The 56,289-nt window shown below is 70.6% G+C and carries 54 protein-coding genes, 1 tRNA gene and 3 pseudogenes (1 of these 58 only partly in view); 22 read left to right on the top strand and 36 right to left on the bottom strand.

Translation table 11 applies throughout. The features are described 5' to 3' along the window. A protein-coding gene (locus K933_RS08320; RefSeq protein ID WP_023394267.1) for a hypothetical protein crosses the window boundary here: on the top strand, positions 1–7 show its final stretch. The gene continues 236 nt to the left of window position 1, outside the view; the window shows 7 of its 243 coding nt (coding positions 237–243); the start codon falls outside the window, past its left edge; its stop codon occupies positions 5–7. 97 nt (positions 8–104) lie between these two features. Here K933_RS08320 and K933_RS08315 read toward each other — a convergent pair whose 3' ends face one another. The 6 genes from K933_RS08315 to K933_RS08290 form a co-directional block, all read right to left on the bottom strand. Then, positions 105–1,289: an ABC transporter ATP-binding protein gene (locus K933_RS08315; RefSeq protein WP_023394266.1), complete on the bottom strand. Its 1,185-nt coding sequence runs from the start codon at positions 1,287–1,289 to the stop codon at positions 105–107. Continuing rightward, positions 1,282–2,322: an ABC transporter ATP-binding protein gene (locus tag K933_RS08310; protein WP_023394265.1), complete on the bottom strand. Its 1,041-nt coding sequence runs from the start codon at positions 2,320–2,322 to the stop codon at positions 1,282–1,284. The genes K933_RS08315 and K933_RS08310 overlap by 8 nt, the downstream gene beginning before the upstream one ends. An 82-nt stretch (positions 2,323–2,404) precedes the next feature. Further along, the gene (locus K933_RS08305; RefSeq protein WP_023394264.1) at positions 2,405–3,382 is read right to left on the bottom strand and encodes an ABC transporter permease; all 978 of its coding nucleotides are present in this window, start codon (positions 3,380–3,382) and stop codon (positions 2,405–2,407) included. A 28-nt stretch (positions 3,383–3,410) separates the two neighbouring features. Beyond that, on the bottom strand, positions 3,411–4,388 hold the full coding sequence (locus tag K933_RS08300; protein WP_023394263.1) for an ABC transporter permease: 978 nt from the start codon (positions 4,386–4,388) through the stop codon (positions 3,411–3,413). 21 nt (positions 4,389–4,409) lie between these two features. Continuing rightward, the gene (locus tag K933_RS08295) at positions 4,410–6,128 is read right to left on the bottom strand and encodes an ABC transporter substrate-binding protein (protein WP_023394262.1); all 1,719 of its coding nucleotides are present in this window, start codon (positions 6,126–6,128) and stop codon (positions 4,410–4,412) included. A 179-nt stretch (positions 6,129–6,307) separates the two neighbouring features. After that, a complete protein-coding gene (locus K933_RS08290) occupies positions 6,308–7,885 on the bottom strand; it encodes a metallopeptidase TldD-related protein (protein ID WP_023394261.1) in 1,578 nt (525 codons plus the stop codon). A gap of 132 nt (positions 7,886–8,017) precedes the next feature. Between K933_RS08290 and K933_RS08285 the strand changes: the two genes are divergently transcribed. The 3 genes from K933_RS08285 (at position 8,018) to sucD (ending at position 11,583) form a co-directional block, all read left to right on the top strand. Then, positions 8,018–9,394, top strand: a complete 1,377-nt coding sequence (locus K933_RS08285) for a M28 family peptidase (RefSeq protein WP_023394260.1) — start codon at positions 8,018–8,020, stop codon at positions 9,392–9,394. A gap of 180 nt (positions 9,395–9,574) precedes the next feature. Next, entirely contained in the window at positions 9,575–10,717 is a 1,143-nt protein-coding gene (gene sucC, locus K933_RS08280) for an ADP-forming succinate--CoA ligase subunit beta (RefSeq protein ID WP_023394259.1), read from the top strand. Beyond that, entirely contained in the window at positions 10,714–11,583 is an 870-nt protein-coding gene (gene sucD, locus K933_RS08275) for a succinate--CoA ligase subunit alpha (RefSeq protein ID WP_023394258.1), read from the top strand. The genes sucC and sucD overlap by 4 nt, the downstream gene beginning before the upstream one ends. A gap of 391 nt (positions 11,584–11,974) precedes the next feature. Here sucD and K933_RS08270 read toward each other — a convergent pair whose 3' ends face one another. Both K933_RS08270 and K933_RS08265 read right to left on the bottom strand, forming a co-directional pair. After that, on the bottom strand, positions 11,975–12,181 hold the full coding sequence (locus tag K933_RS08270) for a hypothetical protein (protein ID WP_023394257.1): 207 nt from the start codon (positions 12,179–12,181) through the stop codon (positions 11,975–11,977). A 61-nt stretch (positions 12,182–12,242) separates the two neighbouring features. Then, positions 12,243–13,400, bottom strand: a complete 1,158-nt coding sequence (locus K933_RS08265) for a pyridoxal-phosphate dependent enzyme (protein WP_023394256.1) — start codon at positions 13,398–13,400, stop codon at positions 12,243–12,245. Positions 13,401–13,658: 258 nt separating this feature from the next. Here K933_RS08265 and K933_RS08260 point away from each other — a divergent pair, with 258 nt between their 5' ends. The 4 genes from K933_RS08260 to K933_RS18670 all read left to right on the top strand — a co-directional run bounded on the left by K933_RS08260 (position 13,659) and on the right by K933_RS18670 (position 16,067). Beyond that, positions 13,659–14,309 (top strand): DUF7282 domain-containing protein, encoded by a 651-nt coding sequence (locus K933_RS08260; protein ID WP_023394255.1) that lies wholly within the window; start codon positions 13,659–13,661, stop codon positions 14,307–14,309. Positions 14,310–14,446: 137 nt separating this feature from the next. Continuing rightward, on the top strand, positions 14,447–15,073 hold the full coding sequence (locus K933_RS19230; RefSeq protein ID WP_080509235.1) for a DUF7282 domain-containing protein: 627 nt from the start codon (positions 14,447–14,449) through the stop codon (positions 15,071–15,073). A gap of 196 nt (positions 15,074–15,269) precedes the next feature. After that, a complete protein-coding gene (locus K933_RS08250) occupies positions 15,270–15,839 on the top strand; it encodes a DUF1684 domain-containing protein (RefSeq protein ID WP_023394253.1) in 570 nt (189 codons plus the stop codon). 51 nt (positions 15,840–15,890) lie between these two features. After that, positions 15,891–16,067 carry a hypothetical protein gene (locus K933_RS18670; RefSeq protein ID WP_023394252.1) on the top strand — a complete coding sequence of 59 codons (177 nt, stop codon included), beginning with the start codon at positions 15,891–15,893 and terminating at the stop codon, positions 16,065–16,067. A 317-nt stretch (positions 16,068–16,384) separates the two neighbouring features. Here K933_RS18670 and K933_RS08245 read toward each other — a convergent pair whose 3' ends face one another. The 3 genes from K933_RS08245 to K933_RS08235 are packed head-to-tail and all read right to left on the bottom strand — an operon-like array spanning position 16,385 to position 18,870. Further along, positions 16,385–16,681 carry a DUF6360 family protein gene (locus K933_RS08245; RefSeq protein WP_023394251.1) on the bottom strand — a complete coding sequence of 99 codons (297 nt, stop codon included), beginning with the start codon at positions 16,679–16,681 and terminating at the stop codon, positions 16,385–16,387. A gap of 16 nt (positions 16,682–16,697) precedes the next feature. Continuing rightward, a complete protein-coding gene (locus tag K933_RS08240; protein WP_023394250.1) occupies positions 16,698–18,476 on the bottom strand; it encodes a nitrite/sulfite reductase in 1,779 nt (592 codons plus the stop codon). Positions 18,477–18,519: 43 nt separating this feature from the next. Further along, positions 18,520–18,870, bottom strand: coding sequence for a hypothetical protein (locus tag K933_RS08235; RefSeq protein WP_023394249.1), 351 nt, complete (start codon positions 18,868–18,870; stop codon positions 18,520–18,522). Positions 18,871–19,181: 311 nt separating this feature from the next. On the opposite strand from K933_RS08235, the gene K933_RS18665 reads away from it, so the two are divergent. Further along, entirely contained in the window at positions 19,182–19,328 is a 147-nt protein-coding gene (locus tag K933_RS18665) for a hypothetical protein (protein ID WP_023394248.1), read from the top strand. Between the two features lie 156 nt (positions 19,329–19,484). Here K933_RS18665 and K933_RS08230 read toward each other — a convergent pair whose 3' ends face one another. Further along, positions 19,485–19,793, bottom strand: a complete 309-nt coding sequence (locus K933_RS08230; RefSeq protein ID WP_023394247.1) for a HalOD1 output domain-containing protein — start codon at positions 19,791–19,793, stop codon at positions 19,485–19,487. Positions 19,794–20,362: 569 nt separating this feature from the next. Next, positions 20,363–20,511: transfer RNA gene (locus K933_RS17950), tRNA-Met, on the bottom strand. Positions 20,512–20,655: 144 nt separating this feature from the next. On the opposite strand from K933_RS17950, the gene K933_RS08225 reads away from it, so the two are divergent. Further along, positions 20,656–21,810 carry a DUF7115 domain-containing protein gene (locus tag K933_RS08225; RefSeq protein ID WP_023394246.1) on the top strand — a complete coding sequence of 385 codons (1,155 nt, stop codon included), beginning with the start codon at positions 20,656–20,658 and terminating at the stop codon, positions 21,808–21,810. 54 nt (positions 21,811–21,864) lie between these two features. Here the strand turns inward: K933_RS08225 and K933_RS08220 are convergent, their stop codons facing one another. Beyond that, complete coding sequence (locus K933_RS08220; protein WP_023394245.1) at positions 21,865–22,236, bottom strand: DUF5830 family protein; 372 nt, start codon at positions 22,234–22,236, stop codon at positions 21,865–21,867. 113 nt (positions 22,237–22,349) lie between these two features. On the opposite strand from K933_RS08220, the pseudogene K933_RS08215 reads away from it, so the two are divergent. Further along, a pseudogene (locus K933_RS08215) lies at positions 22,350–23,032 on the top strand (VTT domain-containing protein). A 28-nt stretch (positions 23,033–23,060) separates the two neighbouring features. Here K933_RS08215 and K933_RS08210 read toward each other — a convergent pair. Further along, entirely contained in the window at positions 23,061–23,498 is a 438-nt protein-coding gene (locus K933_RS08210) for a GNAT family N-acetyltransferase (protein ID WP_023394243.1), read from the bottom strand. Between the two features lies 1 nt (position 23,499). Continuing rightward, the gene (locus K933_RS08205) at positions 23,500–24,867 is read right to left on the bottom strand and encodes a DUF92 domain-containing protein (protein WP_023394242.1); all 1,368 of its coding nucleotides are present in this window, start codon (positions 24,865–24,867) and stop codon (positions 23,500–23,502) included. Positions 24,868–25,032: 165 nt separating this feature from the next. Between K933_RS08205 and K933_RS08200 the strand changes: the two genes are divergently transcribed. Beyond that, on the top strand, positions 25,033–25,641 hold the full coding sequence (locus K933_RS08200) for an undecaprenyl diphosphate synthase family protein (protein WP_023394241.1): 609 nt from the start codon (positions 25,033–25,035) through the stop codon (positions 25,639–25,641). A gap of 91 nt (positions 25,642–25,732) precedes the next feature. On the opposite strand, the gene K933_RS08195 is transcribed toward K933_RS08200, so the two are convergent. The 7 genes from K933_RS08195 to cofG all read right to left on the bottom strand — a co-directional run bounded on the left by K933_RS08195 (position 25,733) and on the right by cofG (position 33,698). Continuing rightward, positions 25,733–26,140, bottom strand: coding sequence for a hypothetical protein (locus K933_RS08195; protein ID WP_023394240.1), 408 nt, complete (start codon positions 26,138–26,140; stop codon positions 25,733–25,735). Between the two features lie 142 nt (positions 26,141–26,282). Further along, positions 26,283–27,284, bottom strand: coding sequence for a polyprenyl diphosphate synthase (gene uppS / locus K933_RS08190; protein WP_023394239.1), 1,002 nt, complete (start codon positions 27,282–27,284; stop codon positions 26,283–26,285). 118 nt (positions 27,285–27,402) lie between these two features. Beyond that, a complete protein-coding gene (locus tag K933_RS08185; protein ID WP_023394238.1) occupies positions 27,403–28,332 on the bottom strand; it encodes a mechanosensitive ion channel family protein in 930 nt (309 codons plus the stop codon). Positions 28,333–28,486: 154 nt separating this feature from the next. Beyond that, positions 28,487–30,190, bottom strand: coding sequence for a Coenzyme F420 hydrogenase/dehydrogenase, beta subunit C-terminal domain (locus tag K933_RS08180; RefSeq protein WP_023394237.1), 1,704 nt, complete (start codon positions 30,188–30,190; stop codon positions 28,487–28,489). After that, positions 30,183–31,901, bottom strand: coding sequence for a nitrite/sulfite reductase (locus tag K933_RS08175; protein ID WP_023394236.1), 1,719 nt, complete (start codon positions 31,899–31,901; stop codon positions 30,183–30,185). The genes K933_RS08180 and K933_RS08175 overlap by 8 nt, the downstream gene beginning before the upstream one ends. A 217-nt stretch (positions 31,902–32,118) precedes the next feature. Next, positions 32,119–32,556: a hypothetical protein gene (locus K933_RS08170; RefSeq protein WP_023394235.1), complete on the bottom strand. Its 438-nt coding sequence runs from the start codon at positions 32,554–32,556 to the stop codon at positions 32,119–32,121. After that, on the bottom strand, positions 32,553–33,698 hold the full coding sequence (cofG, locus tag K933_RS08165; RefSeq protein WP_023394234.1) for a 7,8-didemethyl-8-hydroxy-5-deazariboflavin synthase subunit CofG: 1,146 nt from the start codon (positions 33,696–33,698) through the stop codon (positions 32,553–32,555). Before cofG ends, K933_RS08170 begins: the two co-directional genes overlap by 4 nt. A gap of 281 nt (positions 33,699–33,979) precedes the next feature. Between cofG and K933_RS08160 the strand changes: the two genes are divergently transcribed. Next, positions 33,980–34,648 (top strand): alpha/beta hydrolase, encoded by a 669-nt coding sequence (locus K933_RS08160; RefSeq protein ID WP_023394233.1) that lies wholly within the window; start codon positions 33,980–33,982, stop codon positions 34,646–34,648. Between the two features lie 19 nt (positions 34,649–34,667). On the opposite strand, the gene cofC is transcribed toward K933_RS08160, so the two are convergent. The 4 genes from cofC to K933_RS08140 form a co-directional block, all read right to left on the bottom strand. Further along, positions 34,668–35,297, bottom strand: a complete 630-nt coding sequence (cofC, locus tag K933_RS08155) for a 2-phospho-L-lactate guanylyltransferase (RefSeq protein WP_023394232.1) — start codon at positions 35,295–35,297, stop codon at positions 34,668–34,670. Positions 35,298–35,366: 69 nt separating this feature from the next. Continuing rightward, positions 35,367–36,161 carry a hypothetical protein gene (locus tag K933_RS08150; RefSeq protein WP_049947708.1) on the bottom strand — a complete coding sequence of 265 codons (795 nt, stop codon included), beginning with the start codon at positions 36,159–36,161 and terminating at the stop codon, positions 35,367–35,369. After that, the gene (locus K933_RS08145) at positions 36,130–37,311 is read right to left on the bottom strand and encodes a tubulin/FtsZ family protein (protein WP_023394230.1); all 1,182 of its coding nucleotides are present in this window, start codon (positions 37,309–37,311) and stop codon (positions 36,130–36,132) included. The genes K933_RS08150 and K933_RS08145 overlap by 32 nt, the downstream gene beginning before the upstream one ends. A gap of 216 nt (positions 37,312–37,527) precedes the next feature. Then, positions 37,528–38,457 carry a complex I NDUFA9 subunit family protein gene (locus tag K933_RS08140; RefSeq protein WP_023394229.1) on the bottom strand — a complete coding sequence of 310 codons (930 nt, stop codon included), beginning with the start codon at positions 38,455–38,457 and terminating at the stop codon, positions 37,528–37,530. Between the two features lie 318 nt (positions 38,458–38,775). Here K933_RS08140 and K933_RS08135 point away from each other — a divergent pair, with 318 nt between their 5' ends. From K933_RS08135 to K933_RS08115, 5 genes are all read left to right on the top strand, one after another. Then, entirely contained in the window at positions 38,776–40,455 is a 1,680-nt protein-coding gene (locus K933_RS08135; protein ID WP_023394228.1) for a CTP synthase, read from the top strand. Then, positions 40,455–41,372 (top strand): glutamine-hydrolyzing GMP synthase, encoded by a 918-nt coding sequence (guaA, locus tag K933_RS08130; protein WP_023394227.1) that lies wholly within the window; start codon positions 40,455–40,457, stop codon positions 41,370–41,372. The genes K933_RS08135 and guaA overlap by 1 nt, the downstream gene beginning before the upstream one ends. Before the next feature lie 47 nt (positions 41,373–41,419). Next, complete coding sequence (locus tag K933_RS08125) at positions 41,420–41,758, top strand: DUF7126 family protein (protein ID WP_049947707.1); 339 nt, start codon at positions 41,420–41,422, stop codon at positions 41,756–41,758. A 78-nt stretch (positions 41,759–41,836) separates the two neighbouring features. Next, entirely contained in the window at positions 41,837–42,634 is a 798-nt protein-coding gene (locus K933_RS18335; protein WP_023394225.1) for a hypothetical protein, read from the top strand. Positions 42,635–42,705: 71 nt separating this feature from the next. Next, the gene (locus K933_RS08115) at positions 42,706–43,035 is read left to right on the top strand and encodes a cupin domain-containing protein (RefSeq protein WP_023394224.1); all 330 of its coding nucleotides are present in this window, start codon (positions 42,706–42,708) and stop codon (positions 43,033–43,035) included. A gap of 52 nt (positions 43,036–43,087) precedes the next feature. On the opposite strand, the gene K933_RS08110 is transcribed toward K933_RS08115, so the two are convergent. Together K933_RS08110 and radB are read right to left on the bottom strand one after the other, a co-directional pair. Next, positions 43,088–43,465: a 30S ribosomal protein S8e gene (locus K933_RS08110; RefSeq protein WP_023394223.1), complete on the bottom strand. Its 378-nt coding sequence runs from the start codon at positions 43,463–43,465 to the stop codon at positions 43,088–43,090. A 144-nt stretch (positions 43,466–43,609) separates the two neighbouring features. Beyond that, on the bottom strand, positions 43,610–44,302 hold the full coding sequence (gene radB, locus K933_RS08105) for a DNA repair and recombination protein RadB (RefSeq protein WP_023394222.1): 693 nt from the start codon (positions 44,300–44,302) through the stop codon (positions 43,610–43,612). Positions 44,303–44,416: 114 nt separating this feature from the next. On the opposite strand from radB, the gene K933_RS08100 reads away from it, so the two are divergent. Then, positions 44,417–45,193, top strand: coding sequence for a hypothetical protein (locus tag K933_RS08100; RefSeq protein ID WP_023394221.1), 777 nt, complete (start codon positions 44,417–44,419; stop codon positions 45,191–45,193). A gap of 25 nt (positions 45,194–45,218) precedes the next feature. Here K933_RS08100 and K933_RS08095 read toward each other — a convergent pair whose 3' ends face one another. Together K933_RS08095 and larC are read right to left on the bottom strand one after the other, a co-directional pair. Next, positions 45,219–45,416: a hypothetical protein gene (locus K933_RS08095; protein WP_023394220.1), complete on the bottom strand. Its 198-nt coding sequence runs from the start codon at positions 45,414–45,416 to the stop codon at positions 45,219–45,221. Positions 45,417–45,513: 97 nt separating this feature from the next. Continuing rightward, complete coding sequence (gene larC, locus K933_RS08090) at positions 45,514–46,980, bottom strand: nickel pincer cofactor biosynthesis protein LarC (RefSeq protein WP_023394219.1); 1,467 nt, start codon at positions 46,978–46,980, stop codon at positions 45,514–45,516. A gap of 295 nt (positions 46,981–47,275) precedes the next feature. Here larC and K933_RS08085 point away from each other — a divergent pair, with 295 nt between their 5' ends. Further along, complete coding sequence (locus K933_RS08085; protein WP_023394218.1) at positions 47,276–49,501, top strand: CDC48 family AAA ATPase; 2,226 nt, start codon at positions 47,276–47,278, stop codon at positions 49,499–49,501. 81 nt (positions 49,502–49,582) lie between these two features. On the opposite strand, the gene K933_RS08080 is transcribed toward K933_RS08085, so the two are convergent. Beyond that, a complete protein-coding gene (locus tag K933_RS08080) occupies positions 49,583–50,452 on the bottom strand; it encodes a DUF502 domain-containing protein (RefSeq protein WP_023394217.1) in 870 nt (289 codons plus the stop codon). A gap of 123 nt (positions 50,453–50,575) precedes the next feature. Further along, positions 50,576–51,250 (bottom strand): phosphate signaling complex protein PhoU, encoded by a 675-nt coding sequence (gene phoU / locus K933_RS08075; protein WP_023394216.1) that lies wholly within the window; start codon positions 51,248–51,250, stop codon positions 50,576–50,578. A 200-nt stretch (positions 51,251–51,450) separates the two neighbouring features. On the opposite strand from phoU, the gene K933_RS08070 reads away from it, so the two are divergent. Both K933_RS08070 and K933_RS08065 read left to right on the top strand, forming a co-directional pair. Then, positions 51,451–52,596 carry a hypothetical protein gene (locus K933_RS08070; RefSeq protein WP_023394215.1) on the top strand — a complete coding sequence of 382 codons (1,146 nt, stop codon included), beginning with the start codon at positions 51,451–51,453 and terminating at the stop codon, positions 52,594–52,596. Between the two features lie 94 nt (positions 52,597–52,690). Next, a pseudogene (locus tag K933_RS08065) lies at positions 52,691–53,479 on the top strand (RNA-guided endonuclease InsQ/TnpB family protein); the annotation flags it as partial. Positions 53,480–53,525: 46 nt separating this feature from the next. On the opposite strand, the gene pstB reads toward K933_RS08065, so the two are convergent. From pstB to K933_RS17940, 3 genes and pseudogenes are all read right to left on the bottom strand, one after another. After that, a complete protein-coding gene (pstB, locus tag K933_RS08060; protein WP_200862307.1) occupies positions 53,526–54,455 on the bottom strand; it encodes a phosphate ABC transporter ATP-binding protein PstB in 930 nt (309 codons plus the stop codon). A 32-nt stretch (positions 54,456–54,487) separates the two neighbouring features. Beyond that, positions 54,488–56,113, bottom strand: coding sequence for a phosphate ABC transporter permease PstA (gene pstA, locus K933_RS08055; RefSeq protein ID WP_023394212.1), 1,626 nt, complete (start codon positions 56,111–56,113; stop codon positions 54,488–54,490). Beyond that, a pseudogene (locus K933_RS17940) lies at positions 56,113–56,289 on the bottom strand (phosphate ABC transporter permease subunit PstC); the annotation flags it as partial. The pseudogene K933_RS17940 and the gene pstA, both read right to left, overlap by 1 nt.

Here is a 56,289-nt window from a genome sequence, read left to right as displayed (position 1 = left end):
GCAGTGACCTGAGAACTGACGCCGGGCGCGGAGTCAGACGACTCGGGACCCGCGGGCCACGCGGGCCGACTGGCCCGCGCGCGAGAACGGCCGGAGCGGCGGCGTCAGTCGTCGCCCGGCGCCCGCGCCGACCCATCGGAATCGGCGTCCGCGTCCGCGGTGCCGACCTCCGCGTACGGGTCGAACCCCTCGGCGCTCTCGTAGAGGTGACACGCCACCTCGCGGCCGCCCTCGACGTCGGCCTTCCGCTCTAATCGCGGAGTCACTTGGTCGCAGACCGGACCGATGTGCTCCTCACACCGGCCCTTGAACCGACAGCCCGAGGGGACGTTGATCGCGTCGCCCACTTCACCCTCCAGTTCGACCCGTTCGCGCTGCGAGTGGGGGTCGGGCACCGGCACCGCGTCGATCAGCGAGCGGGTGTAGGGGTGTTTGGGGTTCGTGATGATCTCCTCGGTCGGTCCCTGCTCGACGATCTTCCCCATGTACATGATCGCGATCCGGTCGCACATGTGCCTGAGAAGCGAGAGGTCGTGGCTGATGTACACCACCGAGAGCCCGAACTCGTCGGTCATCCGCTCGAGAAGCGAGAGCACGCCCGCCCGGAGGCTCACGTCGAGCATCGACACCGGCTCGTCGGCGACGATGAAGTCGGGGTCGATGACGAGCGCGCGCGCGATGGCGAGCCGCTGGCGCTGCCCGCCCGACAGTTCGTGGGGGTACTGGTCGAAGAACTGGTCGGGCGGCCGCAGCCCCGCGAACTCCAGTGCGCGCCGGACCCGCGCGCGCTGGTTCGGCCGGTCGTGGATGCGGAGGGGTTCGACGACGGTGTCGTACACCGTCATCTGGGGGTTGAGACTCTCGAAGGGGTCCTGGAAGATCATCTGGGCGTTCTGCCGGAACGTCGACAGATCCTTGCCCGTCTTGTTCGCGATGTCGTCGCCGTCGTAGTAGATGCTCCCGTCGGTGGGTTCGTACAGCTTCGCCAACGACATCCCCGTGGTCGTCTTCCCGCAGCCCGACTCGCCCGCGATGCCGAACGTCTCGCCCGCCCGGAGTTCGAACGAGACGCCGTCGACGGCGTGGACCATCTTCGAGTCCTCGCCGCGGATCGTGTTCATCAGGTCGCTGACCAGCCCGCTGTCGACCGGGAAGTGCTTCTTCAGCCCGTCGACGCGGACGAGCACGTCGTCGTCCGTGCTCGCGTCCGCGCGCTCGCCGGTCGGGTCGGCGCCCGTCTCGGTGCCGCCGTCGGTGTGAACGTCAGTCTCGGTGTCTCTGTCAGTCATCTGCGAGCCCCCTGTCGTCGGCCGCGTCGGTGTTCTGCCACGTCTCCGCCCGGTCGGCGACCGGTCTGAGCTGCGTGTCGATGTCGTCGACGTGGTGACAGTACGACCGGAGCCCGCCCACCTCGACCTCCGGCGGGTCCTCCCGTGAACAGACCTCGGTCGCCATCGGGCAGCGCTCGGCGAACCGGCAGCCGGTCGGCGGGTCGTGCAGATCCGGCGGGTGGCCGCCGATGCTCACGAGGTCCTGGTCGGCCTCGCGGATGTTCGGGAACGCGCTCTTCAGTCCCAGCGTGTACGGGTGGTACGGTTCGTCGAAGATGGCCGCGGCGGGTCCCTCCTCCGCGATCTCGCCGGCGTACATCACGACGACCCGGTCGCACGTCTCGGCGACGACGGCCACGTCGTGGGTGATCACCATCATCGACGCGCTCGACGCCTCCTGGATCTCGTTGATCCGCTTGAGGATCTGGTCTTGCATGATCACGTCGAGCGCCGTCGTCGGCTCGTCCGCCAGGATCAGCGACGGTTCGAGCACGAGCGACATCGCGATCATCGCGCGCTGGCGCATCCCGCCGGAGAACTGGTGGGGGTAGTCGGTCTGGCGCTCCCGGTCGAGCCCCACGAGGTCGAACATCTCGTCGATCCGCTCTTGGGACTTCGTCCGACTCCAGTTGTGGTGCGCCTCGATCGCTTCGAGGATCTGCTGGCGGATCGTGTACACCGGGTCGAGCGCGTTCATCGCCGACTGGGCGATCATCGATATCTCGTCCCAGCGGAGTTCCCGCCGGCGGCGTTCGGGCGCCTCGGTGAGGTCCTCGCCGCGGAAGCGGATCTCGCCGCCCGCGATGTAGCCGTTCTGCGGGAGGATGCCGATCAGCGCCTTCGCGAGCGTGCTCTTGCCGCAGCCCGACTCGCCGACGATCCCGAGGTTCTCGCCCTCCTCGATCTCGAAGCTGACGCCGTCGACCGCCTTCACCGCGCCCTCGGCGGTGTCGTAGTACACCTTGAGGTCTTCGACTTCGAGCATCGCCATCAGCGACCCACCCCCGTCGGGCGGTCGGGCGCGGTCCCGGCGGCCGCGGCGGGCGTCGTGACCGCCGCGCGCGTCGGAACGCTCACTGTTCCACCTGCAGTTCGGGGTTGACGATCTCCTCGTAGCCGCGGCCGATCAGGAAGCCGCTGATCACGACGAGCGCGATACAGACGCCCGGCGGCACGAACCACCACCACGTCCCCTCGGTCATCGCGCTGTAGACGCGCGCGCCCTGGAGCATCACGCCCCACGAGACGCTGTTGGGGTCGCCCAGCCCGAGGAACGACACCCCGGCCTCCGTCAGGATCGCCCACGCGATCGCGAACGCGCCGTAGAGGAACGCCATCGGGAGCACGTTCGGCGCGATGTGTCGCGAGAGGATCCGCCAGTTGCTCGCGCCCGACACGCGGGCGGCCTTGACGAACGCGCGTTCGCGCAGCGACAACACGAGCGCGCGGATCACCCGCGCGGAGGTGCGCCACTGCAACAGCACGAACGCGAGGATGATGCTGTCGAGACCCGCTCCGAGCACGGTCACCAAGACGATCACCGTCGGGAGCAGCGGCAGCCCGTAGACGAAGTCGACCAGCCGCATCAGGAAGTCGTCGACGTAGCCGCCGTAGTAGCCCGCGGTCAGCCCCACCATGGTGCCGATGCCGACGGTCATCACCGCGGCGACGAACCCCACGAGCAGCGCCGGTCGGGCGCCGTACACCAGTTGGCTGAAGATGTCGTACCCCTGGGCGGTGGTGCCGAGCAGAAAGTCGCCCTCGCCGCCGAGGAACGACGGCTCGATCCACTTGGCGATCAGCCCGCTTTCGGTGTACATCCGTTCGAGCGGGTCGTGCGGGGCGACGACGGGCGCGACGAACGCGAGCAGGATGAACCCCCCGAGGATCGCCATCGCGGCGACCACCAGGCTGTCGTCGGTCAGGAGTCGCCACTGTTCGGACAGCGTCGACCGCCAGAGGCGGAGGTTGCGCCGCCACGCGCTGAACTCCTCGTCCGATTCGTACTCCTCGACGTCCGCGAATATCGACCGTTCGTGTTTCTGACTCATCTCGTTGTCACCTCGATCACCTCGCTCGTCATTCGTACGTCACCCGCGGGTCGAGGACCCCGTACAGCAGGTCCGCGACGAAGTTCATCAGCACCACCGACAGCGCGAGGACGAGGAACGTCCCCTGCGCCACCGGGTAGTCGCGGCGCATCACCGCGCGGATCATCTCCCGACCGATGCCGGGCCAGCCGAACACCGTCTCGATCAGGACGCTCCCGCCGATGGCGAACCCCACGGCGATCGCCGCCGCCGTGAGCACGGGGAGCATCGCGTTGCGGGCGGCGTGTCTGAACATGATCGCCCGCTCGGAGAGCCCCTTCGCGCGACAGATGTCGATGAAGTCCTCCGAGAGGGTTTCGAGCATGCTGTTGCGCATGATCAACAGCGGGTAGCCCATGTAGTAGAACGCGAGCACCAGCATCGGCGCGACCAAGTGGTGGAGGAAGTCGAGCGACGTGACCATGTCGACGAAGCCCTCGGGTTCGGTGCCGATGCTCGTCATGCCGCTCAGCGGGATCACCCCGAACGTCGCGCCGAACACCCAGATGACGAGGATGCCGACCCAGAAGCTCGGGATGCTCCGCCCGACCAGCGCCGTGACGACCGTGCTCTTCTCGAAGCGCGACCCGCGGTACCAGCCGGTGAGCACGCCCAGCGTGACGCCGACGGCGTACGCGAGCACGAACGCCGACAGCATCAACACCAGCGTGTTCGGCAGGTACGTCGCCAGTATCTCCGACACCTCGGAGTTGGTGTTGAACGACCGCCCGAGGTCGAGCGTCGCGAGGTTCTCGATGTACCGGAGGTACTGGACCCACAGCGGGTCGTTGAGCCCGTAGCTCTCGATGATGCGCTGTCGCACCTCCGGGGTCATCTGCGGCGAGACGATGTACGACGTGGGGTCGCCCGGCATCAGCCGGAACAGCATGAACAGCGCCGTCGCCACGGCCCAGAGGGTGACGACCAACTGCGCCGTCCGCCGTACGAAGAAGTTGAGTTTGCCCATGTGTGAGGGTCCTCCGTTAGCTCACTCCGGGAAGTGCGCCATCCCGTCGTCGTCGAAGGTGTAGCCCGCCTCCTCCATCAGACCGCGGCCCACCTCGACGCCGTTCTCCTCTTGGTACTTCGGGACCTCCGGGTTGCTGTAGTCGCCGAACGACTCGCCGACCAGGTTCCACCCCTGCGTGGCGAACCCGTACAGCAGTTGCTCGTTGATCACCTGCTTGGGGATGGAGTGGACCGCGGCGCGGCGGACGACGGGGTCGTCGAGACCCCCCTGCCGCGTGTTCTGGCTCAGGTGCCACCAGCCGTCGCCCGGCGGCGCCAGCACCGTGATCTGGTCTTCGCTCTGGTTGTCGCTCAGCTGTTTGCCGATCCGGGTGAACGGCAGGTAGTTGAGCGTGCCGTCGAGCAGCAGCGACCAGACGGTCGAACTCTCGGGGATGATCCGCCAGATGCGGCGGTCGTAGTTCACCGTGTTCCAGTGGTCGTCGTTTCTCACCAGGCTGAGTTCGCTCCCCTGGTCCCAGTAGTCGAACATCAGCGGACCCGAGCCGACGGGTTCGGTGACCGAGACGTTCGTCGGGTCGCTCCGCTCCGACCAGATGTGCTGGGGGACGATCGGGATCTGATTCGAGAACGTCTGGTGGACCGGCCCCACCGGGTTCGAGAAGTTGACCTGGACCCACTGGCCGTCGACTTCGACGGAGTCGTACATCTCCCACTGGGTCGCGTACAGCGGGACCTGGTTCTCCTTGATGTAGTCGAGCGTGAACTTGACGTCCTCGGGGGTGACGTCCTCGCCGTCGTGCCAGGTGTGACCCTCGCGGATCTGGTAGCGAACCGTCGTCTCGTCGGGGCTCTCCCACGACGTGGCGAGGCTGAGGTCCGCGTCGGGTTCGAGGTTGGAGTTGTTCCGCACCAGTTTGTCGTACAGCATCTCGAACTGGTGGATCAGTTTCGTCTCGTTGTTGTACCCGAGCACGTTCAGCGTGCCCAGCGTCTCCGACCACGACCCCCGGAGTTCGCCGTGGTCGGCGGTCACCTCGACGTTCGTCTGCGGCTCCATGTGGTAGAAGCCGACGAGGTGCTCGGTCCAGTTGCTCACCTGGTTGTTGTTGAACGCGAGCGGGTTCGGCATCTGGACGATCGGGTGCATCGGCACGTCCTCGTTGATCACCGACTGGATCTCGTGGAGCATGTCGACGCGCGCCGACCGGTCGCCCTCCTGCAGTTGGTTCATCAGGACCGGGTCGAGGTCCTCGTTGGTGTAGCCCGTGAAGTTCCCCTGGCCGGGGTCGGTGTTCGACGAGTGGAACTGCTCGGGCATCCGGGTGCCCGGGTACAGTCCCAGCCCGCGGCTCCACGTCGTAAAGCCGAAGTCGAACTCCTGGGTCGCCCGCTCGTAGAGCGTCCCCCACTCGAACACCTCGACGCCCACGTCGAGACCAAGCTGGTTGAGCCGCTCGCCGATCAGGTTGATCGCGTCGTGACGCGCCGCGTTGTAGTTCGCGGGGTTGTTGAGGTAGGTGTACGTCGGGAGCGCCTCGCCCGCGCCGCCGGCCGAGGCCTCCGTCCCGTCACCGCTCTCGGTCGTCGATCCGCTGCCGTCCTCCTCCGTCGTCGCCGCGGGCGTCGTGTCGCTCTCGCCGGAACAGCCCGCGAGGGCCGTCGTCCCGACGACTGTACCACCCGCGACGGTTCGTAGGAAGCGGCGCCGTGTCGAGTCGTTGCGTGGCTCTTTCATTAGGCATGCTGTCGATATACATTCGTCTATAAAACTGTACCGACGCTACGTGGTAGCGTATCGAGAACTCGTAAGTTAATGGTTCTTCGAGGAAATGCCTGCCGGGAGCTCGACGCTCGTTCAGGAACGATAACACGATCGGCACGGGAGCGGGGGGGACCGACCCCCCGTTTATCACGTCAACCGCGGACCACGAGCGGGAGTCGGACCGCCGGAGCGGTGACGGCGAACGGGAGTCGGGTCTTGTGCTTCTCGCAGGTTCCGGTGAGCGTGCGTCTGGTTCCGCCGAGCGTCGCCGCTCGCAGGTCGGCGGGCGCGAACGTCAGGTCGACGCCGGTCACGCGCGCCGCGCGGTCGCCCCCGTCGAGGAGGTACCCCTCGTCGACCGGCAGGTGGAGGCTCTGGTCGTCGGCCTCGTCGGCGAACTCCGCGGGGGTCGACTCGGCGATGTCCTTCGCGTACAGCGGGCTGGGCGGCATCGTGCTCGCGCGCTTCGTCCGGGTCGCCTCGTTGCCGAACCGGGGCGTCCCCAACCGTTCGACGTAGAGGTCCGCGTCCGCGCGGAGTGCGGTCTCGCTCGCCCCGCCCGCCGCCACGTCGAGGTGGCGGGCGTGGATCCGCGGCGGGCCGTCGAACCCGAGCGCCGGGAGCAGGTGGCCCGCGGGGTGTGTCTCCTCCTCGATGGCGGTGGAGACGTCGTGGAGGCGCGAGCGGACGACGCCGTCGTCGACCAGCGACACCGGCTGGGTGGGTCGCGGCTCCGCGTCGTACGCGCGGGCGGCCCACGACCCCGGCGGGACCGCGTCGGCGACCGACAGCGACTCCGGGCCGAGTCGGTCGCCGACGTCGACCGGACTCGACCCGAAGTACGCGAGGTCGGTCTCGAAGTAGTGCGAGAGGTGATGGAGGAGTTCGCCCGCCGCCAGCGGTCCTAGCACCACGTCCGCCCGGCCGCCGCCCGCGAGCGGCGACGCGTCGAGAGCCACCTCGTCGGCCGCGGCCGCCTCGCGCGTCCGCGAGGCGAGGTCGGCGAACCGGTCGGCGAGCGAGTCGAGGAAGCGTTCGCCGGTCGTCGCGCCGTCGTGGCGGTGGAGCGTCGGCCCGCCCGCGGGGACGACCGTCGTCTCGACGGACGCGCGGTCGAGCGTGGTCCGCACCGCCGAACCGGTCGTGGTGGACACGAGCGTCTCGACGCGTTCGTCGCGGAGCGTCGCCCGCGACCGGTCGAGGTCCACGTCGACCCCGTCGAACGCGTCCGCGAGCGCGGTCCGAACCCGCTCAGCCCGCGCGTCGGCCGGGACCGCGCGTCCCTCGCCGTCGTCCGCCGCCTCCCCGTCACCCACCGCTCGGCCGTCGTCTACCGCTTCGCGGTCGTCCGTGTCGCCCCCGTCGGTGGTCCCCCGTCCGTTTGACTCCCCCCACCCGGGGTGGGTCGCGCGGTGGACCGTCCCCCAGTCGTACGACGCGGGCGTCGACTGGTCGAGCATCCGCGCCGAACGGAGCGACCGGGCGATCACCTCTTCGACGTGGTCGTCGTCGAGCGTCGTCACGTACCGGTAGTCGGCGGCGCCGTCGGCGAACAGCCGCCACCAGACGCCCGTCTCGCGGAGGTCGTTCGCGCTCCGGACGCGCCCGTCGGCGACGACGGCGTCCGCGACCCGCCGGTCGACGCCGCCGACCGCCGCGTACGCCACGTCGTCGTCGGTCTCCAGTCGCTCCAGTACCGCCTCGCTCGCGTCGATGACCGCCTCGTCCATACCCCGGGTGGTGGGTCCCGGGGTATAACTATCGCCCGATCGTCCGTTTCCTTTCGACTGCCCGAAACGTTCGTCGCCTTCCGCTAACCAAATACCCATGTGCGTCGTTCCGAATCCGGAGAGTAGCCGAAGATGACGACACTCTCACCCGACACCGTCGGCGACGCGTACACCAGCACCCACTCGTGGGACCTCCTCCGTGACCTGGTCGACATCGACAACCGGATGGCCGGCCAGGAGGGCGAGGCCGAGGCGGCCGAACTCGTCCGGGAGGCGTTCGAGGCGAACGGCCTGCGGGAGGCGCAAGTCGAGGAGTTCCCGATTCCGGGCTGGTGGCGGGGGCCGTGTTCGCTGACCGTCGACCCCGGCCGGGTCCACACGTTCGACGCCTCCCACGAGATACTCGAACTCCCGGGAACGCCGAGCGGCGAGGTCACCGCCGAGGTGGTCGACGTGGGCCACGGCCTGCCCGAGGACTTCGAGGACGCCGACCTGGAGGGGAGTATCGTGATGGCGTCGAGCGACACGCCCGACGACTACGGCCGGTGGATCCACCGCGCCGAGAAGTACGGCGCGGCGGCGAAGGCGGGCGCGGACGCGTTCCTCTTCCGCAACCACATCGAGGGCTGTCTCCCCCCGACGGGGAGCATCGGCGACGACGACGGGCCGGGGCCGATCCCGGCGGTCGGCGTCTCGAAGGAGGTGGGCGACCGACTGGTGCGCTACTGCGCCGACGGGACGGTCGAGGCGGACCTCTCGGTCGACTGCCGGAACGAACCCACCCAGTCGCGGAACGTCGAGGCCGTCGTCGGTCCCGACACCGACGAGGAGGTGCTCGTGACCGCCCACGTCGACGCCCACGACATCGCGGAGGGCGCGAACGACAACGGCGCCGGCACCGTCCTCGTCTCGGAGGTTGGACGCCTGCTCGCGGGGATCGAAGACGACCTGGAGACCCGGGTGCGCCTGCTCGTGTTCGGCGCCGAGGAGGTGGGGCTGTTCGGGGCGTACGAGTGGGTCGATAGCCACGACGCGGAGGACGTAAAGTGCATCGTCAACATCGACGGCGCGGGCTACTCGCGGAACCTCGACGTGTACACCCACGGGTTCGAGGCGATCGGCGACGCGTTCCGCGAGGCGAGCGACGAACTCGCGGTGCCCATCTCCGTCCAGTCGGATATCCGCCCCCACTCCGACCACTGGCCGTTCGTCCAGGAGGGGATCGCGGGCGCGCAGGCGCGGTCGCTGTCGGACACCTCGGGCCGCGGGTGGGGCCACACCCACGGCGACACGCTCGACAAACTCGACCTGCGGGACTTCCGCGACCTCGCGGTGGGGCTGACCGCCGGCGTGGTCAAACTGGCCGAGGCCGACCGCGAGGTCGAACACGCGTCGGTCGAGGCGGTCCGCGACGCGACCGTCGAACAGGGGTACGAGGAGGGGATGCGCAACACCGGCGGCTGGCCGTTCGGCCACCTCGACGACGACGAGACCGCGGGCGTCGAGTAGCCGACTTCGCCGCGGTCTCGCGGTGCGGTCACCGCACGTCGGACCGCGTCGACGGCCCGCCGCACGCCGACCGCGACGGCCCGTCACGGCCCCCGCCGCGACCGCGCGGTGGGGTGGGGCGTGTCCGCACGTTTCGGTACTACTAATTCCTCCACGGCGGAACGGACGCGTGAGTCACCAATGAAACTCCACGAGTACCAGGCGAAGGAGATCTTCGCCGACGCCGGGATCCCGGTGCCGGACTCGCGGCTCGCGTCCACCGTCGACGAGGTCATGGACGCGGTCGACGAGATCGGCTACCCGGCGGCGATCAAAGCGCAGGTACACGTCGGCGGACGCGGGAAGGCCGGCGGTATCAAGATCGCCGAGGACGACCAGCAGGCCCGGCAGTACGCCGACGAGATCCTCGGGATGGACCTCAAGGGGTACACCGTCGACGAGGTCCTCGTCGAGGCCGGCGTCGACTTCGAGAACGAACTGTACGTCGGGGTCACGATGGACCGCGGCGAGGGCGAACCCGTCGCGATGGTGTCGACCGAGGGCGGCGTCGACATCGAGGAGGTCGCCTCCGAGACGCCCGACGCCATCGCCCGCGAGCACATCGACCCCGCGTTCGGCCTCCACCCCTACCAGGCGCGCGGCGTCGTCTACGAGGCGGGCGTCGACCGCGAGTACGCCAACGACGTGGCGTCGATCCTCACGTCGTTGTACGACCTGTTCGAGGAGCGCGACGCCTCGGAGATCGAGGTCAACCCGGTGATGATCACGGCCGACGGCGACGTGGTCGCCGCCGACGCCGTGATGAACATCGACGACGACGCGCTGTTCCGCCAGCCCGATCTGGCGGAGATGGAGGACGAGGCGGCCGAGGACGACCTCGAAGCCAAGGCGAACGACTACGGCTTCGACTACGTGCGGCTGTCGGGTAACGTCGGCATCATCGGCAACGGCGCCGGCCTGGTGATGACGACGCTCGACCTGGTCGACCACTACGGCGGCGAACCCGCCAACTTCCTCGACATCGGCGGCGGCGCGAAGGCCGAGCGGGTGGCCAACGCGCTCGACATGGTGTTCTCCGACGAGAACGTCGACTCGGTCGTGTTCAACATCTTCGGCGGCATCACGCGCGGCGACGAGGTGGCGAAGGGGATCAACGAGGCGCTCGGACGGTTCGACGAGATCCCCAAGCCGGTGGTCGTCCGCCTCGCCGGGACGAACGCCGAGGAGGGGATGGAGATCCTGAACGCCGACCTCGTGCAGGTCGAGTCCACGCTGGAGGACGCGGTCCAGCGCGCGGTCGAGAACGCGGAGGGTAACCAATGAGCATTCTAGTCGACGAGAACACCCGCGTCGTGGTGCAGGGCATCACGGGCGGGGAAGGGAAGTTCCACGCGGGGCAGATGATCGACTACGGGACCAACGTCGTCGCGGGCGCGGTGCCCGGCAAGGGCGGTCAGGAGGTCCACGGCGTCCCCGTCTACGACACGGTTCGGGAGGCCGCACGCGAGGAGGACGCCGACGCCTCCGTCGTGTTCGTGCCGCCGGCGTTCGCGGCGGACGCCGTCTTCGAGTCGCTCGACTCGCCAGTCGACCTCGTGGTCGCGATCACCGAGGGGATCCCCACCCAGGACATGGCGAAGGTGAACAAGCGGCTCTCGGAGGTCGACACCCGCCTCATCGGGCCGAACTGCCCCGGGATCATCACCCCCGGCGAGACCAAACTCGGCATCCTGCCGGGCAACATCTTCGAGTCCGGCGACGTGGGACTGGTCTCGCGGTCGGGCACCCTCACGTATCAGGTCGTCTCGAACCTGACCGAACGCGGCATCGGCCAGACCACCGCGGTCGGCATCGGCGGCGACCCGATCATCGGGACGTCGTTCGTCGACGCCCTCGAACTGTTCGAGGAGGACCCCGACACCGAGGCGGTCGTGATGTGCGGCGAGATCGGCGGCGAGGACGAGGAGCAGGCCGCCAAGTACATCTCCCAGAACATGGACACGCCCGTCGCGGGGTTCATCGCCGGTCGCACCGCGCCGCCGGGCAAGCGGATGGGTCACGCGGGCGCCATCGTCTCCGGGTCGGGGACGGGCACCGCGGAGTCGAAGATCGAGGCGCTCAACGACGCGGGCGTCCCGGTGGGCGACACGCCCAGCGAGGTCGCCGAACACGTCGAGGGCTTCCTCTAAAAAGCCCTCCTCGCGCGCCGGCTCTGCCGGCGCGCTCGTCGCCCTTTTTATGTCCGCCAGGGGGAGCCGACGTGCGCCGAGCGGTGCGAGCGTGGGGACGGGTTCGAGTTCGTACGTAGACGAGCGAGCGCGCTCGTCGCTCATTTTATCCCACCGGAGGGAGCCGACGTGCGCCGAGCGACGCGTGTCTCTCGTCGCGTTCACTGCGGGGTGAGCGTTCGGCGAGCGGCGAGGGGCCGAATCGGGCGCTCCACGCTCCGGTGGACGGCCGGATCGGACGGAACCGCCGAGTCAGCGCGTTCTTCGTTCGCTCCCGCTCACCGGAGGCCGGCGTACACCGAGCGCTGCGAACGGGTGGACGGTGCCGCGTGTCGTCCACCGCGGTCCACTGTTACGTCCGCCGGTCGGCGACGAGGACCGCGACGGCCCAGAGGACGGCGAACGCCATCACCGCGACCCCGAACAGGTAGTACGGGTTCCCGACGTCGGGGCTGGTGAGGAACGCGAACAGCGCGAACGACGACCCCAGCAGGACCGCTCCCGCCGCCCGGGGGTCCGGGTCGTGCGCGTCGAGGAGCGTCCGAACGGCGGCTGACACGGGGGGAGATACCGGGCGAGCGGGCATAGTGATTGTGCCGCGGGGAGCGACCCGTCGGGTCTCAGTCCGCCCGCAGCGCCCCGGCCAACCCCTCGCGTCGGACCGTCTCCACCGACTCGGGGGGCGCGTCGTCGCCGTAGCCCGCGCCCGTCGCGACGAGTACGACGTCCTCGCCCGCCTCGATCTCGCCGGCGTCGCGGAGCCGACCCAGCGCCGCCAGCGGCGTGGCCGACGCCGCCTCGACGCGGAAGCCCGCGCGGGCCATCCAGTCGCGCGCGGCACCGATGTCGTCGTCGTCCGCCGCGAGGACGGCGCCGCCGGTGGCGCGGGCGGCGGCGAGCGCGCGGGTTCCGCTGGGCGGGTCGGGGTTGGCGATGGAGTACGCCACCGTCTCGCCCACCTCGTCGGGTGCGAGCCGGACCACCTCCTCGTCGCCGCGGTCGAACGCCGCCGCGACGGGCGCGCAGGCCGCCGCCTGCACGAGGTAGAGCCGCGGCGGGTCGTCGACGAGTCCCGCGGCCTCCGCCTCCCGGAGCGCCTTCCACGCCGCGCTGGCGTGGCCGCCGCTGCTGACCGGCATGACGACGGCGTCCGGCACGTCCGGCGCGCGTTCCGCGAGCACCTCCAGTACGGTGGTCTTCTGGCCGGCGACGCGGAGCGGCGAGTCGGAGTTGACGAACTCGACGCCCGCCACGTCGAGCGAGTCGTGGTACAGTCGCCCGTAGTCGCCCTCGACGCGGACGACCCGCGGCCCGTACGCGCCGATGCGTGCGAGCCGTTCGTCGGGGATGTCCGCGGGGACGAGCACCACGCAGTCGAGGTCGGTCCCCGCGGCGTTCGCGGCCATCGAGGCGGCCATGTTGCCGTGCGAGACGGTCCCCACCCGCTCGCGGCCGGCCGCGAGCGCGGCCGTCACGCCGACGGCGCTCCCGCGGTCCTTGAACGACCCGGTGGGGTTCGTCCCCTCCAGTTTCACGTGGACGCGCGCGCCGTCGGCGTCGAGCGTCGGCGCGCGGACCAGCGGCGTCCCGCCCGCCGCCGTCGCCAGCCCCGACTCGGGCCGGCCGACGGGGAGGAGCGACTCGAACGCCCACACCCCGCCGGCGTCCGCGTCGGGCCACGCGACCCCCGCCGGGTCCGTCTCGTACCACAGCGGTTCGCCGCAGTCGCACCGCTGGCCCGACTCCGCGCGCGCGCCACAGGCGTAGCAGGTGAGCACGGCTCCACGCGCGCGGTCGGCGGGCGTAAAGTTCACGCCCGCCGGCGAGCGTGAGAGACCACTTTCCTGATACGAACGGCGGTCTTCGCTCGTCGAATCCCGTGACTACCGACGTCGACCGACCGCCCGGAGTGTGCATCGTCACCGTGCCGTATGCCGACTAGCCGCGTTCGAGACCGACGGCTTCTTGGACGTCACCGCGGAAATTCCGCCACTCCGGTGTCTGTCGGCACCGCGAGAGTTCCACCGAACGTCACCATGAAGGACCGATACATCGTCTCCGCTGTGGTACTGCTCTCCGCCCTCGCCGGGGCCGTCGTGGCCCCCGCCGTCGCGGCGGACACCGCGCCCGCCGTCCAGGCTCAGACCGCCGACAGCAACGCGAGCGTCACGTACGACGACCAGACCGCCGCCGACGCGGTCGTGATCGAGTCGGCGACCCTGCCCGACGGCGGGTTCGTCGTCGTCTACAACGAGAGCGGGGGCCGGGTCGGGACGACCGACGCGCTCGACGCCGGCACCCACGAGAACCTCACCGTGAACGTCTCGCCGGCGTTCGACCGCGACAGCGTCTCCGTCGCTGAGGCCCACCGCGACAACGACAGCGACGGCGCGTTCGACGCGACGACCGACGTGGCGTACACCGAACTCGGCGCCGCCATCAGTGACACCTCGTTCGTGACGGTGAACGACTCGGCCGCGTCGACGGAGTCGCCGGCCGACGCGACGACGACCGACGGCACGACGGCGGCCGACACCGCCGACGGGTCGGCGACCGCGGCGAACGACGGGTCCGCGACCGACGGCGCGACGGACGCCGACACGACCGAGACGACCGCGCCCGGGTTCACCGCGGCGTTCGCGGTCGCCGCGCTCGCGGCCGTCGGACTGCTCGCCGCCCGCCGGTAACGGCCCCCGCGGACTCGACGGGCCGACCGGCGACCGTCCGGTCGTTGCGGCCCGTTCTGCCGGTTCGGCCGGTTCATTCTTCATCACGGGGTTTCAAGTGGACCGACACGCCGACGTAACAGCGTCAACTACCGACAATGAATCGACGACACCTCATCCCCGCCGTAGTACTGCTCTCCGCTCTCGCCGTGGTCGGCGCGCTCGCCACCCCCGCCGTCGTCACGACGGCGACGGCCCAAGAGGCGAACGCGAGCCTCACGTACGACGACCAGACGGCGACCGACAACGTCACCGTCCAGTCGGCGACCCTGCCCGACGGCGGGTTCGTCGTCGTCTACAACTCCAGCGGCGCCGTCGTCGGCACGACCGACGCGCTCGACGCCGGCACCCACGAGAACCTCACCGTGAACGTCACGCCGCCGTTCGCCGCCTCGGGGGTCTCGTTCGCCGAGATCCACCGCGACAACGACAGCGACGGCTCGTTCAACGCCACGGTCGATACGGCGTACAACACCTCGACGGGTAACGCGATCAGTTCGACCGCGTACATCACCGTCGAGGACGGCGAGACCACGACCGAGGCGACCGAGACGACCGAGGAGACGACCGAATCCGACACGGAGACGACGACGGTCGCGATGACCGAGACCACGGCGGGCGAGGAGACGACCGCCGAGGCGACCGCGACGGGCGGTCCGGGCTTCACGCTCGTCGGCGCGCTGGTGGCCGTCGTCGCCGCGGCGCTGCTCGCGCGCCGGACGTAATCCGGCGCCGAATCGAACCGACCCCCACGTCCGCCCGTGTCGGTCCGTTCGACCGACCGCGGCGGCCGGGGTCGACGCCACGGCCGCGTTCTCGCCGACCGACCGTACCCCGAGTCGACCGACCGGCGGGCGGACCCGCCGCGGACCGCGGACCCGAAACGGGCCACTCAAACGGCTGGCGCGGCAACGCGCCCGCATGCCCCGGAACGAGGACGACGCCGCGGACGACGAGACGTGGGCGGCCGACCTGCGCGCCACCCGCGCCGAGAAGGACGAGTTCCTCGCCGACCACCCGCAGTCGCCGCTCCCCCCCGACGAACGCGAGTCGTTCGACGGTCTCCCCTGTTTCGACCCCGACCCCGCCTACCGGGTGCGCGCGACGGCGTCGCTCCCCGACGACCCCGAACCGGTCGACCTCACCGTCCGCAACGGCGAGGCGATGCGGTACGTCCCCGCGGTGTCGTTCTCGTTCGTCCTCCCCGGCGACGACGGCGAGTCGACGCTGACGGCGTACCGGCAGGGGGACGACGAGGAGGCGTTGTTCGTCCCGTTCCGCGACAAGACCACGGGCCAGGAGACGTACGACGGCGGGCGATACATGGACCTGCACCCGGAGGGAACTCTCGGCGACGGCGACGAGGTGACGCTCGACTTCAACCTGGCGTACACCCCCTTCTGCGCCTTCTCGGACGCGTTCGCCTGCCCGCTGCCGCCCGAGGAGAACTGGCTCGACGCCGCGGTGCGCGCTGGCGAGCGCGCCCCTTGAGGCGGCGCCGGAAAGCAAACCTCATTACCTCCGCCCACCGGAGTCTCCCGTATGGAAAGCAAGGCGATGATCGGGGCGGCGCTGATGGTCGTCGGTACACTCCTGTTCCTCCCGGGCCTCCTGATCGGAGTCGAGACGCTGGTGATGGTCGGACTCGTCGTCGCGACCGCCCTCCTGACCGCCGGCACCTACCTCGTCGGCACGAGCGAGAAGGGCCGCGCGGTCTGACCGGCCGCGGACCCCGGCGACGGACGGGTGGAGGCGGGAGCACGGCGTCCCGAACCCGCCGGAACCCGCGTAACGATCCAGTAGGGAGCTAGTAACTACGTGCGCGTCGGTCGTCCCCCCGACAGGGTCACACGGTGACCCGGACGCGGACTCGCGGCCGGTCCGCCCCGGATGAAGCGGGCCGGCCAGACGGGGACGGCCCGTCCGGGAGTCCCCGTCGGGCTCATGGTTGGGATGGAACGGCGCGCGCTCGCCCGCCTCGGGCGGGGCGCGACTCGTTTCTCGGAGGACGGACCGACCCGCCGAGCGGCGGCCGTCTACTCCTCGTCGGCGTCTTCGGCCGCGGCCTCGACCCGGCCGGCGTACTCCTCCAACTCGGCGGCCAGTTGGCGCGCCTCGCCGGCCGAGAGGGTGACGCGGTCGGCGTGGGCGGGGAGCGTCTCCAGGTCCGCGTTGTCGAGTTCGAGTTCGAGCGTCACGGCCTGGGGGTTCGTCCGCGGCGCGGTGACGTTGAGCACCGCCGGAGCGTCCTCCTCGAAGTCGTGACCCTCGGCCTCGCCGTCGAGGAAGTCGAACGTGGTGTACGCGTTGATCCGCAGTAGCCTGTCCGGCATGCGTGTCGGGTCCGACTCAGTCGTCCGCGACCGGCGAGTCGTCGATGGGCGTGCCGTCGGCGCGGGCGGGCGTCGGCCGCGCGTCCATCGAGTCGTCCTCGGCGTACGGGTACCACGTCATCTTCGTGTTGTGCATGTAGGGGTCCTCGTAGTCGGTCTCCTCGGGTTCGACCAGTTCGGCCAGCGTCTCCTCGTCGGTGCGCTCGACGAAGTCGCGGAAGCTCTCGCCCCCCTCGCGCCGTTCCTCGAAGTTGCCGAGCAGGTTGCCGATGGCGCCGGGCACCTCGTCGGCGGGGACGCGCTGTTCGACCCAGTCGGCGAAGCGGGGGTCCTCGCCCAGGCCGCCGCCGAGACCGATGTCGAGCGCCTCGACCGGTTCGCCGTCCTTGCGGGTCTTCATCCCGCGGAGGCTGACGTCGGCGATCTGCGGCTGTGCACACGAAGCGGTACAGCCCGAGAGGTGGACGTGGAAGTTCTCGACCCCGTCGGGGAGGTCGACGTTCTCCTTGAGCCACCGGGCGTACCGCACCTGCCGGTTCTTCGTCTCCACGATGGACAGCGAGCAGAACTCCGTGCCCGTACACGCGATGGAGCCGCGCATGAACGGGTTCGGGTCCGGGCTGTACTCCTCGAGGAGCGGTTCCTCGAGGAACGCGTCGAGGTTCCCCTCGGGCACGTCCGTCACCAGGACGTTCTGCCGCTGGGTCAGCCGGACCTCGCCGGAGCCGTACTCGTCGGCCAGGTCGGCGAGTTCGAGCACGTCGTCGGCGCCCATCCGCCCGACGAGGACGTTGAGTCCGACGTAGTAGTTGCCGTCCGCCTGTTCGTGGACGCCGACGTGGTCGTGGTGGCCGCCGTCGGCGCGCCCGGAGTTGTACGTGTACGACTCCCGGAGGTTCTCGCCGGCGGTCTCCAACTCGAAGTCGACGAACTCCTCTTGGAGGGTCTGGCGCATCTCCTCGGTGCCCATCTCGTCGACGAGGAACTTCATCCGGGCGTTGTAGCGGTCCTCGCGGTCGCCGTACTCGCGGAACAGCGCCGACAGCGCGCCGCCGACCGCCTCCGCCCGTTCGGGTTCGACGAACACGTCGAGCGACCGCGAGAGACGGGGTTCGTTGCGCGAGAGACCGCCCCCGACGCGGATGTTGAAGCCGCGGCGGCCGTCCTTCTCGGCGGGTTCGTACGCGAGGTCGTTGATGTCACCCTGGCCGCAGCCCTCGCGGCAGCCGGTGACGCTGACCTTCCACTTGCGGGGGAGGTTGGTGTGCTCCTCGTTGCCCTTGAACGTGTCGTGGAGGTTCATCGCGACCGGCAGGGCGTCGACGTGTTCGTGTTTGTCCTTGCCGGCGACCGGGCAGCCGACGATGTTCCGCCAGGAGTCGCCGCAGGCCTGCTGGGTCGAGAGACCGTTCGCCTCCAGTTTCTCCCAGATGTCGGGGATGTCCTCCAGCCGGATCCAGTGGAGTTGGATCGACTGGCGGGTGGTCCAGTCGGCGTACGCCGCGCCGAACTCGGGGTTCTCGCCCGGCCCGCGGGCGTACTCGTCGGCGATCTCGCCGACGACCCGCAGTTGACCCGGCGTGAGCACGCCGTTGGGCGTGCCGATCCGCATCATGAAGTAGCTCTCCTGGCCGTTCCGCTGGTGGTACAGTCCCCACCACTTGAACCGCTCGAACCAGGCGTCGTGTTCGTCCTCCGGGATGGAGTCCCACCCCTCCTCGGCGAACTCGAGCATACGCTCGCGGACCTCCCCGCCGTACGCCTCGGACTTCCACCGCTCCACGTCGGTTGGCATGGGCGTACGAAGTTCACCCACACGCCTAAACGGCCGCTCGCCGTCAATCCTCCCCGCGGCTTCCCGATGGGAGATATTCTTGCCGATAGCTGTCCGCCGACGGTGCGACCCGGACAGTCCGCGTCGACAGCGGGTAGAAGGAGCCGCGGATCACCCGTCCGACCGCGAGCGGTCCGACCGTCGTCGCCTCCCCACACCGCACGCACGTCCCGTACGCCTCCACGCCGACCGTCCGACCGTCGACGGCGACGCCGGTGAACCCCTCGACGAGGAAGTCGCTCACCGCACAGTCGCACGCACCCACGACGGGCCAGAGTTCGCTGACCGAGACCCGCCGCTCGTCGTCCACGGAGACCCACGCGCCGTCGTCGAGGATTCGAAGCGAGACGACCACGCCGCGGCTTCGGCGCCGCGACGGGTAACCGCATCGGCGAGCGCAACGACCGACGACTCCGACGACGCCGACGCGCCCGCCGACCGGGAGACGGCGTCGGGGTGCGGTCGAACGGACCGTCCCCGAACTCGGCAATCGCCGCCGGTAGTCCGCAGCGACGGTAGGGCTTGTCGGGTGCGCGACCTTATCCCGTGCGGGGACCGTCGAACCCGTATGGGGATTCGACATCCGACAGAGCACGCGTCCGCGGACGCGGCGCCCGAACTGTTCGAACGCGATCCGACGGCGGCGGACGCCGGGGAGCGCGAGCGGTGAGCGCGAACCGAGAGGAGACCGACGCGCCCGACGAGACGCCCGGCGACGACGACGACCACCTCACGGACGTGCCGGACGGCGCCGGCTGCACGGAGATCTGGGAGCACATCTCGGAGCGCCGCGACGCGGACGACGGCGAGTAACGGGGTCGAACGGGGGCGAGACCGGGGAGACGCACGCTACTCACCGAACGCCGACACGCTCGTCTCGGTCGACGGAACCGCTCGTCTCGCCGGCGAAAGCACCGCTCGCGAGCGGTGGGACGGAGGACGGGACCGACAAGCGGGGGAGGGAGAGTTCTAGCGGTCGTCGGGGGTCGGTTCGACCAGGACCCTGCCGTCGGCGCGGACGCTGACGAGGAAACCGTCGACCGGGAACTCGACGGTGAGGTCGGCCGTCCGCGGCGCCGCCCCGCGGAACAGGCCGTCGAGCGCGTCCGCGTCGACGTACTCGTGGAGCGAGAACCCCACGTCGGTCGCTGGCACGTCCTTGACGGCGGCGATGGCTCGGACGACCGCGACGCTCGGTCGCCCGCCGTCGTACCTCGTCTCGAACGTGCGCGTTCCGTCCGTCACCAGAAACCGGCCGTCGCCCCCGGCGTCGTCCATGGGACATGGTCGCGAGCGGGACAGTATAAGCGGTGACCTTTGGTTTATCGATATGGTTTTCGAATAGAAAAAGAACTAGCTCGTGTCTGATATAACTAATGTTCGTGAACGTTCGGTGACCGGTACGCGGTCCGACGCCGCCGCGCCGGACCCGTTCCGGGGCGGGGAACGAGCGGGTCGGTCCCCGGCGGAAGCGGCGCGCTCCCGATCAACGTGTTAAGCCTACCGGTCCGTCAAATCCCGATTTCAGTCTGGCATAGGTTTATTGCTCTGGAGGGAGAGGGGAATATTGTCCGGTTCACCCGGATATGACACACTCGGTCGCGGGCGGCTTCCGGCCGCCGTCGCGGCCTTTCTACCGAACTCGACCGGCCAGCCGCGTCCACGTCGACGGGGTCGAACACGCTGAGCGGCGCTGCGCCGCCGACCGCGCTCGGAGCCGAACCTCGCCGTCACGCGCGGCGCTGTTCGACGTCGGGGAACCGCGCCGGACGGCCGACGAGTCGTCGACCCGTCGCTCGGGCGGTGGCGGGCGACGGACTCCGCGGACGGACGCGAGAGGAGAGGAGTGCCGGGGGTGGGCTCCGAACCCACGATCTCCGCATGACCCAGGTACGAGGCTCGGCGGGCCCCGTTGGGGCGGAGGCTTCCAAGGCGGTCCGCACCGAATCTCGAAACCCTATGAGTGCGGCGCTATGTCCAGCTAAGCCACCCCGGCTCACCTCCACGTCGTGCGGTCTCGCCCTTGAACCTTCCCATCCGAGTCGACCGCGTGAGACGCCCGCACGCGGCGGACGGCCGCGAGTATCAGTACGTGCCATCGACCCGCGGATTTAAGCCCACTCACTGACCACTCGGGGACATGAGCCTGCCGGAGTTGGTTCGGGGGGAGTTGTCGGGGGAGGAGCCGGTCGCACGGGTCGGTCTCGGGGGGGACGACGAACTGGTCGTGACGCCGACGCGCACGCTGGTGTACCGCGCCGACGGCCTGCTCTCGGACGAGACGGTCGAGGAGTACCCGCACGGCGCCGAGCGCGTGTCGGTCGCCGAGTCGCGCCGGAAGGCGAAGCTGACGCTCGACTACGGGCTCGACGGCGAGGAGACCGTCGCGATTCCGCGCGACCGGCTGGCAGAGGTGCTCCACCCGGTGCTCGCCGGCGTGCTCTCGACGGCCGGCGTCACCGACCCCGGCGAGACGGTCGAGCGGACGTTCCGCTTCTCGGAACTCACGCTGGTCGTCACGAGTTCCCGGCTGGTCGAACACGTCGGTACCGCCGTCTGGGACGAGGAGTTCGAGGAGTTCGCCTACGACGACGTGACCGACGTCCGGTTCGAGGAGGGGAGCGTCGCCACCTCGGTCGTGCTCTCGGTCGACGACCGGCAGGAGCGGTTCAAGACGCCGACCGCCGAGTCGCGCGCCGTCCGCGAAGCCGTCACCGACGCGGTGTGCGCCTACTACGACGCCGCGTCGCTGGAGGCGTTCCGCGCGCTCTCGGCGGACGCCGACGGCGCCGACGAACGCGACGGGGAGGGTGCGACCGTCGACTTCGGCGACGGACCGGAGCCGCTGTCGGCGAGCCCCGCCGCGGCGGCCGACGCCGCCGACGGCGCCGGCGAGCGGCCGCGGTCTGACGGCTCGGAGCCGACGGCGACGGACGCGGACGCGACCCCGGACGGAGCCGAACCGGGGGCGGACGCCGGAACCGGTCCGGCGGACGGCGTCGCACGCGGTGGAGCCGACGGTCGGGGCGTCGGAGCGGACGCCCGGCCGACCGCCGGCGACGGCGCGGACGCTGCGGCCGGTGGCACCGACGCCGACGGATCGACCGCGACCGACACGGCGGGCGCCGTCGACGACGGGTTCGCGGAGTCGGGGTTCGAGACGCCGGCACCCGCCGACGGCACGGCGGCGGAACTCGCCGAGCTCCGGCGGGCGGTCGACCGTCAGGGGGAGCGACTCGACCGCCAGGCGGAGCTGATCGAACGGCTCGTCGAGGAACTCCGCCGCGGTCGGTGAGCGGCCGGGGCGAGCCGAGCCGGTCCCCACGCGCGGACAACACGCGGGCCGGCGCTACTCCCGCCCCAGCACCTTCCGAACGCACGAGGAGCCGAACGGTCCGACCTCGCCCGCCTCGAACCGGACGAAGTGACCCGTCGAGATGCTCGCCCCACAGCGCCGGCAGTCGAACTCGCCGTCGCGTTCGACCACCTGCGCGTCGAACCGGACGAACGCGCCCGTCCGCCTGACGCTGACGCGTGCGTCCTCGCGGTCGATGACGCCGCGGACCTCGGCGGTGTCGAGTATCTCGCGGGTGAGCGCCGGGTCGGTCGTCACCGTCTCGATACGGTCCATCGCCTCCGCGAGCGGCAGGTCGTCGTCCTCGACGTGTGCGAGGAGTTCGACCCCGAGTTCGACCGTCTGCGAGCGGGTCCCGTCCGGCACGTCGTCGACGGTTCCGGTCGCGGCCGCTTAAGCCCGCCGGCGCGGGGTCGGGCGAGCGGCCCGACGGCGGCCCGACCGCGCTGTTTTTGCCCCCCGCTCGCCGAGTGGGTCGCGTGAACCGCCGCGCGCTCGCCGCCGGCGCCGCGCTGGTCGCCGTCGCGGCGGCCGCGTGGCTCACCTCCCCCGCCCTCCTCGTCGACCGGCTGACGTGGCTCGCCGCCGACCCGCTGCGGTTGGCGGCGGCGCTGGGTCTACTCGCGGTCGTCCGGCCGTTTCTCGCGTGGCCGACGACGCTGCTCGCCGTCGTCGCCGGCTACGGCTTCGGGCTGGCCGGCGCGCCGCTCGCGCTCGGCCTCATCACGCTCACCAGCGTGCCCCCCTACTGGTTCGCCCGGCGCGGACGCGACGGCTGGGGGGGCGGTCGGCTGTCGGCGCTGACGACGCGCGCCGCCGGGGCGGGCGAGCGCGCCGTGTCGGTCGCGGGCGGCGCCCGGTCGGTCGCGGCCGTGCGCCTGGTACCCGTCCCCTCGGACGTGGTGAACGTGGGCGCGGGGCTGGCGGGCGTCCGCCTCCTCCCGTTCCTCGCGGGCACCGCCGTCGGGGAGGTGCCGTGGGCCGTCGCGGGCACCGTCGCCGGCGCCTCCGCGGGTCGGGTGGCGGGCGGGGGGTGGCGGCCGCGTTCGACCCGCGGTTGGTCGCGGCGGCGGCGCTCGCCGGACTCCTGTTGTTGGTCGGTCCGCTCTACCGCCACTACGCGGCGGCGTCGGAGCCGTCCGCGCCGTCGACCGAGCGCTGACCCCGCCCCCGCTCGTCCGGTCGGCTCCCTACTCCGGGCCGGGTCGCCGTTCCCCACTCCCGTCGGGCGGCCGCGCCATGAACAGCGCGTCGCCGTCGTCGTAGAAGCCGGGGCGGCGGCCCGCCTCGCGGAACCCCTCGCTCCGGTAGAGCGACAGCGCGGCCGCGTTGTCGGGCGCGACCAACAGCGTCACCCGGCCGTCGGCGGCCGCGAGCGCGCGGCGGAGCAGCCGGCGGGCGCGCCCCTCGCGGCGGCGGTCGGGGTGGACGACCAGTTCCGCGACGTGAACGTCGTCGCCGTCGACCGGAAGGAGGTAGCCGACGGCGTCGCCGGCGTCCGTCTCGCTCACGAGGACGCGACCGGCCCGGAGTCCGTACGCGAGCAGGTCGGGACTCGGCTCGCGGAGGTGCGACTGTAGCGCCCGCAGGGCGGGTTCGTCCGCCGGAGTACCGCGTCTGACGGGCACGCTACACCGCCAGCAGCGCGACGAACGCGGCGAGCGCGAACCCGACGCCCGCGATGGCGCCCGACAGCGTCGCGAGGAAGTTCACCGTCTGGTTGCCGAACCGGTCGCCCTCGACCGTGGCGCCGAGCAGGCTGTCGACGCTCATCCCGACCACGCCCGCGCCGGCGACGACGAGGAAGCCCACGCCGGTCGTCGCGGAGCCGACGGGCATTAACACCGCCGCGATGGCGCCGACGAGGGCCGCGCCGACGACCCCCGCGAGTTCGCCCTGCCACGTCACCGCGCCGTCGGTGCCGGGGTCGACGGGTTCGAGCGTCGTCACGAGCCGGGGGTCGTCGAACAGCCCGCCGAACTCCGAGGAGAGCGTGTCGGCCATCGCGGCCGCGAGCGACCCCGCGAACGCGAACGCGAGCAGGTCGTGGACGGGCCACCCCAACACCACCCGGCCGGGCAGGAACCGCGCCGCCGCCGCCGCCGCGACGACGGCGACGAGCGCGACCGTCGCGTTCCCGAGTACGTTCCCCGTCCCGCGCGCGCCGTCGTTGTCCTCGGCGACGCCACGCTCGCGTTTCACCTCGTAGCGGAACTTCGAGGAGAGACCGCCGACCGCGAAGAAGGTGATGAGGACGACGAACCAGCCGTACCCCCCGAGGACGACCGTGACCGCCGACAGCAGCACGCCCGTGAGCATCCCCGTGATCGAGGCGACGTCGAGCGCGTACGACAGCCAGCCGAACGCGACGGCGACCGCCAGCCCCACGGCGACGGTCGTCGCCGAGACGGTGCCGACGAGCGCCGCGAACAGCCACAGCAGGAACGCGACCGTCACCATCACGAGCGCGTCGTCGCGCGCGAACAGCACCGAGCGGAACAGCGCGGCCACCAGCGCGCCGACGGCCGCGAGGAAGACGAACTCGGGGACGCGAGCCGGCACCAACGAGTCGGCGACGGCCGCGGCGGCGGCCTGTCCGGCCGTCCCGGCGAGGAAGCCGCCGGCGAGGAACCCCACGGTGGTGAGGAACTCGTCGGTCGTGTGCGTCCGGACGAGTTCGTGTCCGAGGTTGCCGAACGCGACGAGCAGCACCGTCGCCACGAACACGCCGTCGGGCATCGGTGCCTCCCGGACGGCGGTCAGGATGGCCAGCCCGGTCGCCGCGAGCCCGAACCCCGCCAGCCCGTTGAGCCGGCCGTCCTCGTGGTCGCCCGGGCGGGCGAACAGTTCGAACAGCGGCCCGTCGTCGACCACGAACGCGGCCAACACCGCCACGGCCGCGAAGGGCGCCGCGGCCGCCCACCCGAACCGGGGGGCCGCGAGCGCCAGGGTCGCCACCGCGGCGAACCCCCCGGCGCGCCGGAGTCGGTGTCTCACGACCGACGGTATCGCCGACGCCCACTTAACGCTCCCGACATCCCACGTTCGTCCATCCCGGCGTATCGGCCGCCGTCGGCCGCGATACCGGCGGTCCCGGCGGCGATGGGTTCGGGCGGACACGGGAGACAGCCTTTTGGTGGTCACCCGAGGACGACCCTCGTAGTGGGTCTCTACGACAGGTATCTCTCCGTCCGCCATCGCCGCCACCCCGCCGCGCCGCCGGCGCACGTCGCGGTCGTGTTGACCGAGCGCGACCTCCTCGAACAGGGCGCCTACGAGACGCTGGAGGCGTTCCTCGGCTGGGCGTTCGAGTACGGCGCCGACCGCGTGACCGTGACGGTGTCGGTGCTCGACGAGGCGGTGGTCGACACGCTGGCGCGGGAACTCGCGGAGGTAGACGCCCCCCGACGGCTCGCGGTCCGGACGCCCGCGGACACCCAGCGGGCGGACGCGCCGGTCCGGGTCAACATCGGTCTCGGCGGCAAGCGGGAGTTCGCCGCCGCCGTCCGCGACGTCGCGGAGGCGGTCGAGGCGGGCGAACTCGACCCCGCGGAGATAGACGAGGAGGACATCGAGTCGCGGCTGGTGTTCCCCGAGGAACCCGACCTGGTGATCAAGACCGGCGCCGAACGCCTCTCCGACTTCCTCATCTGGCAGTCGGTGTACTCGGAACTGTACTTCACCGACGTCAACTGGCGCGACTTTCGCGAGCGTGACTACCTGCGGGCGGTGCTCGACTTCCAGAACCGCCAGCGTCGGTTCGGCCGGTAGACCTGCCCTCCGCACGAACCAAGCGCGGTGTGTGCTGCGCTGTTCGGGTCGACGCGTCGGAAAAGCCGGGGGTCGTCGTGGTGCGTGCCGACTACTGGGACGCCAGCCACTCGCGGGCTTCGTCGTCGGTGGCGAACACCCGGAACTCGAAGTCGGGGTGGATCGAACTCAACTGGGTCTCCACCTTCGACATCTCCATAGTCGCGATGGCGGAGTCGGCGTACACGCCCGCACCCGCCCGGACGCCGTGGTCGATGAGGCTCGGGATCCACTCTTCGGCGAGCCACTGCTTGTCCGCGTCGTCGTGGGTGGTGACCTTCTGGGTGTTCACCACGTACCGTTCGACTCCCTTCTCGGCGATGAACGACTCCCACTCGCGGGCGATCGACCGAAACGTCTCGCCCGTGACGAAGGCGTTCCACGTGAACACGGGCACGCCCAGTTCGCTGTCGTACTCGACTACCTGTTCGTTCGTTTTCTTGACCAGTTCCGGGGACACGTATCGCCAGAATCAACCCCTGTACATGTACCCTCCGTTCGAATTATCCGTGTTGAAAACTCGGGGGCGTGCCTGCGATGGGACGTGAGGCGCCGTCGGAGGTCGGCGTCGGAGAGGGGAGAGAGACGGCCGTCGGCGGGGCTCAGTTGGTCGACTCGACGGGCTCGCGCCGTTCGGGTCGGTCGGGTCGCTCCGCCCGTTCGGACCCCTCCGACCGCTCGGAGCCGTCGGGCAGGTTCGACAGCACCTCCTCCACCTCGCCGGTGTCGCTCCCGAGCGTCCCGCGGAGGCGACCCGCGACGGCGCGGGCGTCGGCGAGTTCCACCTCCGCGAGCGCGCGGACTAGCGATGCCGCCCGTTTGGTGCGGGCGCGTCGCCACGACTCCTCGCGCGCCTCGTACGTCCGGATGGCCCGCAGGAAGTCCACCTTCGAGAACTCCGGCCAGTAGGGCGTACAGAAGAACGCCGCCGCCTCGTTGCCGTTGGCGTGCCACGGCAGGAAGTTGGAGGTGCGCTCGTCGCCGCCGGTCCGGATGATCAGGTCGACGTCGCGGACGGTGCCGCGGTGGAGCCGCGACTCCACCTCGGCGACGCCCACCTCGTCGGCCGCGAGGCGGCCGTCGGCCACGTCGCTCGCGACCGAGCGGACCGCGCCGAGCAGTTCGTTCCGGCCGCCGTACGCCAGCGCGATGTTGAGCGTGAACTCGTCGTACCCCGCGGTCCGCCCCTCGGCGTACGTGACGGCCTCGCGGACCCGGTCCGGGAGCAGGTCCACGTCGCCGATGGCGCGGATGCCGACCTCGCGGTCGTGGACCCGGTCGGCGTCGGCGAACTCCAACAGCTTGGATTCGAGCAGGTCGAACAGCGGTTCGAGTTCCTCGGGCGGCCGCTCGAAGTTCTCGGTCGAGAAGGCGTACAGCGTCAGTTCCTCGACGCCCATCTCCGAACACCAGTCGAGCACCCGCTCGGTCGTATCCGCGCCCGCGCGGTGGCCGTCGGACGCGTCGTCCCCGTTCGAGCGCGCGTACCGACGGTTGCCGTCTTGGATGATGGCGACGTGCGTCGGCGCCCCGTCGACCTCGCGGCGGAGGAGCCGCTCGTAGGCGGACTCGACCGCTCCGGCGGCCCGGCTTCGAAAACTCACGTTGGCGGCTACTGGAACGTCGAGGGATATGTGCCTTTGCCTCTCGCTCTCGCCCGCGATACCGGCGGTGACGCGCTCCCGGCCGGCGTTCGGCGCGCTCCCGACAGTTCCAGCCGCGTTACCGGCCGCCCTCGCCGTCCACGTCGTCGACGCCCGCGTCGAGTCCGCCGCCGGCGTCCGCACCGTCCGCGACCGACTCGACCACTTCGACCTCCCCCGTGAGCTGCCGGTAGACGTACGGCATGTCGATCCCCTCGGCGTCGAACCGCTCTTTGACCGCCTGGACGAACTCCGACTGCACGCGCACGAAGTCCGCCCGGTCGGGGTCGGCGATCCAGATCCGCGACTGGAGACCGACCGCGCTGTCGCCGAGTTCCGTCATCCGAACCGACGGCGCCGGGTCGTCGAGCACCCCGTCGGTCGCCTCCGCCTCCTCGACGATTGCGTCGGTCGCCCGGTCGATGTCGTCGTCGTAGCCGATGCCGAACAGGAACTTCTGGCGGAGCGTGTCGTACGCCACGGGGTTGGTGATCGCGTTGTTGGCCAACTCGCCGTTGGGGACGGTGACCCGCTCGTTGTCGAACGTCCGGACCCTGCTCACGCGGAGGTCGATGTCCTCGACCCGGCCCGACATGTCGTTCCACTCGATCCAGTCGCCCACCTCGAACGGCTTGTCCTTGAGAATGAACACCCCGGCGACGAAGTTGCCGATGAGGTCCTGGGCGGCGAACCCGAGCGCGAGCGCGAGCGCGCCGCCGAGCGTCGCGGCGGCGGTGAGGAAGCTGGGGAAGCCGGCGACGGTGAACGCAACCGCGAGCGCGACGAAGAAGACCAACGCGCCCACGAGGCTGTCGGTGAGGCTCCGGACCGCCTCGTCGAACCCGCGGTTCGCCATGATCCGTCGTACCAGCGGCGCGACCACCAGTTTCCCGAGGAGGTACACTGCGACGAAGCCGACGACGAAGTATATCAGCTGTCGGAGGTACGCCTCGGCGTTCGCGAACACGTCGTTGAAGGTGACGCCGAACTGTAGGGCGGCCGGATCCATGTAACGGCCCGGCTTCGGGGGGTCTTATAAAGAAGGTGGCGCTCCACCCGGTGGTCACAGACGAACGTGAGACGGGGGGACCGCGCTCGACCGGGCGAGGCGACTCACGACCCGCCCGACGGGACCGCGCTCGACCGGGCGAGGCGACCGGCCCTCAGTGGTCCGCCTCGTGGGGGTTCATCTCCGTTCCGTACCACTCGGCGTGCTCGGTGTACTCGATGAACCGGGGGGCGTCCGGGTCGAACGGCCGTTCGAGCGACTCGAACGCGTTCTTCTTGTCCCACCCCTGGAGTTTGCCGACCGCCGAGCGGTCCTCCAGGTCGTGGTAGTCCAGGTCCGGTTCGGTCAACTCCCACGCCTTCAGTCCCTGTTCGGTGCGGACGACGACGCTGGAGAACTCGTCGCTCGACCCGACGGAGCCGACGGTGACGTCGGCGCAGTAGCCCGTGAAGTCGGCGCACTCGTCACACCCCTTGAGCGCGGCGTCGTGGAAGTTCGACACGTCCTCCTCCAGGATCAGGTCGTGGTCGTGGTCGTACACGCGCATCTCGCCGTCGAGCACGTCGAGTTTGCCGATCGCCTCGGGCTGGATGTCGCGCTTCTCGGCCAACTGCTCGCCGATGAGCCGCTGGTGGTTGAAGTTCTTCGTACACATGAGCGCGATGGCGTACTCTATCGACCGGACGCCCTCCTCTTGGGAGCCGTACTCCCACTCGAAGTCCTGGAGCGCGCGGATCCCCTCTATCTCGCAGGGCGTGCCGACGAGCGCGAGGCTGGCCTCCGCCAGCGGCACGTCGAGTTTGTGCTCCCAGCGTTCGAGGTCGAGGTTGCCGAGCGCCATCGTCTGGTTGTAGAAGCTCCCCGCGTTGGCGACCACCTCGGCGTGACTGGTGGCGAGGAAGCTCTCGGCCTTCCACGGCTCGTCGTCGGACTCCGTCGCGATCAGCGCGCCGTCGATCTCGCCCGCCTCAAGCAGGTGGCTCAACAGCGAGGTGACCACGCCGCCGTCTTGGGCGTTACGCTGCCAGCTCTCGCCCACCCGCGCGGAGAACTCCGTGATCGGGTCGCCCGCGCCCTTCACGTTGTCGTCGCCGCCCGTGATCTTCCACTGCCGCTCGTAGCGGAGGCCGCCGCGGGGACAGAAGTCCCAGCAGAGCGAACAGCCCGTACACATCTTCACGAGTTCGGGCAGGCCGTCGTCGCCGATGCCGATCGAGTCCGACGGGCAGGCGGCGACGCAGGTGCCACACTGGATACACCGCCCCTCGTCGATGACGGCGGCGTCGAGTTCCATGAACCACGTCTTCTCGTCGGGCGTCTCGATGTCGTTCATCCGGCTCCGGATCGAGTAGCCCGGCGTGTCCAGATCCGCGCCGTCGGGGACGCCGACCCGCTCTGCGGGGTCGGTCGAGACGTCCTGGCTCTCGCCCGTCCGCGGTTCGGTGAACGAGAGGTCCGTGAGGGTGCCGTCGGCGTCGACGTTCGAGGGGGTCGTCCCGCCGTCGGCGGCGGTCCGGTCGGCGTCGGACGCGCCGTCGGCGCCGCAGCCGCACCCCCCGCCGCAGCCACACGCGTCCCCGCTCGCGTCCGGGTCGCCCCCGTTCGAGCGCCCGTCCGACGCCCGGTAGTACCGGATCGGCTTCCCCTCTCCGCGCTCGGGGGCGGGGTCGGGTCGACGGCCGCCCCCGCGACCGCTCGCCGGCGGCACCGTCGGGTCGCCGTCCGCGCCACTCTCGCCGGCGTCGGGGACGCCCGGGAGCGGTCCGTCGCTCGCGCCGTCCGTCCGATCTACGCCGTCGGCGCCCTCCGCGAGTTCGGGCGCGGCGTCGGCGGGTGCGTCGCTCGACCGCTCAGTCATCGGCCGCCACCCCCCCGGAGACGTCGGCGTCGGCGGCTTGCATCAGGCTCCTGAGTTCGGCGTTGTCGCGGCGGCGACACCACTCGTAGAAGCGCTCGCCGTCGCGCCGTTCGTCGGCGTACGCCGCGAACAGTTGCTCCAGAGCCGGGACCACCGCGTCGGCGGGCACCGCGGTCTCCACCCAGTCGAGGAACTCGTTGTCGCTCCCGAGGCTGCCGCCGAGTCCGAAGTCCATCCCCTCGACGATGTCGTCGTTGTCGTCGTCCGCGTCGTCGACGCCGGTCTTGACCGTCTCGCCGCGGAAGCCGACGTCCGCGATCTGCGGCTGTGCGCACGACGCCGAACAGCCGGACATGTGCATCCGCACCACCTCTAAGTCGTCGGGCGTGTCGACCCGGTCGTCGAGTTCGCGCGCCCACCGCCGGACCCGGCGCTTGGTCTCGATGATGCCGTAGTTGCAGAACTCCGAGCCGGTACAGCCGACCGCGCCCCGCGAGAACGGTCCCGGGTCGGGCTGGTAGTCGGCCGCGAACGGCTCCGCCAGCAGGTCGTCGACGTTCCCCTCGGGGACGTGGGTGATCAGGAAGTTCTGGTCGGTGGCGAGCCGTACCGTCGACTCGTCGGTGCCGTACTCCTCGGCGGCGCGGGCGGCCGCCGCGAACTCGTCGCCGCCCATCCGGCCCGCGACGACGTTGAACCCGACGTACCGCAGTCCCTCCTGCTTCTGGTCGTGGACGCCGACGTGGTCGCCGGTGTACCCGACCGTGCGGTCGGTCCCCCGCGTCGGCAGGTCGACCGAACACCGCTCGCGGACCGCCTCCTCGAACGCCTCCGGGCCGACCTGTTCGACCAGGTAGCGCATCCGACAGACGCCGCGGTTGTGCCGGTCGCCGAGTTCCTTGAACGTCTGGGCGACCGCGCGGCAGAACTCCACCGCGTGTTGGGGCGGGACGAACACGTCGAGGTCCGACGCCATCCGCGGGCCATCGGAGAGGCCGCCGCCGACGCGGACGTGGAAGCCGTACACCTCGTCGCCGGACGCGCCCGCCCCGCCGTCGAGCGTCTTCCGCGCCGGCGTCAGCCCCACGTCGTTGATCTGCGACTGCGCGCAGTCCTCCCGGCAGCCGGTGACGGTCAATTTGAACTTCCGGGGCAGGTTGGCGTACTCGCGATTGCCCGTGAAGAAGTCGGAGACGGCGTCCACCACGGGCTGGGCGTCGAAACACTCGTGGTCGGTCAGCCCCGCGGCCGGACAGCCGAGGACGTTCCTCGCGGAGTCGCCACAGCCCTGGACCGTCGTCAACCCCACCTCGTCGTACCGCTCCCAGATGGCGGGCACGTCCTCGACTTCGATCCAGTGCATCTGGATATCCTGCCGCGTCGTCACGTCGAGGAACGCGTCGCCCCACACCGGGTTCTGGTCGCTCCCGCCGTGTTCGGGCGGCGCGGTGGCGTACTCGTCGGCCACCTCGCCGACCACCCGCGCCTGTTCGGGCGTGAGCCGTCCGCCGGGCACCTTCGTCCGCATCATGAAGTAGTCGTCCTGCCGGCCGTGGGCGTACATCCCGGCCCACTTGAGCCGCTCCCACTCCCCCTCGCCGGCCCGCGCCTCGATCTCCTCGAACGAGAGTCCCTCCTCGGCGTACGCGCGGACGTCCTCGATCACGTCCAGGGGGTGTTTCTCCCGTTTCCACTGCTCGACGGTGTTCACGGGGAGGAACTATCACGAACGTATATCGACGTTCCGGGGCGGGCGAGTTCTGCTCCCGCTCGCGGATACGGGCAGTATTCGTGTGGAGTGGTGGCACCGATCACAGCTCGACGCGGGGCGAAACCGCTCGCCCGTGCCGGGACCGGACCGGAACGGGTGGACGGAACCCGTGTCGAAAAGCGGTGATTATCGCCCGTTTCCGACGCGACCCCGCCCGTCAGCGGGCGCGCGACCGGCGGGCGGGGCGGTCCTGTGCGAGTTCGTTGACGCCGGGGTCGGCGGGGAGACCGGCCGCGAACGCGACGCCGGCCGGCGTGAGCGCGTAGACGTTCGCGGGGAGCGTGTCGCCCACGTCGACGCCGCCGACGACGGCGACGACCCCGCGGTCGACCAGGTCGCGCGTCTCGCGTCGGAGGTCGGGCGCGGCGACGGTGAGACCGCTCCTCCCGCGGAGCCACGCGTCGACCGTGGCCGCGTCCGCGACGCCGCCGAGGGCGGCGAGCGCGCGGCAGACCTGCCGTTGGGTGTGTCGTCGGCTGCATACGTCCCCTACGCGCGCCGAGGAGATAGCCGTATAGTCGCGCGTGGCGCGGCCGGGGTTCGGTGCGGCCGGGGTCCGGTGCGGTCGCCCGGTCGCGTCCCGGCCGCGCGTCACACCGACAGCGGACCGTCCCGGCGCGCGACGCCGCGGAACCGCTCGCCGTGGACGTCCGCCCGGTCGAGGGCGTCGGGGATCGCGCCGTAGAACCACTCGCCGGCGGCGGCGTCGCCGTCGAACCCCGGGCGACGGAGCTCCGCGGGCAAGAATCGGTCGTGGGTGGGGAGCCGCTCGTACAGCGGGACGCCGCCCGCGTCGGCTATCTCCTCCAACTCGCGGAGCGCGGGCCACTCGTAGTCGGGGTTGATGTAGTCGTCCGTCACGGGCGAGACGCCGCCCAGGTCGTCGACGCCGCAGTCGAGCAGGTCGCGGACCGGCGCGAGGTTCGGCGGCGACTGGACCGACACCGACTCCGGGAGCGCGTGTCGCGCCATCGCGGTCACCCGCCGCATCGCCTCCGTCGAGGGGGTGTCGAAGTCAGAGCGGTCGTTCCGGACGACCGGCTGGACGATCACCTCCTGGACGTGGTCGTACCGCTCGTGGAGCTCGCGGATCGCGAGCAGCGACTCCGCGCGGTCGCGCCACGTCTCGCCGATGCCGACCAGGATGCCCGTGGTGAACGGGACGCCCGCCTCGCCCGCCGCGCGGATGGTGTTGAGCCGCTGGCCCGGCGTCTTCCGCCGCCCGCCCGCGTGGGCGTCCACCTCGGCGGTGGTCTCCAGCATCACGCCCATCGAGGCGTTGACCCGCTTGAGCCGCTCGAACTCCTCGCGCGTGAGGTCGCCCGGGTTCGAGTGGGGCAACAGCCCCTCCTCGAGCGCTATCTCGCAGGCGCGCTCGTGGTAGTCGAGGAGCGAGTCGTACCCCCACTCCGCCACCTGGTCGTGTATCGCGGTGTAGCGGTCGTCGGGCTTGTCGCCGAACGTGAACAGCGCCTCCGTACAGCCCGCGTCCGCGCCCACCCGGCACTGCTCTCTGATCTCCTCGGGCGACATCAGCTCCGCCTCGCCGGGTACGTCGTAGTAGGTGCAGTACGTGCAGGTGTACCGGCAGGCGGTCGTCAGCGGGAGGAACACGTTCCGCGCGAACGTCAGTTCCGGCGCCGCGGCCACGTCGGCGGGCGTCACCGACAGCAGCCGCTCGACGTCCGCGTCGGCCACCGTCACGTCGACGTCGTACTCCGCGGTGCCGGGGAACACGACCGGGCGTGGAACACCGAACGGCAAAAACGAGTCGGTCCCGGCGAGTTCGTGGCGGGGGCGGACGGTCGGGCCGCGCGCGGTCGCTCGCGTCCCCCACCAGTCCCCACCTCGGACCGCCCGGGTGACGCGCACGTCACCGGCTGACCCGCCGGCCAGCGAGGCCTTATGACGACGGTGTGCGTACGCGGTGTCGTGACGCAACCAGAGCTCGATCCGGTCACGGGCGTCCGCCGCGTGACCACCACGTCGGGCGACGCCGACGAGGGGGCGGTGGGACGATGACGGACCTCGCCCTCGACGGCGTCGAGGGACCGCACGCCGACCAGCCCGTCGTCACGGAGGGCGCCGACCTCGACGACGCGCGCGCGGCGGTCGTGATGGTCCACGGCCGGGGTGCGACCGCCCGGAGCATCCTCGGGATGGCCGACGAGTTCGGCACCGACCACGTCGCCTATCTCGCGCCAAGCGCCGCCCGGAACACCTGGTACCCCCAGTCGTTCCTCGCCGAGACCGACGAGAACGAACCCCACCTCTCGTCGGCGCTGTCGTTCGTGGGGAGGCTGGTCGACCGCGCGGCCGACGCCGTCGGATACGACCGGGTCGCGCTCCTGGGCTTCTCGCAGGGGGCGTGTCTCGCCTCCGAGTGGGCCGCGCGCAACGCCCGCCGCTACGGCGGGGTGATCGCCTTCTCGGGCGGGCTGATCGGCCCGCCGGGCACTCCCCGCGAGTACGACGGCGACCTCGACGGGACGCCGGCGTTCGTCGGCTGCTCCGACTCCGACCCCCACATCCCGCTCGAACGCGTCCACGAGACGGCCGAGGTGTTGGAGGCGATTGGCGCCGAAGTGGACGAGCGCATCTACGAGGGGATGGGCCACGGCATCAACGAGGAGGAACTCGCGGCGGCGAAAGGCGTCGTGACCAGCCTCGAACGCGAGCGGGCCTGAGCTTCGGACCCGCTCGTCGTCAGTTCGACCCCGACCGGCGCACGCCGACCCGGCCGTCGGTCGCGTCGAGTTCGAACCCCGCGTCGACCAGCCAGTCGCGCGCGGCGCCGTCGCCGTGGAGGAGGAGTTCCGCCAGGTCCGCCCGCTCGTCGACGTCGGTCGCCAGCCGGTGGGAGTCCACCTCGCGGACGCTCGCGCCGACCGCGCGGGCCGCCCGGAGGTGGTCGAGGTACGACGCGCCGTGGTAGTCGACCCGGAAGTCGGGGTGGCGAACCGCGAGCGCGTTGGTGCCGCCGCCGCGGCCGGGCGCGACGACCACGTCGCCCGACGCGCGGAGCCGCGAGAGCGACCGCGGCGTCGCGAGCGCGAGGTCGGCCATCACGACGCAGACCGGCCGGTCCGGGTCCGGGCGACGGTCCGCGAGCGCCGCGTTGACCGCCTCGGTGAGCGGCCGGTCGTCGACGGTCTGGGCGGCGTCGCGTTCGACCGGTTCGGTCGTGAGCAGGGTCGGCGAGAAGTCGGCCGTCCGGAGCGCCCCGAGCACGTCCGAGAGCATCGCGTCGGCGAAGCCGCGCCGCTCGGCGGGCGAGAGGACGTCCGCGAGACGAGTCTTGGGTCGGTCGGGGGCGAACGGGACGAGCGCGTCCATCGGTCGGTACGGGCGAGGAGAGCGCGAGTAAAGTGTGTGCTGGTGTGGGCCGCGGTCGGACCGCTCCGCTCAGCCGAGTTTGTCGTAGCTGTCCTGTCGCGAGCGCCACAGCAGGAACCCGCCGCCGACCACGGCCGCGAGCGCGACGACCGCGCCCGCGCCGTACAGCAGCAACTGGTTCCGCCGCTGGGTGCGCTGTACCGCCGCGGCCTCGTCGGCCGCGCGGTCCGCGAGCGTGACCGCGTTGTCGAAGTTGCCCGAGTTGTACGCGCTGACCGCGCTGTCGAACGTGCCCTGCGCCTCCGTCGGGTTGCCGGCCTCCTCGATGGTCGCGGCGGCCGAGTCGAGCGCCTGCCGCGCCTCGCGGCTGGCGGGCGTGTAGTGGGTGGCGTTCAACGCGACCACGTCGTTCGACGCCCCGCCCGAGCGGGCCTGCCGGAGCGACAGCAGCGTGAACGACGGCTGCGGTTCGTACGTGTAGCTCCCGACCTGCGGGACGGTCCCGGACACCCGGACCCGCACCTCGGCGTGGTCGCTCTCGGTGGTCACGGTCGCGCCCGAGAAGTTCCCCCCGTCGTACGACTGCTGGTCGACCCGTGCGCCGGTCTGGTCGTACCACATCACGGTCCACGTCACGTCGGTGAGGTCGGTCGACCCGGCGAGTTGCCACTCGTTCAGCGAGGGGTTCCGGTACAGTTCCGAGAGCGTCACCGTGGCGGTCACCTGCGAGCCGACCTCGGCGCCGTCGGGCGCGTCGGTCCCGGTGACGGAGACGGCCGCCGCCGGCGCGACGGCCGCGAGGAGGAGGGCGAGCGCCGCCACGACGGCGAGGCTAGAACAGCGACTCCAGTTCGTCGTCGTCATCACTCACCAAGTTGTCCAGGTTCTCGTCGCTCTCGTTGCGAATGTCGTCGATGTTGTCCTGTGCCTCGATGGCGACCTGCTGGAGCTCCTTGATCCGGGGGACGTTCGTCACGCCCGACAGCAGGATCACCGAGGCGACGAACCCCGACCCGTCGACGGGGTAGTCGCCGCCGCGGACCTCCATCGAGCCGGTCTGCTCTTCGAGCCACTTCCGCCCGCGCTCTATCCCCTTCCGGTTGAGGTGCTGGGACGGCCCCGCGAGCACCAACAGCGCGCGCTCGGTCCCCTCGATCTCACACGGGAGCGTGAGCCGACCCAGCGCCGCCTTGCGGACGAGCGAGGTGATCCGGTTGGTGGTGTGGGCGGTGTCGAGTTCGGCGTCGCCGCCGTCGCCGCCGGTCAGCCGCGAGAGCAGGCCACCGGAGGACTCGTCTTCGACCTCCTCGCTGGCGTAGCCCACGGTGGAGACGCCGCCGCCGGCGAGCGTGTTGATGATCTCGCTGGAGTCGACCACCGACTCGGCGACCTCGCCGCCCCGTTCGACCTCGCCCGCGCCGAAGAGGATGCCGAACCGCTTGACGATCTCGTCGTTGATCTCGTCGTAGCCGCCCGACATCGACTCGCCCGTCTTCCGCCAGGCGTCGTTGTCGAACACCATCAGGTTGTCCACCTCGCGGACGAACGTCTGGAACGACCGCGCGGCGTTGAGCGTGTAGATGCCCCCCTCGTCCGACCCCGGGAGGACACCCAACCCGTAGACGGGTTCGGTGTAGATCCGCTTGAGGTGTTTCGCCAGCACCGGCGCGCCGCCCGACCCGGTCCCCCCGCCGAGTCCGGCGACGATGATGAACGCGTCCACCTCGTGGACCGGGATGGAGTCGATCGCCGTCTGCACCTCGTCGATGTCCTCCTCGGCGATCTCCGCGCCGAGTTCGTTGTCCGCCCCCACCCCGTGGCCCTTGACGCGGGCCTGTCCGATCAACACCCGCTGGTCCTGGCGGACGTTGTCGAGACCCATCAGGTCGGCCTTGGCGGTGTTGACCGCGACGGCGGCGCGGACGATGTCGCTGCCGGTACGCTGGTCGTACTCGACGAACTTGTCGACGATCTTGCCCCCCGCCTGGCCGAAGCCGATGAGCGCCAATTTCATGCGTCTCCCCTCCTCATTGGGCGAAAAAGAGTCCAACGGCGGTGAAAAAGATTGTGATGCGTGTATCATACCTGAGACGAAGGGGTCCGGCCGCCGCCGGAAACCGCGCCACCCCGCCGCCGTCCCCGTCGGAGGACTCCCCGAACCGCCGTCGGCCACCCCGGCGGCCCGGACGGGTTTATCCCCACTCGGATCTGGAGGCCCGGTATCGGTGGGTCAGGCCGCCGCCGTCGTCGGGTCGTCGCCCGCGCCGGTCAGCCCGAGGAACTCGTCGAACGTCTTCAGTTCCGCCTCCGAGACGCCGAACGCGGCGACGTCGTTGTCCCGGACGGTGTTGTCGAGTTTGAGCGAGCGGTACTGGTCGGGACCCATCGGGAACCCGACCGCACCCAGCGTCGTCAGCCCGACTCTCGCCAGCCCCATCGGCAGCGGGACGGTCCGTACCGACTTCCCCTCGGCGGCGTACACCTTCTCGGTCACCTCCCGGAGCGTGAGCACCTCCGGCCCCCCGAGTTCGTACGTCTCGCCCGCGCGGTCGTCGTCGTCGACGCCGTCGGCGAGCATCGGCGCGAGGTCGCCGATCCAGATCAGTTGGAACGGCGTCTTCCCGCCGCCGGGCAGCGGGTAGACGGGAACCGCGGGCGCGACCATCTTCTTGAGCTTCTTCGGGAACGTGAGTATCTCCGACCCCTCGCCGAAGATGATCGACGGCCGGTAGATCACCCACTCGAGGTCGGCGCCGCGGACCGCCTCCTCGGCCGCCCCCTTCGCGCGGATGTAGTGGGTCGGCCCGTCGGGGTCGGCGCCGAGCGCCGACATCTGGACGAACCGGTCGACGCCGCCCTCCTCGGCCGCCCGGAGGAGGTTCTCGGTGCCGCCGAGGTGGACCTCCTCGTGCATCTCGTCGCCGCCGTCCGGCTTCATCAGCGGCGAGAGCGCGACCAGGTTCACCACGGCGTCGGCGTCGGCGACGTGGCCCGCGACCGAGTCGTAGGCGGTCACGTCGCCCATCACCGTCTCCACCCCGTCGGGGGCGCTCGCGTCCGGCGAGGAGGACATGGCGACGACCGAGTGACCGCGGTCGGCCAGTTCACGGCAGAGGTACGACCCGACGAACCCGGTTCCGCCGGCGACAAGGACCTGCATGCTACCTGATCAGGGGCCGCTCCGACGTAAAACTGCGGGCGGGAGCGACGGCGGTCCCCGAGGGAGGGCTGGTCGGGCGGCGATCGGGTGGCAGTCGGTCCCCGAGGAAGGATCGCCGACGCGCGGGACGGCCGCGGGTGCGCGTCGTCACCGTGCGGAACGACCGCTGTCGCGGGGTGACGAGCGCGACGGTCGGCCGGTGTCGGCGACGGCGCCGAGACGTCCCGGCGGCCGGGTCCGCCGCGGCGGGAGTAGACGTTCGTCCGGTCCCACCGGGCGCTCCGAAACGGTTTTCCACGACCCTTCCGGACGGACTGTATGCCGACAGAGGAAACGGGGTACGACCCGACACTGGGTCGAAAATTCATCTTCGTCACGGGCGGCGTGATGTCCGGGCTGGGGAAGGGCATCACCGCCGCCTCGACCGGGCGACTGCTCGCCAACGCCGGGTTCGACGTGACGGCGGTGAAGATCGACCCCTACCTGAACGTCGACGCGGGGACGATGAACCCCTACCAACACGGCGAGGTGTACGTGCTGAAGGACGGGGGCGAGGTGGACCTCGACTTGGGGAACTACGAGCGGTTCCTCGGCGTCGACATGACCTCCGACCACAACGTCACGACGGGGAAGGTGTACAAGACGGTCATCGAGCGGGAACGCGGCGGCGACTACCTGGGCAACACGGTCCAGGTGATCCCCCACATCACCGACGACATCAAGCGGCGGATCCGGGAGGCCGCCGAGGGGACGGACGTCTGTATCGTCGAAATCGGCGGCACCGTCGGCGACATCGAGGGGATGCCCTACCTCGAAGCGCTCCGGCAGTTCGCCCACGAGGAGGACGAGGAGGACCTGCTGTTCACCCACGTCACGCTCGTCCCCTACTCGAAGAACGGCGAGCAGAAGACCAAGCCCACCCAACACTCGGTGAAGGAACTCCGGTCGATCGGTCTCCAGCCCGACATCCTGGTCGGCCGCTCGGAGGAGCAGTTGGACCCCTCGACGAAGGAGAAGATCGCGCTGTTCTGTGACGTGCCGACCGACGCGGTGTTTTCGAACGCCGACGTGGAGGACATCTACCACGTCCCGCTGATGGTCGAAGAGGAGGGACTCGACGCGTACGTGATGGAGCGGCTCGGGCTGACGGAGGAGGCGCTCCCCGCGGCCGAACGCGACGACCGGTGGCGCCGGCTGGTCACGCGCGAGCGGACCGGCGAGGTGGATATCGCGCTCGTCGGCAAGTACGACCTCGAGGACGCGTACATGTCGGTCCACGAGGCGCTCAAACACGCCGGACTGGAGCGCGGCGTCGAGGTGAACGTCCGCTGGGTCGACTCCGACGAGATGACCGCCGACGGCGACCCGTCGGGCGAACACGCCGAACGGCTCCGCGACTGCGACGGCGTCGTCGTCCCCGGCGGGTTCGGCTCGCGGGGGACGGAGGGGAAAGTCGAGGCGATCCGCTACGCGCGCGAACACGACGTGCCGTTCCTCGGGCTGTGTCTCGGCTTCCAGATGGCGGTCGTCGAACACGCCCGGAACGTGCTCGGTCTCTCGGGGGCGCACTCGGCCGAGATCGACCCCGACACGCCCCACCCGGTGATCGACCTCCTGCCCGAACAGACCGACGAGGCGGACATGGGCGGGACGATGCGGCTTGGCGCACACGAGACCGCGATCGAACCCGGCACGCTCGCACACGACGTGTACGGCGACGACTCCTGCGTCGAGCGCCACCGCCACCGCTACGAGGTGAACCCCACGTACATCGAGCGGTTGGAGGCGAGCGGGCTGACCTTCTCCGGGCGGGCGGGCCGCCGGATGGAGATCGTCGAGCGCGACGAACACCCGTACTTCCTCGGGACGCAGTTCCACCCCGAGTTCCGCTCGCGGCCCGACCGCGCGTCGCCGCCGTTCGTGGGGCTGCTCGACGCGGTGCTCGACGAGTCCGACCCCCGCGACGAGGGCGAGAGCGGCGAGGAGGTGACGGTCTGATGGTCGACGCGGAGTCGTTCGTCGAGGAGGCCACCGCCGAGATCCGCGAGGCGGTCGGCGACTCGAACGCGGTCATCGCGCTGTCGGGCGGCGTCGACTCGTCGGTGGCGGCCGCGCTCGCCTACCGCGCGGTCGGCGACCAGTTGACGCCGGTGTACGTCGACACCGGGCTGATGCGGAAGGGGGAGACCGAGGGGATCCGCGAGACGTTCTCGTACATGGACTCGCTGCGGATCGTCGACGCGCGCGAGCGGTTCCTCGACGCCCTCTCGGGGGTGACCGACCCCGAGGAGAAGCGGCACGTCATCGGCGAGCAGTTCATCCGCGAGTTCGAACGCGAGGCGAGAGAGTCGGACGCGCGCTACCTCGTACAGGGGACCATCTACCCCGACCGGATCGAAAGCGAGGGGAACATCAAGAGCCACCACAACGTCGGCGGCCTGCCCGACGCCGTCGACTTCGACGGCATCGTCGAACCCGTCCGCGACCTCTACAAGGACGAGGTGCGCGAGGTGGCGCGCGAACTCGGGCTGGAGGAGGTGGTCGCCGAGCGGATGCCGTTCCCCGGTCCCGGTCTCGCGGTGCGCGTCATCGGCGAGGTGACCGCCGAGAAGGTCCAAGTCGCGCGCGACGCGTGTCACGTCGTCGAAGAGGAAACCGAGGAACACGACCCCTGGCAGGCGTTCGCCGCGGTCATCGGCAAGGCGACCGGCGTGAAGGGCGACAACCGCGTCCACGGCTGGGTGGTGTCGGTCCGGTCGGTCGAGTCGCGCGACGGGATGACCGCGCGCGCACAGAACCTGCCGTGGGAGACGCTCCAGCGGATCCAGTCGCGGATCACCGGCGTCAACGACGACGTCGCGCGCGTCGTCTACGACGTGACCCACAAGCCGCCCGCGACCATCGAGTACGAGTAGCGCACCGAATAGCACGCCTTTTCACCGCTCGTCCGCTCTCGGGAGCCATGACGAGCAGTTCTTCTCACCGGGTGGTCGTGGCGGGTCCCGACGGCGACGGCATCGCCGACGCGCTCGAAGCCCGCGGCGCGGCGGTGACGCGACTGGACGGCGTCGTCACGGGCGAGCGACTCGACGACGCCGGCATCGCCGACGCGACGCTGTACGTCCTCACCGACGCCGCCGAGGCGACCAGCATCGCCGTGGCGAAGGAGCGCAACCCCGACGTGCGCGCGGTCGTCTACAGCGACGACGCGCTCCCGGAGTTCGCCGCCGCCCAGACCGACCTCGCGGTCGACCCCGCGCTGTTGGACGCCGACGTGGTCGCCGAGGAACTCGTGGCGTAGGGACCGCCTACGCCCGGGTAGGAACTTGTTACCCATTGCCATTTGTTTTATTACCAGTCAGAGCTTCCAACAGGTGGAATGGTGACACGGAAACTCGTCGCGGTCGCGCTGGCGGCGCTCCTCGCGAGCGCCGGCGTCGGCGCGGCGGCGACCGGACCGGGTAGCACAGGGGGGATCGGCGCGGTCGCGGACGTGGACGACCCGACCGCGTACGCGGCCGGGGCGACGTACGACGACGGGACGGTGACGCTGACCGTGACCGCGAACGGCTCCGGCGCCGAAGGCCTCGGCGTCGCCGCCGACGGGTCGGCGGTCGGCGTCACCGACGCCGACGGCACCGCATCGTTCGCGCCCGCCGGCGACGACGGGACCGTCACGGTGACCGCCGAGAACGTGACCGGCGAGTTCGAGTACGCGGTCGAGAACGGCACCGTCTCGCTCGACGGGAGCTTCGAGACCGCCGGCGGCGGCGGCGCGGACGCCGAGAACGCGACGGACGAGGAGCCGCGGGCGGGCGGCGTTCGCCTCCCCGGCCCGGCCAGTAGCACCGCCTCGGCGGTACAGGAGGTCATCCGGCTGTACCACAACGGGAGCCTCGACGCGAACACGACGCTCGGCGAGGCCGTGAGCGCCGTCGCGTCCGGAGAGAAGTCGCCCGCGGCCGTCGGTAAACCCGACGACGCCGGCCGTCCCGACGACGCGGGTCGACCCGACGACGCCGGCCCGTCCGACCGAGGTAACGACACCGAGACGGGCGACACCGACCGCGGCAAGCCCGCTCACGCCGGCGGCGGGAACGACGAGGGCGGCGCGGACGGGGGGAACGACCGGGGGAACCGGGGCGGGGACGGACGCGGCAACGGCCCGGGCCGGTAGTCGGCACTCGGAGCGGGTCGGACGCCGGCACCGCACCACGTTTTTTCTCCGCCGGGCGTCACCGTCGGCTCATGGAACGACTCGGCGACGCGCTCGCGGAGCTGAATCCCGACGAGGGGGAGGTAGCGACGGCGGAACTCGCCGCGAACGACGACCTGCTCGTGAAGGTGTTCGCGCTCGGTCCCGGCGCGGAACTGGAGGCGCACGAACACCCCGACAGCACCAACGTCTTTCACGTGGTGGAAGGGACCGTCACCGTCGTACAGGGCGACGACGAGGAGGCGGTGGCGGCGCCGGGCGTCGTGGTCCACGAACGCGGCGTCGCCCACGGCGCGCGCAACGGAACCGACGACCGGGCGGTGTTCACCGCGGGTCTCGCGCCGATGCCCGGAAGCGGGTAGCGGCGCCGCGGCTCGGGACCGTGGACCGCGAGAACGGGTATCGGGGGTGCGCTTACTCGTCGACGCGGACCGCGTTCACCACGCCCGACTGACCCGGGCGGGAGGTGACGCGGGCGAGACCCGCGTCGGTCTCGATGACCGCGCCCTTCGTGATGATGTTCCGGCGGACGTAGTTGACGTTCGCGGGGTTCTCCTCGACGCCGAGGATCTCCGCCTCCTCGGTCCCGTCGTCGCCGGCGACCTGCGCGACGTTCGTCGAGAGCGCACGCGTCTTCTCGGCGTTGCCGCGCGAGTCGATCACCTGGAATCGCGGCTCGCCGACCGTGGTCTCGGCGGGTTCGCGGCCGAGGTGGTGGCGCTTCTTGTTCCGGAGGGGGCGGCGTCGGCCGCCCGTCCGCTTCTGCTTCCGCCGTCCGCTCTGGTCTTTCATGTGAGGGAGGAACCCCGGCGGCTACTTGAATCGCTCGACTCCCGTCTCCCGGCCCGTGCGAGCGTCTCGCGGGGGAAGCCACCGGGCGCGCCGGGGGGTCGTCGCGGCGGCGGCCGCCCACGCCCGGCCGACCGACGGGCGCCGCTACGACTCGTCGGCGTCCTCGATGCCCGCGTCGGTGATCCGGAAGCGGGCCTGCCCGCCGGCGGGCTGTGACCGGTGTTTCTCCAGCGTCGCGCGGCGGTTGCCGCCGCGGAAGCGTTCGAGCCCCACCACGACGCCGGTCCAGTGTTCGAGCGTGTTGCCGCCGAGCGGCCGGTCGCGGTCGGCGTCCGGGTCGGTGAACACCTGGTTCGTCAGGAGGACCGCGAGGTCGTGTTTGCGCGCGAGCGACAGCAGGTGGGTCGCCTGCCGGGCCACCTCGCGGAGCGCCTCGCCGCGCTGGGCGTCCGCCGAGCGTTCGAGCCGGTAGAACCCCGTCGCGGAGTCGACGACGATCAGGTCGACCCGGTCGGCGAACTCCTCCGCGTCCTTCACCGCCTCCGCCTGCTCGTCGAAGCCGAGCGCCTGCGTCACGATCAGTCGGCTGGTCACCTCCTCGAGCGGTTCGTCCGTCCGCGCCGAGACGATGTCGCGGAACCGTTCGATCGAGAGGTCCTCGGTGTCGACGTAGAGGACGGAGCCACCGGCCGCGGCCACCTCCGCGGCCGCGGTGAGCGCGACGTTCGTCTTGCCGCTGGCCGGCGGGCCGTAGACCTGGGTGACGACGCCGCGTTCGAGGCCGCCGCCGAGCAGGTCGTCGAGTGCCGGACTGCCGGTGGTGAGGGGCGCGGACACGCGAGCGTCTCCGTCGGCACCGGGCAAAAACCCCCGCGTCGGCGGGCCGGCGGGCGTCGACGGCCGGACCGGGCGACAGGGTGAAGCCGGCGACGCGCGTACGCCCGGCGACACGTGATCGTGGTCGCCACGGACGACTTCGCGCTGTATCACGCCGCGGTCGGGGAACTCCGCGAGCGGGGCGCGACGTTCACCACGGTCGAACCCGGCGCCGACCTGCCCGACCGCGCGGAGGTGGTCGTCTCGGCCGCCGAGGACGGCGTCTCCTACGCGGGCGAGGGCGTCGACCACGTCACCACCACCGCGGCGGACGCGCGCGCCGGCGTCGAGGAGGCGCTGGGCGTCCTCCGCGGCGCCGACGAGCGGCTGGTGGTCGGCGTCGACCCCGGCGACCGCCCGGGCGTCGCGGTGCTGTCGGGCGACACCGTCGTCGCGGCGTTCCACGTCCCGCTGTCGGAGGTGGTCGGGGTCGTCCGCGAGCAGGTTGCCGACGAACCCGACGCGCTGGTACGGGTGGGTGACGGCGACAGGCTCCGGAGCGCGCGGGTGGTCAACGACCTGGAGGACGCGACGGTCGAACTCGTCGACGAGACCGGGACGACGCCGTCGCTCGGCGCGGGCGCGGCCGCGAAGGGTATCGCGGACGTGCTCGCGGCGGTCAACATCGCCCGCCGCGAGGGCGACCGGGTCGAGACGCGCGACGTGGAGCCGACGCCCGGCGAGATACAGCGGGTGAAAAACGAGTCGCGCGAGCGGTCGGACGGCGAGGTCACCGTCGACGCCGACCTCGCGCGCCGGGTCGCGCTCGGCGACGTGACGATGGACGAGGCGCTCGCGGCGTACGACGCGCGCGGGGAGGGCGCCGACGGGAGCCGCGACTCCGGCGAGTGAGCGCGGTCGACGCGGGCGGCCCCGGCTACGTACGCGACCCGACGAGCCGGCGGCCGTAGCGGTAGGCGGCGTCGAGTGCCACCACGACCGCGAGCGCGGCGACGAGCAGCACCAGCGGCCACGACAACTGCGCGGCGAGCCGTGATTCGGCGTACACCGCCGGGATCTGGACACAGACCAGCGCCGCGAGCGCGAGCAGGAGGGCTTTCGCGGGGAGGCGCACGATGGGTCTCGGAGGGGTGCGGCCGTAGTCGTTTCGCCTCGCCGAGCCGGTCGGTCTCGGGTCCGTCCCGTCTCGCGCCCGCTCTCCCCGCCCGGACTCAGACGCCGTCCCGGTCGCACCCGTCGGCGCCGTCGCGGGCCGCCGCCTCCGCGCGCCGCATCACCTCGCGGACCGGGACGTCCGCCTCGCGGGCGGCCGCGGCCGCGTCGTCGTACTCGGCGCTGTAGTCGTAGGCGTCGCCGCCGGTCGCGCGCGCCACCTTGACCCCGACCTCGTGTGTCGCTCCCCCGACCCGGAGTTCGACCGTCTCGACCGACCGCTCGGCCACCCAGCGGCGAGTCCCGGTCTCGCGCACGCCGAGCGTCCCCGTCTCGACGGCGAGCCGACGGACGACCGCCGGCGCGTCCGCGGGCGCACAGACGACCGTCACGAGGTGACCCGGCCGTGACTTCTTCGCCGTCGCCGGGAGCACCGTCACGTCGAGCGCGCCCGCCGCCCGGAGCGACTCGTGGAGTCCGCCGAGGAGTTCCGGCGTCGCGTCGTCGAGATTCGTCTCCAGTACGGTCACGTCCTCGCGGACGAACCCCGCGACCCCGTCGTGTGCGTCGGTCCCGTCGGCTCCGTCGGTCCCCGCCGGGGCGTCGTCGGTCGCACCGCCGGCGCGGGCGTCCGCCGGTTCGGCCGCGGGCGCCTCGCCCACCAGCGCCCGGAGCACGTTCGGCCGGTCGGGGAACTCCCGTCCGCCCGCGCCGTAGCCCGACGACTCGACCCGGAGCGACGGGAGGCGGTCGACCCCCTCCGCGGCGCGTGCGAGTATCGCCGCGCCCGTCGGCGTGAGCAGTTCCGCCTCGAGTGGGCCGCCGCGGAGCGACCAGTCGGCCCGTTCGGCGAGTTCGACCACCGCGGGCACCGGCACCGGGTAGACGCCGTGGCTGAACGTCACGTCGCCGCCGCCGGTCGCGAGCGGCGTGGTCACGACCCGGTCGGGCGCGAGATCGGCGAGCAGGAGACACGCCCCAACCACGTCGGCGACGGCGTCGTCCGCCCCCACCTCGTGGAACGCGGTGTCGTCCAAGTCCCCCCCGTGGACCGCCGCCTCAGCCTCGCCGAGCAGTTCGAACGTGGCGAGCGCCTCCTCGCGGACCGACGCGGGCAGGTCCATCCCCCCGACCAGGTCGACCACCTCGGCGTACGTCCGGGTGTGACCGTGCCCCTCGGCGCCGTCCGCGTGGGCGTGGTCGTGCCCGCGGGGGCAGTCGCCGTCCGCGTCGCCGTGGCCGGGGGTGTGTCCGGGAGCGTGTTCGTGGTCGTGCGAGCGCTCCTGTTGGCCTCCGTCACCCGCGCTCCCGCCCGAGTCCGCTCCATCGTCGCGGGCCTCGTCGTGGACGACGCGGGCGTCGGTCGCTGCGACCCCGTTTTTCACGACCGGGTCGAACGCGTAGCTGACGGGGAGCGCCTCCTCGACGGGGGCGAGAACCGCGGGGTCGGCGCCGGCCGCCACGAGCGCGCCGAGCAGCATGTCGCCGGCGGCGCCCATCCGGCCGTCGAACGCGAGCGTGCGCATACCCGGTCGGACGCGGGCGGGGCGAAAAAGCGTTCGGAGCGGGGCGAACCCCGGGAGTCGACCGAACCGCCCGGGCCCCCGGGGCGGGTCCCGCGCCGAGTGGCGCCGGGCGGAACGGCCGGCCCGAACCCGTGGGGTTTTCAAGCCGGGCCGCGAATCGTGCTATCGTACCTCACATCGAACGGATCCGGCGCGGACCCGTCCGCCGACCGCGCGGACGCCGACACGTGGCAGCAAAGCACTTAACCGCCGCGGTAGCGCAGATTCCGTAGACGAGTACCCCGCATCCAACACAATGAACGAAGTCCAACTCGAAGTGGCGAAGGCGTACCCCAACGACTCGGGCCGGGGCATCGCACGTCTCGACCCGGATACGTTGCTGCACCTGAAGCTCTCGCCCGGAGACATCATCGAGATCGAGGGCGCCGAGACCACCGCGGCGAAGGTCTGGCGCGCCGACCGACAGGACTGGAACACCGACACCGTTCGCATCGACGGGTTCACCCGACAGAACGCCGACGTGGGGATCGGTGAGCGGGTCACCATCCGGAAGGCCGAAGCCCAGAAGGCGGAGAAGCTCACGCTCGCGCCGCCCGAGGAGGCGTCCGTCCAGTTCGGGTCGGACGCCGCGGGCATGGTGAAACGCCAGATCCTCAAGCGACCGGTGGTCGAACGCGACATCGTCCCGGTCATGAGCAGCACGAACCACCCGTTCATGCGCTCGCCGGGGCAGGCGATCCCGCTGATCGCCGTCGACACCGAACCCGACGGGGTGACGCTGATCACCGAGGACACCGAGGTGGAGCTCCGCGAGGAGCCGATATCGGGGTTCGAGAAGACCGGCGGCGGCATCACCTACGAGGACATCGGCGGCCTCCAAAGCGAGATCCAGCGGGTCCGGGAGATGGTCGAACTCCCGATGAAACACCCGCAGATCTTCAAGAAACTCGGGATCGAACCGCCGCAGGGCGTCCTGCTGCACGGCCCGCCCGGGACGGGCAAGACCCTCCTCGCGAAGGCGGTGGCCAACGAGACCAGCGCGTCGTTCTTCTCGATCGCCGGCCCGGAGATCATCTCGAAGTACTACGGCGAGTCCGAACAGCAACTGCGGGAGATCTTCGAGGACGCCAAGGAGGAGTCGCCGGCGATCATCTTCATCGACGAACTCGACTCGATCGCCCCGAAACGCGAGGACGTCACCGGCGAGGTGGAACGGCGCGTCGTCGCGCAACTGCTGACGATGATGGACGGTCTCGAAACGCGGGGCCAGGTCATCGTGATCGGCGCGACCAACCGCGTCGACAGCGTCGACCCCGCGCTCCGCCGGCCCGGCCGGTTCGACCGCGAGATCGAGATCGGCGTCCCCGACGAGAGCGGCCGGAAGGAGGTGCTCCAGATCCACACCCGCGGGATGCCGCTGTCGGACGACGTCGACCTCGACCGCCTCGCCGACGAGACCCACGGGTTCGTCGGCGCCGACATCGAGAGCCTGACGAAGGAGGCCGCGATGAAGGCGCTCCGGCGGTACCTCCCCGAGATCGACTTGGACGAGGAGGACATCCCCCCGAGCCTGATCGACCGGATGATCGTCAAACGCCGTGACTTCCGCGGCGCGCTCGCGGAGGTGGAGCCCTCCGCGATGCGGGAGGTGCTGGTCGAACTCCCCAAGATCACCTGGGACGACGTGGGCGGACTCGAAGACCCCCAACAGAAGGTGAAGGAGGCGGTCGAGTGGCCGCTGTCCGCCCCCGAGAAGTTCGAGCGCATGGGCGTCGAGGCGCCAAAGGGGGTGCTCCTGTACGGCCCGCCGGGGACGGGCAAGACGCTGATGGCGAAGGCGGTGGCCAACGAGACCAACGCCAACTTCATCTCGGTTCGCGGCCCGCAACTGCTCTCGAAGTGGGTCGGCGAGTCGGAGAAGGCGATCCGTCAGACGTTCCGGAAGGCGCGACAGGTCGCGCCGACGGTCATCTTCTTCGACGAACTCGACAGCCTCGCGCCCAGCCGCGGCCAGGAGATGGGCAACAACGTCTCCGAGCGCGTCGTCAACCAGCTCCTCACCGAACTCGACGGGCTAGAGGAGATGGGTGACGTGATGGTGATCGGCGCGACCAACCGGCCGGACATGATCGACCCCGCGCTGATCCGCTCGGGCCGGTTCGACCGGCTGGTGATGGTGGGTCAACCCGACGTCGAGGGCCGCGAGCAGATCCTCAAGATCCACACGGACGACACGCCCCTCGCCGCGGACGTGAGCCTGCGCGAACTCGCCGAACTCACCGACGGCTACGTGGGGTCCGACCTCGAGTCGATCGCCCGCGAGGGTGCGATCGAGGCGCTCCGCGAGGACGACGACGCCGAGGACGTCGAGATGCGCCACTTCCGGAAGGCGATGGAGAGCGTCCGCCCGACGATCACCGACGAGATCCTCAGCTACTACGAGGGCGTCGAAGAGCAGTTCAAGGGCGGCGGCACCGACGGTCTGACCCGCGAACAGGGCGGCCGGATCGGTTTCCAGTAGCGTACCGAACGCCCGCGCCGGCGGTCGGTCCCGACTCCGCCGTCCGCGGTCGGCGACCCGTTCCGTTCGGGGCGACCCGGCTCAGTCGTCGTCCCGGTTCCGGTCGTCGGAGTCGTCGGAGTCGGACGACACCGCGTCCTCCAGTTTCCGGAAGTCGGTCACGTCCTTGAGGTCGGCCATCGTCACCTCGCGGGGGTCGGTGATCTCCGGGCCGTCCTCGTCGCCGTCGTCGGCCGCGATGCCGCTGGTGAGGATGCTCCGGACGCCCTCGTCGATCGTCATGTCGACGTCGTGGACGTTCTCCTCGGGGAGGTACGTCAGGAAGCCGCCGGTCACCGGGTTGGGCGCCATCGGGATGAACACCGACACCATCTTCTCGTGACCCGTCGCGTCCTCGATGGCGGGCGGGGAGTCGCTGGTCTCGAACGCCAGCGTGTACATGTCGTCGTTGAGACACTCGACCAGTTTGATCGACTTGAAGTTCTGCGCGCCCTCGTCGTCGAGCATCACGTCGCCCATCCGGCGGGCGCTCTTGTACACCGTACCGATGCCGGGGACGGCGGCGATCATGAGGTCGAAGTAGTCGATCGCGCGTTTGCCGTAGCGGTGTCGCCCGACCAGTCCGGCGAGGAGGACGATGCCGACCAGGATCAGGACCGCGATGAGTTCGGTCAACACGCTGACGACCTGCCCGTACACCTCCGCCTCGATGAGGAAGGAGACGAACCCGTTCCGCTCGACGGTCGCGATCACGTCGAAGTACTCGAGCAGTCCGATGAACGGCTGGAAGGCGTCGATGACGAACCTCAACAGCACGTCGAGCACGTAGACGGTGACGACGATGGGGACGAGCACCGCGACGCCGGTCATCAGTACGTCCAGTACCCCCATCCTCGACTCGTCGCCGCTCTCACCCGACTCGGTCGCGTTCGAACTCGGGGACCCTGCCATTTGACGGGTTCACTCGCGGGATCTCAATAGGTCTTTCCACCCTCCACGAATCGGTCCGTTTTTGTATAGAATATTCCTAGAAATAAATAGTCGTTACGGACGCACAGCCACTGCGGCCGGCGCTCAGTAGATGAGCGTGTCGTCGTTCTCGACCATGTACAGCGTGCGCGCCGCGATGTTGACCGTGTGGTCGCCGACGCGTTCGAGGTCGCGGATCGTCAACAGCAGCCGCGAGACGTCCTGGAGCAGGTGTTCGAGGTCCGCGTCGGTGTCGGTGGTCTCGCTCTCGATGAGTTCGCGGACGACGGTGTTGCTCGCGCCGGTACACATCTCGTCGACGGTGTCGTCGGCCTCTGCGACCGCGTAGCAGGCGTCGGGGTCCTCGGCGGCGTACGCCTCCATCGCGTCGGAGAGCATCACGAGCGTCCGCTCGCCGATACGCTGGACGTCGACGTCGGGGAACACGTCGCGTTCGGCTTCGAGGGTGTACTCGCCGAGGTTGGTCGCCAGGTCGCCGATGCGTTCGAGGTCGGTGATGATCTTGAACGACGCCGCGATGAACCGGAGGTCACCCGCGACCGGCTGTTGGAGCGCGAACAGGTCGATACACTCCTGTTCGAGTTCGAGGTACAGGTCGTTTATCTCGGCGTCCTCCTCGATGACCTGTTGGGCCACCTCGACGTCTTTCGTCTCCAGCGCGTCCATCCCCATCCGGAGGCGGTCGGCGACCAGTTCGCTCATGAAGAGGATATCCTCGCGGAGTCCGTCGAGGCGCTCTTGGTACTGTTCGCGTGGCATTGGGTACACCTGTATCGAGACGCGGGCGTAAACCTTCCCCCGGCACGCTCGCCCGACTCGCCCGTCTCGACGAGTGAGAAGCCGTATGCGCGGGTCGTGTGAGAGACGTTGACTCACGTCCCGCTCCCGTCCGTCGGCCCGCCGGTCGCGCGGCCGCACGACCGGCGTGGATTCACGTCGCCCCGGACCCACCCGCGCGTATGGACCGCCGCTCGGCGCTCGGAGTCGCGGCCGGACTGCTCGCGGGACTCGCGGGGTGTAGCGCGTTCGGGGGGGACGCGGGCGACGGCAGCAGGACGGTCGCGCCCGACCTCCGAGGGACGCCGGCGCCGACACCCACCCCCACGGCGACGCCGACGGCGACCCCGACGCCCCCGCCGTACGCCGCCGAGGGTGCCGACCGCCTCGACCGACCGCGGGACGTGATACTCACGAACCAGCGACTCGACGAGGCCCGCGTGGGCGTCCGCCTGCGCGACGGCGGGACGACCGTCCTGGAGACGGCGGAGGCGGTGCCCGGCGCCGGCGCGGTGCGGCTGACGGACGTGCTCGTCGGCGCGGGCACGTACGACGTGACGGTCCGGACGGCCGACGGCCGGACGGCGTCGTTCGCGTGGACGGCCGACGCCGCGTCGGGCGACCTCGGCGCGGACCTCGACGTCGGCGTGACGCCGCGCGACCGCTACCGGGGGGCGGCCGCGGCGGAACTCGTCGAGGGCGACACGGCCTCGCTGGTCGGCGACGGGCAGGAGGGGAGCCGGCCGCTGGTCGTCGACAACGGCGGTCCGGCTCGGACGGTCGCAGTGGCGCTGGCCAACGGCGAGGGGTTCGCGGGGCTGCAGGTGGCCGTCCCGGCCGACTCGCGGGTGCGGCTCCCGCTGGCCGTCCGCGAGCGGACGGTGCGGGTCGTCGCCAGCGTCGACGGGGCCGAGGACCGCTCCGAGTGGCGGCCGCTCGCGGACGGCGCGCTGTACGTCGCCGCCGACGGCCCGCGGCTCCTCTGTGACCTGCTCCGGCGGCCGCTGGCGGTGACCAACCGGACGGACGCCGCCCGACGGGTGACGGTGGGCATCGCCGACGGGACGGGCGAGCGGTTCGAGAGCGGGTTCCGCCTCGAACCCAACGAGCGGGCGGTGCGGCAGGGAGTGGTCGGTCCCGCGGGGAGCTACGAGATACGCGTCGAGACCGGCGACCGGGTCGAGCGGTACTCGTGGGACGTCTGCCCGCCGGTCGGCCCGGTGTCGGTGTGGGTCGACGACGACGGGATCGACGTGTCCGTTCGGCCGACGCTCCCGGGGTGGGGAAGCGAGACGGGGACAGAAACGGGAACCGAGACGGACGACTGAGTCCGACGCCCGCCGGGGTCGAACGGGAGGGGAAGCGGGACGGAAACGCGGATCCCGATTCGGAGTCCGGGGTCGAGTTACAGAGGGTCGAACCGTCGAGAACGTCCAGCAGGTTCGTGCGGTGTACGAACACGGCGTCTGGCGGTTGCACTTTGTCTGCCGCGTCGAAGTCGATGTTGCCGACGCACCGGGTGACGGTGTGGCGGGCATCGACCTCGGTATCTGCAACCTCGCCGCCGTCTCGTATGGCGACGAATCCGTGTTGTACCCCGGCGGGGCGCTCAAAGAAGACGAATACTACTTCGCCAAGAAGCGCGCCGAGACGGACGATTCGGCGTCGCGCGAAGCAAAGCGTCTCGACCGCAAGCGTACCTCCCGCCGGACGCACTTCTTGCACACGCTGTCGAAAGACATCGTGTCTGAGTGCGTTGAGCGCGGCGTCGGGACGATTGTCGTGGGCGACCTCAGCGGCATCCGTGAGGATGAGAACGGCGAGTCCCGCAACTGGGGTACGCACGGCAACCTCGACTTGCACGGGTGGGCGTTCGACCGCTTCACGATGCTTCTTGACTACAAGGCCGAAACCGAAGGCATCGAAGTGGTCACGAAGTCTGAACGCGGCACGTCGAAAACGTGTTCGGTGTGTGGGCGTTCGGACGACAATCAGCGCGTCGAACGCGGCTTGTACGTGTGCGACTGTGGATTCGTCGGGAACGCGGATGCGAACGGCGCAGAGAACATCAGACGGAAAGTACTCCCGAATCTCGCCACGGACGGCGGCGATAGGGATAACGGCTGGTTGGCACAGCCAGCGGTCCGACTGTTCGACCGGAGTGGGGGACGTTTCGCCCCGCGAGAACAGGTCACGGGCCGCGAATCCTAATATCCCAACTCGGAGGGAATCCCACGACCTCAGTCGTGGGAGGATGTCAACCGAACTTGCCGGTGATGTAGTCTTCGACCCGCTGGGACTGCGGGTTCTCGAATATCTGTTCGGTGTCGCCGTACTCGACGAGTTCCCCGCCGGTGAGGAAGACGGCGGTCTGGTCGGAGATCCGCGCGGCCTGCTGCATGTTGTGTGTGACGACGACGACCGTGTACTCCTCCGAGAGGTCGTCGATCAGGTCTTCGATCTTCGAGGTGGCGATGGGGTCGAGCGCCGACGCCGGCTCGTCCATCAGGAGCACCTCGGGGTCGGTCGCGAGCGCGCGGGCGATACAGAGCCGCTGTTGCTGGCCGCCCGAGAGACCGAGCGCGTTGTCGTCGAGGCGGTCGTGGACCTCGTCCCACAGCGCCGCCTGCCGCAGCGAGCGCTCGACGAGTTCGTCCTCCTCGTCGGTGTCGTCGCGGCCCGTCAACCGTGCGAGCAGTCCCTTCTCGATGTCGCCGTGCTTGCGGGGACCGTACGAGACGTTGTCGCGGATCGTCTTCGGGAACGGGTTGGGCGACTGGAACACCATGCCGACGCGCTTGCGGAGTTCGACCAGGTTGACGCCGTCGCGGTAGATGTTCTCGCCGTCGAACGCGACCGAGCCGTCGATGCGCGCGGTCTTGATCCGGTCGTTCATCCGGTTGAGACACCGGAGGAACGTCGACTTCCCACAGCCCGACGGGCCGATGAGCGCGGTCACGCTGTCTTCGGGTATCTCGATCGAGATGTCGCGGAGCGCCCGGTCGTCGCCGTAGTAGACGTTCAACTCGTCGACGTCGAACTTGGCTCGACCGTCGAACTCGTAGTCGGTCCACTCCGCTCTGATCTCCTCGTCGGTCTCGCCGTCGGTCAGGGGGGAGTCCGACCCGGTCCGCCCGGTCGACGCGGAGTCGTAGTCGTCTTGCGAGTCGGAACTGGTCGAGTCCATGGTCTGTTCTTCGCCGAGTGGGCCGGTGTCGTTCATTGGTTGAGCTTCCGTCTGAAGTATATTCTGGATCCGATACCGATGGCGTAGAAGCCGATCACGACGAGGAGGAGGACGAGCGCGGTCCCCCACGCGAACGATGGGCGCTGACCGACGCCGGCCGTGATGACGGCGTACAACTGGTAGGGGAGCGCGCTCGCCGGTTGAACGAGCGCCGGATTGGTTACGAACGGCGGCGACGCGGTGAACTGGAACGACTGGAGCACCTTCGCGCCGACGCTCGGGAACGGGTCGCCCACCATCACCAACAGGATGGGCGCCGTCTCGCCCGCGATCCGGCCGACACCGAGAATGACGCCCGTGATGACGCCCGGCATCGCCGCCGGCAGGACGACGCTCCGGATCGTCTCCCACTTGCCGACGCCGAGCGCCGCGCTCGCGTCGCGGTACTCGTCGGGCACGCTCTGGAGCGACTCGCGGCTGGTGATCACCACGAGCGGGAGCATCATCACCCCGAGTACGATCATCCCCGACAGCAACGAGGTGGTGTTGCCCAGCCGGGGGACGAGGAACGCGAGCCCGAACAGGCCGTAGACGATACTCGGCGTCGACCACAGCCCGTTGGTGGATATCTCGACGAGCTGTGTGAACCGCCCCTGTTCGGCGTACTCGGTGAGGAACACCGCCGCGCCCACCCCGAGCGGAACCGAGAACGTGACGGCGCCCGCGACCACCCACACCGTACCGACGATGGCCGGCGCGATGCCGTTTATCTCGTTCATCAGCGCCACGCCGTTCATCGTGAACGGCCAGTGGAACCAGACCAGCGGCGTGCTGAACACGACGTACTCGTCGATCGGGGCAAAGTAGAACCAGAACTGCGGGTCCCAGAACAACCCGAGCTTGATCCCACGCGTCATCGGCCCGTACCCCCTGCTGGCGACGTACCCCACGATGAGCAGGAGGAGGCCGAGCATCGCGGCCGCGTTGATGCCGACGAGGAGGTACGCGCCCGACTGCCGCCCCTGCGTGCCGAACCCGTCGCGGGCGCGCGCGCCGACCCACGCGACCACCAGCCCGGTCACCAGCGCGAGGAACGGGATCGCGATGTCGGCGGGGTACGTCGCGGAGTTCTCGATCGGCTGCCAGGTCCAGCCGGGGGCGACGACGCCGGCGGCGACGACGGCGCCGACCCCGAGCGCGAACACCCCGACCGGCAGCGTCACACCGACGTCCTCGCGGGGGAAGACCGCGACGCCGGCGACGACGACACCGACGACGAGCGCCGCGAGCGGCCACGCCGTCGAGAGTCCGAGCGTCTGTGAGGCGACCAGTCCCCCGACCGCGAACCCGCCGACCCCGAAGCCGAGCGCGGTCGGGAGCGCGACGTGGTCGTCGGGGTGGGAGTCGACGGTGCCGGTGTACGACGCCGCGCCCGCCCCGAGGACGAGCGCGCCGAGTGCGGCCGTGGCCAGACCGACGAGGCGGTAGAACGCCACCCCCGCCACGGTCGTCTCCAGACCGACGACGCCGAAGACGACGAGCACGCCCACGAGCGCGAGCGCGAGCGCGCCGACCACGACGACCTCCCCGGTCCGTTCGAGCGCCGACGACCGGCCGGCGCTCACCAGCCGTCGGTCGCGGGAGCTGTCGAGACTCACTACACCTCACCTCCCAGCCGTTCGCGCATGTGGCTCTCGATGAGTTGCGAGCCGACGCTCAAGAACAGGACGGTGACGAACAGCACGACCCCTGCGGCGAACAGCGCGCTCATCTGGAGGCCGCTGGCGATGCCGTACTGGCTCGCGATCAGGCTGGTGAGCGTCTCGGTGCCCCC

The organism is Candidatus Halobonum tyrrellensis G22 (assembly GCF_000495475.1).
GTDB classification, from domain to species: domain Archaea; phylum Halobacteriota; class Halobacteria; order Halobacteriales; family Haloferacaceae; genus Halobonum; species Halobonum tyrrellense.
This window is presented reverse-complemented; position numbering and strand designations above follow the sequence as displayed.

What these genes read in the sequence shown, in the direction of transcription:
- K933_RS08315 (WP_023394266.1), bottom strand. Translation starts at nt 1,289, where the DNA reads ATGACTGACAGAGACACCGAGACTGACGTTCACACCGACGGCGGCACC.
- K933_RS08310 (WP_023394265.1), bottom strand. Translation starts at nt 2,322, where the DNA reads ATGGCGATGCTCGAAGTCGAAGACCTCAAGGTGTACTACGACACCGCC.
- K933_RS08305 (WP_023394264.1), bottom strand. Translation starts at nt 3,382, where the DNA reads ATGAGTCAGAAACACGAACGGTCGATATTCGCGGACGTCGAGGAGTAC.
- K933_RS08300 (WP_023394263.1), bottom strand. Translation starts at nt 4,388, where the DNA reads ATGGGCAAACTCAACTTCTTCGTACGGCGGACGGCGCAGTTGGTCGTC.
- K933_RS08295 (WP_023394262.1), bottom strand. Translation starts at nt 6,128, where the DNA reads ATGAAAGAGCCACGCAACGACTCGACACGGCGCCGCTTCCTACGAACC.
- K933_RS08290 (WP_023394261.1), bottom strand. Translation starts at nt 7,885, where the DNA reads ATGGACGAGGCGGTCATCGACGCGAGCGAGGCGGTACTGGAGCGACTG.
- K933_RS08285 (WP_023394260.1), top strand. Translation starts at nt 8,018, where the DNA reads ATGACGACACTCTCACCCGACACCGTCGGCGACGCGTACACCAGCACC.
- sucC (WP_023394259.1), top strand. Translation starts at nt 9,575, where the DNA reads ATGAAACTCCACGAGTACCAGGCGAAGGAGATCTTCGCCGACGCCGGG.
- sucD (WP_023394258.1), top strand. Translation starts at nt 10,714, where the DNA reads ATGAGCATTCTAGTCGACGAGAACACCCGCGTCGTGGTGCAGGGCATC.
- K933_RS08260 (WP_023394255.1), top strand. Translation starts at nt 13,659, where the DNA reads ATGAAGGACCGATACATCGTCTCCGCTGTGGTACTGCTCTCCGCCCTC.
- K933_RS19230 (WP_080509235.1), top strand. Translation starts at nt 14,447, where the DNA reads ATGAATCGACGACACCTCATCCCCGCCGTAGTACTGCTCTCCGCTCTC.
- K933_RS08250 (WP_023394253.1), top strand. Translation starts at nt 15,270, where the DNA reads ATGCCCCGGAACGAGGACGACGCCGCGGACGACGAGACGTGGGCGGCC.
- K933_RS18670 (WP_023394252.1), top strand. Translation starts at nt 15,891, where the DNA reads ATGGAAAGCAAGGCGATGATCGGGGCGGCGCTGATGGTCGTCGGTACA.
- K933_RS08245 (WP_023394251.1), bottom strand. Translation starts at nt 16,681, where the DNA reads ATGCCGGACAGGCTACTGCGGATCAACGCGTACACCACGTTCGACTTC.
- K933_RS08240 (WP_023394250.1), bottom strand. Translation starts at nt 18,476, where the DNA reads ATGCCAACCGACGTGGAGCGGTGGAAGTCCGAGGCGTACGGCGGGGAG.
- K933_RS08230 (WP_023394247.1), bottom strand. Translation starts at nt 19,793, where the DNA reads ATGGACGACGCCGGGGGCGACGGCCGGTTTCTGGTGACGGACGGAACG.
- K933_RS08225 (WP_023394246.1), top strand. Translation starts at nt 20,656, where the DNA reads ATGAGCCTGCCGGAGTTGGTTCGGGGGGAGTTGTCGGGGGAGGAGCCG.
- K933_RS08185 (WP_023394238.1), bottom strand. Translation starts at nt 28,332, where the DNA reads ATGGATCCGGCCGCCCTACAGTTCGGCGTCACCTTCAACGACGTGTTC.
- K933_RS08180 (WP_023394237.1), bottom strand. Translation starts at nt 30,190, where the DNA reads ATGACTGAGCGGTCGAGCGACGCACCCGCCGACGCCGCGCCCGAACTC.
- K933_RS08160 (WP_023394233.1), top strand. Translation starts at nt 33,980, where the DNA reads ATGACGGACCTCGCCCTCGACGGCGTCGAGGGACCGCACGCCGACCAG.
- cofC (WP_023394232.1), bottom strand. Translation starts at nt 35,297, where the DNA reads ATGGACGCGCTCGTCCCGTTCGCCCCCGACCGACCCAAGACTCGTCTC.
- K933_RS08150 (WP_049947708.1), bottom strand. Translation starts at nt 36,161, where the DNA reads ATGACGACGACGAACTGGAGTCGCTGTTCTAGCCTCGCCGTCGTGGCG.
- K933_RS08145 (WP_023394230.1), bottom strand. Translation starts at nt 37,311, where the DNA reads ATGAAATTGGCGCTCATCGGCTTCGGCCAGGCGGGGGGCAAGATCGTC.
- K933_RS08140 (WP_023394229.1), bottom strand. Translation starts at nt 38,457, where the DNA reads ATGCAGGTCCTTGTCGCCGGCGGAACCGGGTTCGTCGGGTCGTACCTC.
- K933_RS08135 (WP_023394228.1), top strand. Translation starts at nt 38,776, where the DNA reads ATGCCGACAGAGGAAACGGGGTACGACCCGACACTGGGTCGAAAATTC.
- guaA (WP_023394227.1), top strand. Translation starts at nt 40,455, where the DNA reads ATGGTCGACGCGGAGTCGTTCGTCGAGGAGGCCACCGCCGAGATCCGC.
- K933_RS08125 (WP_049947707.1), top strand. Translation starts at nt 41,420, where the DNA reads ATGACGAGCAGTTCTTCTCACCGGGTGGTCGTGGCGGGTCCCGACGGC.
- K933_RS18335 (WP_023394225.1), top strand. Translation starts at nt 41,837, where the DNA reads ATGGTGACACGGAAACTCGTCGCGGTCGCGCTGGCGGCGCTCCTCGCG.
- K933_RS08115 (WP_023394224.1), top strand. Translation starts at nt 42,706, where the DNA reads ATGGAACGACTCGGCGACGCGCTCGCGGAGCTGAATCCCGACGAGGGG.
- K933_RS08110 (WP_023394223.1), bottom strand. Translation starts at nt 43,465, where the DNA reads ATGAAAGACCAGAGCGGACGGCGGAAGCAGAAGCGGACGGGCGGCCGA.
- larC (WP_023394219.1), bottom strand. Translation starts at nt 46,980, where the DNA reads ATGCGCACGCTCGCGTTCGACGGCCGGATGGGCGCCGCCGGCGACATG.
- K933_RS08085 (WP_023394218.1), top strand. Translation starts at nt 47,276, where the DNA reads ATGAACGAAGTCCAACTCGAAGTGGCGAAGGCGTACCCCAACGACTCG.
- K933_RS08080 (WP_023394217.1), bottom strand. Translation starts at nt 50,452, where the DNA reads ATGGCAGGGTCCCCGAGTTCGAACGCGACCGAGTCGGGTGAGAGCGGC.
- phoU (WP_023394216.1), bottom strand. Translation starts at nt 51,250, where the DNA reads ATGCCACGCGAACAGTACCAAGAGCGCCTCGACGGACTCCGCGAGGAT.
- K933_RS08070 (WP_023394215.1), top strand. Translation starts at nt 51,451, where the DNA reads ATGGACCGCCGCTCGGCGCTCGGAGTCGCGGCCGGACTGCTCGCGGGA.
- pstB (WP_200862307.1), bottom strand. Translation starts at nt 54,455, where the DNA reads ATGGACTCGACCAGTTCCGACTCGCAAGACGACTACGACTCCGCGTCG.